Here is a 56,264-nt window from a genome sequence, read left to right as displayed (position 1 = left end):
GACATATTGTCATTCAGTTTTCAATGTTCATTTTGTAAAATCAATCTTTTACATTGTACTATATCGCTTTGATAAAAGTCAACAACTAATTGATATTACTTAATCAATTTTAAAAGCTTTTCATTAACTTTGCAAGGGTTATTTTTACACCAACTTAACAAAGTTATTAATCGCTTTACATCCGCTTTTTAGCGACTTTTATATAATATCAATTTTATGTTTTGAAGTCAACATTTAAATTGAATTATTTTTTATTCGTATGAGTTCTTTTATTCACTCACAAGAAAATATTCTAACACATTTCTTAAAATTTGCAATAGAAAAATCGTATGAAAATATTTTTCACACGATTTAAACACAATTTAGGTATTATCGATTTTATTGTTTTTGGGTGCTTGCTATAACTTTTCTTGCGATTGAATTATATAATTCTCCTAAACGATCATCCGATTGATATATCGAAGGCGAAAAGTCATTGGGATTCCATGTAGGTTGTTCTAATGGAAGTTCAGCAAATAATTGCGTCTCAAGTTCATCAGAAAGCTTTTTTCCTCCTCCTTTTCCAAAAACATACTCTTTTTTACCTGTTTCCTTACTTTCAAAATAGCTCATATTTTCTATAACTCCAAGAATAGTATGTTCTGTATGTTTAGCCATTGCACCTGCTCGAGCCGCTACAAACGCCGCGGTTGGATGCGGTGTAGTTACTATAATTTCCTTACTTGATGGTAACATTGAATGTACATCTAAAGCTACATCTCCTGTGCCAGGTGGTAAATCAAGAAGTAGATAATCAAGTTCTCCCCACTGTACTTCTGTAAAGAAATTTGTAAGCATCTTACCAAGCATTGGACCTCTCCAAATAACCGGTGCATTTTCTTCTACAAAAAATGCCATTGAAATAACTTTTACTCCATGTCTCTCTACAGGTATTATCTCCTTACCATCTATACCCGGTCTTTCATCTATTCCCATCATATCAGGCACACTAAAACCGTATATATCAGCGTCTACTAATCCTACTTTCTTACCTTCTCTTGCTAAAGCTACGGCTAAATTGACAGCCACTGTCGATTTACCAACCCCACCTTTACCTGAAGCTATAGAAATAAATTCAACTGGGTTATTTTGTGATAATAGTTCTTCAATGGTTTTGGGCTTTTCACTACCTTTTCCTATATATCTCTCGACTACTTCGCCAGGAAGTTCTTCAAAACGAATTCCCACAGTATTTGCACCATTTTCTTTTAAGGCTTTGACTATAGCCATTTGAAGATCTAATTGTGGTTGCCCCCCTAATTGCGCCATTGCCACCTTAACGCTCACATGGTTAATATTATCCTTAATAGACACATCAACAATACCTTCAGATTCCTTCAATGTCACATCTATAATCGGATCCTTTAATGCCCCTACAATTTCTTTAACTTGATTTACCGTTAACAAAGTAAATCCCCCTTATTGATTTTTAATTTATCTACATAGCAACTATAGTTGCCTGTTTTTATATCATTCATATTTTTTAGTATAAGACTTTTCCTAATATAAAAAAAGAAGTTAGCCCATTTTTAAAATAGACTAACCTCTAATTATTATACTTTCCTACTATTGTGAGTAGAATGATTAGGCTCCTTTATAAATAATGCTAGAACAAAAGCAATAATCACAAAAACAGTGACTAACGCGAACGATACATCAACTCCCGCAGCAACACTTTGCCGTTGAATCATTTCTTTACTAGCGTGATTACTTGATGATACAACCCATTGAGCACCTATACTCATAAAAGTGACCATTAGAGCAGTTCCTAGAGATCCCGCCATAACACGTCCAAAGTTCATAATTGCCGTTCCGTGGGAAATGTTTTCAGTTTTCAATGCATTTATCCCCGTCGTATTGATAGGCATCATTAATAAAGACACAGCAAACATACGAATCGCATAGATTACAATCAAGTACGTATAGGATGTATCTACTTTAAGAAAGCATAATAGAAATGTACAAGAAATCAATAAGATAAATCCAGTAAATATTAACGGTCTAGGCCCATATTTATCGTAAAACTTCCCAGTAAACACAGACATAATACCATTGATAATCGCGCCAGGCATAATTACTAATCCTGATAGCAACGCAGATAATCCTAAAGCATTTTGAACATACAATGGAATAAGTAATGCAGGTCCTACCATAGATAACATAATAATCATAGAAGTAATTGTTGAAAAACAAAATATTTTGTTATTAAATATTTTCAAATTTAATAATGGATTAGAAATTGTAATTTGTCGTTTAACAAAAATACCAATGATGATTAGACTTATTAAAAGCGAACAAAGGACAATTGGGTTAGAAAAACCTAGGTTACCAGCACTACTGAAAGCATAAAGCATTAATCCAAAACCTAATGTAGAGTATATAACGGATTTTTTATCCAGTTTTGTTTCTTTCGTTGTGTTATAACTTGAAATCGATACAAAACCAAATATAAATGTAACTAATGCTATACCGACAATAACAATAAATGGCACTCTCCAACTTGCATTGTCAATGATTAAACCAGTAAATGTAGGTCCAATTGCAGGTGCAAATTGTATAACTAATCCTGCAAGTCCCATTGCAAATCCACGGTGTTCTTTAGAGAACAATGTAAACAATGTAAATTGCATTAATGGCATGAGTATACCTGCACCGACAGCTTGTATTACCCGTGCAAACATGAGCACGCCAAAATTAGGTGCAATAGCAGCAACGATTGATCCTATCAGAAATGTTCCCATTGCACCTAAATATAGCGGTCTCGTTTTTACTTTATCCATTAAGTAAGCGGTAAGTGGAATCATGACACCATTCACTAACATGAAACCTGTAATCAGCCACTGCGATGTATTCTCATTAATATTTAACTCACGCATAATGTGTGGCAAGGCTGTATTAAGTAATGTTTGATTTAAAATGGCCACGAAAGCGCTAATTAACATTACAGATACGATTAAATTTCGCTTAGTCTTAGATAATTCATAACTGGCCATAAACATATACTCCTTTTTATTCAAATGATAATTTTATATTCAATCAAATTTTATTTACCGATACAAACTTAATGCTCAGAATAATATAGAAATTTCTTGTTATTTTGGATACCATTATAGTGTAATTATTCAAACTTTGTACTGCTTGGTAAAGCATGATATAACTGCAATTTTTAATAGCATTATCAAACATTGCTATTAAATAATTAAATTATTTTCTATCGTTAAGTTCAATTATTCCATATTAAATTCTCTTTTTTTACAAACGCCTTACTTTTTATTATTCAAATTTTTACTTTCAGGATAAAAAACTTCTTTACATACAAATAAAAATCCTATAATAATCATAATTACCCAAAAATGTATATTAACATGTACATAGTGTATGTGAACTATAAAATAAAACATAATTGTAGTAACAATATAGGAGATAAGATGAAAGTTAATACCTTGAAAGTATGGATTTTTTGGAAGATTCTTTTTAAAATAATCCATTAAATGCTCAATTGAAAATAAAGTAAAATAGCCTAAAACGATATAACTACCGTAGTATATTAAATTATCATAAAAGCCTTTATTGTAACTAAAATCGCCTAAGTGTAAATAAATAAGGATGCGACTCAAACCGTACAAACCAAAGCCTAAAAACGTTAAAAAAATGGCTCCGGAAATAATAAATATAGTGAGAACAATAAGTGTTACTAATAAATGATATGATTTATTTTTTAAAAATTTCATCACTTTTGTCCTCCCTTACACTTCGTATATACATATATATTATCATGTAAATAAAAGCATATAAAATTTTAAGTTATACAACATTTCTGCTTCTCATCTCAACTTATTTCTTTTTATTTTCACAAAAAAAGCAAGTAGATATGGTATACGCATTTCTACTTGCTCATAATTAAAAAATCATTCTGTAATGTTTCTAAGATTGAATAGGATTACTCTTAAATAATGTCATCCACATTACAATTAAGCATACTGAAATTATTGATACTAATCCTAATACATTGTGTATATTAGAACCAAATAAACCAACATTTAGTGCATACATATATCCCATAATCGTAGATCCGACAGACGAACCTAAATTTTTTGTCAATGCATAAAACGACATCATCTTTTTCATATTTTTTGGAGAAGTTTCCTCTTGGACAATAACACTATCTTTTGTATAAATATAGCCAAAACTTAAACCTGCAAATATAACCGCAAAAGCAATAAGCAATGGGAGTTTTAAGCCAAACATTATCATCAGACTACAAACTAATAAAACAAAGAATGAGCAAATATATAATGTTTTTCTAGTAAAATGCGCTTCTATTTTAGCTAAATTGAAATTAAGCGTAATCCAAGCAACAGACAACGGGAATATTACAAATCCACTTTGTAAAGGTGATAAACCAAGTTTTTCTTGTAAATATACTGGTATATATAAATTATATCCCATCAATGTTATCGCAATTAGTAAATCCGTTATAAAAACTAGAACTATTGATATGTTAAATTCTTTCGTTGGTAAAAATGGTTGTTCGAAACTATTTTCTACTTTAAATAGCATCCATAAAACAACTAAAGCTAAAATAATTGAGAATATATTAAAAATAATATGATGTTGGTTGAGTAAACCAAACATTAATAAAGCTATAAAGATATAAAAGATAATCAATCCTTTTATATCAAAACGACTCTGTTGTACTTGTGTCTCATCAGGAAAATGAAAAGTCATAAATACAAGTATTATTGCCAATATAGCAATAGGAATATTGATATAGAATAGCCAATGCCATGAAGCGAACTCTAAAATCGCACCACCTAATAATGGACCAATAATACTCGAAATCCCCCAGACACTTCCGACGATACCCATAATTTTATATCTTAACGGAATTTCAAAAGCCAACTTTGGAACTATTTGTGAGAGTGACATCATAACTCCTGCTCCAAAACCTTGTACTATTCGAGAGATAATTAAAAAAGTAAACGTCTGACTTAATCCCGACATTAAACTACCTAAGGCAAACAATGATACCCCTAGAACAGCAATGTTAATAATTTTAAATCTAGACATGAGCTCACCAACGATAGGGTTAGCTATGACTAAAGCAATAAAATATACGGTAAATACTAATGAAACTAGATTACCGGCATTCAAACTATTTTTTATTGTTGGTAATGCTAATGAAATGATTGATGTTTCTATAGCTGCCATAAACATTATTAGTATGAGTGCCATTACAGTAATGATGGACTTAAGATTCATAAAAAAACTCCCTTTTTATTGGATTTAGCTATTGAAACGTAAAATTGACTTTTTAATATGATGGTACTCATACACCATTTGTTTTCAATAAAAAGGAGTGAGATCAGTACATCTCACCCCTTTAAAAAGTCCATAAAGTTAAAATTCCAACGCCACCATGTGTTTATTTAAAGTATAATGATATATCTAAAAATAATACTTATTTTTCTCTCTAAATTAAAAGGATAGAATGTTGCAATTCACATAAAATAAAAAATGCCTATCATATGTAAGAGAGAAGCAAGAACAATAAATATATGCCAAATCATATGAAAATAAGGTTTATTTTTTTGGGCATAAAACCAAGCTCCGATAGTATAAGATAACCCACCAAGAAATATAAAGAAAATAAACCACCATGATGTTCGCATAATAATAATAGGTAAGAATATGATACCTACCCACCCCATCACCAAATAAACAATGAGACTTAATCTATGATTGACTTTAGTTGCTATTGATTTATACAAAATTCCCCATAATGTTGTTCCCCATAATAATATTGTGACAAGCCAACCTAACCAACCACCGACAACACTTAACAAAACAGGTGTATACGTTCCTGAAATAGCCACATAAATCATACTATGGTCAATAATCCTTAATATATATTTATGAGACGTATTATTTTGCATCGAATGATAAATGGTTGATGATATGAACATCATAAAAATACTAATCACATAAATCGACACACTAATTGACTCTAATGTGCCACCATTGTTAAAACTATGCACTGCTGCATATGGAAGAATAAATAATGTAAGTAATGCAGCAGCACCATGTGATGCTGCATTACCAATCTCTTCTCCAAATGTTAAAGGAATGATGTCCTTAAAAGTTTCTACCACAGAATCGTTTTTTCGCTTAGATGATTGAGACATCTATTCCACCACCTTTAGTTAAATCAAATCCATTCGTTTTAAATCTTCTGTAGCTGTATGTACACTATCCTTACCTTCTTTATTTTTTAAAGGTGAAAATTCTTCTTCTCTTGGAACTTGTAGTGTTACAAAGCTTGTACCGTACCTAAATATGTCAAAATAAAATAATTCAAACTTTAATGTAGGACGTTCAACCACACCAAAATTTTCATCTAATTGTTTTAATTGTTTGATTGCCAAATGATATGGTAATTCTCTATCAACAGCACTGGTAATGAAACCTAGTTTAAAAGCATGGATACCTATATTAGCATTGTTAAATTGATTTGCTATGTCTGTATCTAATTCGGAATACTCTAACACAGTGTCTTTACAATCAACATTTACAAGTCGACCTACACTTTCACTATCTTTAGGTTGAATTGTTTTTGATGTGATGTCTTTACTTTGTGTCACTGTAAAACCTGCAAATAACGGATCTAAAACTTTAACTAAGACATTATCAATGTTATTTAAGAAGATATATTTGACGTGATCCTGTTGCATTTTATCAAGGTATCCAGCTTTTTTAAGAGACTTAAATACACCCCCATTACCATTAGGTGTTTCCATAATATGTCCATCTCTATTTAAAACAAGTTTTCCTTCTTCACTTAAAGCAACAATGTTATCTTGCTTAAAGAAATGAATATGATTGGCATCATAATTAAAATATTTATGTTGTTTAAAATACTCTATTGTATCTTTATGATTAATGTCACTTGTCATAATATACCAATTAATTGTGTGGCCAGTTTCTTCTTTTAAACGAATCAATTGACGCGCCTGAAGCTCAAATAAACTCGTACCCTCTATTTCAAAAGAACCTTTAGGCCCTTTATATCCTAAACGCGTACCTTGTCCTCCAGCCATCAATAATACTGCAAATTCACCATTTCGTATTGCCTCATAACCTTTTTGTTCATATGTATGTCGTTGTTCTTCATTGAGTCGTGATTTCACTTCATATTTGACTTCAGATACAGAAGATACATCATCAATAGTTTTTCTATTAACATATAAGTCCTGATATAAATCTTGAATTTCTGCAAGATTTAACTGATTCACTTTTTCATCTAAAGCATTCTTTTCATTACTACTCATTAATTTTTCATATTCATACAAATGCTCTTGGTTATACTTTTCCAATTGATTTTTTTCTAACATGATAACGCTCCTTATGTATACGTAATTTTAATTGTTATTTTTCTCATAATAATCTTATTTGATTAACCAATAATGCATCATAGTATTTAAATATGGTTGAAATAAAGTATATATCGCACCAACACTTAATGCAGTAGCTAGAGATACATCTACTAGTCCCCCAGTTTTAAAATGAATGGGTGATACGATATTAAATGGTAAAGGATAAAATAGTTTAACACCTCTTGGAGTTAATATATCAAGTATAACATGCGAAAACATACCAATAACAATTGCAACCATATAATACATCGGAGTTTGTATGAAGTACAGTAAAAAACTAATTCCTATAATAAATAAAAGTGAATGCGTAAATGTTCTATGACCAAATAAAATTCTGACAAAAAAACTAGTAAGCCTAAATCGTCTTCCTATTTTACTTTGTGTATGACATATATCTGGCAAAATACTTGAAATGACTGAAAGTACAATCACTGATATAGAAGTAAATATATCTGTATGAAAATATTGTGTGGTTATTGCACCGACTAAAAAGCCACATGATGCGTGTGTTTTACCTGTCATGTTTTGTTCTCCTTTATAAGGATATTTTAGCACATTTCGTTTTAAAAAACGAACATACTTTCGCATTCACTTTCAATTAGTATGACATAATTAAAAAAAGTATCACATAAATACTTGAAAACGATTACACAATCATTTATGATAGGTTTATAAATTAATTAAAGGAAGTGTTTTTAATGGCAATGACAGTTAAGAAAAACGATAATGAAGTTCGTATTCAATGGAGAGTAGCAGATATCAAAATTCCAAATAATGAAATTAAAAATGTTACTCAAGATCAAGATATTCATGCCGTACCAGAAGAGAATGGTAAAGAAATATCTCGAATCGGTTCTACTTTCGGAAAAACAAATCGCGTATTAATTGATACTGATCAACACTTATATATTATTTACACTCAAAATGATCAAAAAGTATATAATGAGTTAACAAAATAAATTACAGATTTATATTTTTTAACATAACTTTATAATTAGACTGTCGACATAACTCAATATAATGTCGACAGTTTTTTAATGTGATATTTTCAAAATTGCTAAGCTGAATGATAAATATTATATTAAAGAAAATAGACTAGGAGGTAATATGAATGTTCGTTGTTACAAATAGAATCACTGTAAAAAAAGGATATGCAAAACAAATGGCGCCTAATTTTACTAAAGGAGGACCTATTGAATCTTTAAAGGGCTTTGAAGGTATTGAAGTTTGGCAAATTGATAAAGATGATTATAGCGAAGATATGTATGTAAATAGTTGGTGGGAAACTGAAGAAGATTTTAAAAATTGGGTGAATAGTGATGTATTTAAACAAGCACATAAAAATACTGGTAAATCCGAAAATTCACCAGTCATTAAAAGCGAAATTGTTAAATCAAATGTTTTATCTTCTTTAAACAGAAGATAAATTATGCAAAGGGAGTGGGCTAGAATACGTATATGATTCATTGTCTAATTTTGCATTTATTATTAAAATAAAACAAGTTTGATATATGAGAAATTTTATTTTAACCATTAGTAATATATTGCTGTTGTTTTGATTAGTTCCCCACTCCCACTAAATTAAAAATGAGTATATCTTTTACCCAATAAATAAATGCGCTAATAAAGCAATTATTGGAAGCGTAATGATAGTACGAATTAAAAAAATCATAAATAATTTACTTATATTAACTGGAATTTTAGAACCAAGAATCACGCCGCCCACTTCAGATAAATAAACAAGTTGAGAGATACTCAATGCTCCAATTACAAAACGTGTTACATCATTTTGAACCCCTTCAATAAGAATTGAAGGTAAGAACATATCGGCAAACCCAATTAGAATTGTTTGTGATGCTTCATGTGCTTCTGGAATTTGTAACAATTCTAGTACTGGAACAAATGGTTTTCCTATAATCTCAAAAACAGGTGTGTAGTTAGCGATAATAGTAGCTATTGTTCCTATACTCATAACTACTGGTAAAATTACAAACCACATATCTACAACTGTTTTAAAACCTGAAATTAAAAATTCTTTAAACCCTGGCGATTTAATTCCAACTTCAGTTGCTAAATCAAAACCATATTTTAATGCTGTTTTGCCTTCTGGTAGCTGTTCATTACGGGCCTCTTCACTTACTTCTTTAGCATATTCGTCAGGAATATTTTTAAGTGGCCAAATTCTTGGCATAATCATTGCTGCAATTAAGCATGAAATGACAACTGTTAAATAAAAATAGAAGAATTGATCTTGCATTCTAATTGTTTCGGCAATGACAATCGCGAACGTAATAGATACAACACTAAAGGTTGTGGATATTACAGTTGCTTCTCTTCTTGAGTAATATCCTTCACCATATTGTCTACTAGTAATTAAAACACCAACTGTACCATCACCTATAAATGAAGCTAGATTATCAACTGTCGATCTACCAGGTAAAGTAAACAAAGGTCGCATGATAGGTCTAAAAATGGGGCCAAGTAATTCTAATAGACCATACTCCATTAATAAAGGTAAAAAGATTGCAGCAAATAAAAATACTGCTACAAGAGTAGGTAATAAACTCGAAAATACTAATCCACCTGTATCTTCAGATTTAATCATTTCAGGTCCAATATTTAAAAATGTTAGCCAAGAGAAGAAGACAGCTAATACTCTCAAAACAAGCCATCCTATTTTAACGTTGAAAGCACTGTTCATTAAACCTTGAGGATTTAATTTATTTTTATAAATTGTAGAGCATAATATTGTTAAAATACCTGATACAGTTATGATGGTTACAATTAAAATTGGCATGATACCACCAAGCCAATCTTTTAATAAACCAGCTAAAAAAGCTATTGGAAGAGTCGTTTGATGCTGTCCATCTTGAACAACTGGTATAGGAATTAAAAATAATATAATCCCTAACAACGACATAGTGATAAATTTAATTCTACCTCTAACTATGTCAACTTTTTTATATTCATTCATATATATTCAATCCATTTCTATCTTTTTATATCCATATGTAATTTAAAGTATATCACATTATATATATGCATTATTTTGAATAATTACGTAAAGAACACTATACGCTATTTATTAACTTTTAGCAAATCCATTTTAACTCTTTTTCCATTTAAGCAGTTCTATTCGTATATGATTTATATTTTTTATTTTTTTAATGAGCCATCAAAATGATATTGTAACATCAATAAGAGCCTGTACATTAATTTGTAATGTATCAGGCTCTATAACTAAAAATATAATATTGAAACTATCAAATATACTACATCTTACGTAATAAAAATAAGAAGTAAGGTGCGCCTATAATTGCTATTACAACACCTACAGGAATATCAAGAGGAGGTTGTATACCTCTTGCTAAACCATCACCAAAAGTTAATAATATTGCTCCTACCAAACCTGACATGATTATAACATGTATATTTTTATGACCGACAAGTTGACGTGCAATATGAGGTGCTATAAGACCTAAAAAACTAATACCTCCTACTACTGCAATGGACGCGCCTGCTAACATTACTGCTAATACAAGTAAAGTCATTTTTAAGATTTTTACACGTGCTCCTAGTGCAATGGCTACATGATCACCTAAATTTAAAATATCAAGTTGATACCCTAATAACAATACTATAGGTACAGTGATAATAAACCATGGTAATAAACTATAAAAACTGGCTATATTATGACCATATAAACTACCAGTTAACCATAATAGCGCATTATTTGCATCAAGAGGATTACGTATAAGCAGGAATTGGACAATGGCCGTACAAATTGCACCTATAGCTAAACCTATCAATGCTAATTTTGATCCCTTTACATCAAATTTAGAAATAAGAACTGAAAGAATAATACTTATTGTCAAAGCACCGATAAATGAACCTAAAGGAAGAACAAATAGAGGTGCCGATGGAAATATCATTATGATTATTACTGCTGCTAAACTTGCCCCTTTTGTTATTCCAATAACATCGGGTGAGGCAAGTGGATTTCTTATAACCCCTTGTATCACCGAGCCAGAAATAGCTAAACTACTGCCTATAAGTATTCCTAAAAGTGTTCTAGGAATTCGATATTCATTTAAAATAAAGTCATTGTGTAAGAAGAAGCCTGTAACTGCATGAATAGGATTAATCATTACTGATCCTATACAAAGACTAAAGATTGTACTAAAAATTAATAACAGTAAGACAATGGTATAGCGCATCTTCAGGTTTTGTTTAATCATATGCGATTCACCCCTCTAACAGTTATGAATAAGAAGTAAAAAGCACCAACAAATGATGTAACAATACCTACTGGCGATTCGAATGGATAAGTAATTAAGCGACACAATACATCAGAAATCAGTAATAAAGTAGCGCCGAATATAAATGTTAAAGGTATCATCAATATATAGTTTTTATTTATATATCTTTTCACTATGTGTGGAACTATCAAACCAACAAATCCTATAGGACCAGCAATAGAAACAGAAACACCAGCAAGAACAACGACCAATATTCCAACAATCATTCTGACGATTTCTGTTCTTTGTCCTAATCCTCTGGCAATATCATCACCTAACTCTAATATAGTTAATTGTCTTCCCATAAATATGGTCACAAAAATAGCAAGGAGTAAAAATGGTAAGATAAATATAATCTGTTGCCATTTTATACCGGCTAATGAACCAACTAACCAGAACATCACTGTATCATTAGAATCTTCATTTAGAATAATTATACCTTGAGTCATACTACTAAAGAACAGATGAATAGCCATACCTGCAAGTGCTAGTTTAATCGGTGTAAGCGACTTAGTAGAGCCAGACAATGTATAGACAGTAAAACCTCCTAGGAAGGCACCAATTATCGCTAAAATTGTAGAGTAAGAGCCTAGAGACGGTATAAGTACAGTTATAAGAACAATAACGAAGGAAGCGCCTGCATTCACACCAAAAATCTGTGGTGAAGCCAAAGGGTTTTTGGTAATTGCCTGCATCAATAAACCTGCAATTGCTAAAGCGCCACCAATAATTAAACCAGCCAGCATTCTTGGCATACGTACATTGTGTATTAAGAAAGTTGCTTTTGTATTCGTGTGTCCAGTGACATAACTTAAAATATCATTCAATTGTATTTTTGAAGAACCAATCGCTAAATTCAAATATACTGAAATAAAAAGAAGGCACACACCCACAATAAAAGTGAGTGTAGTGCGCTTTTTCTTTTTTTGTTCAATAGCGGATTGACTATCTTTATTTACTATAGTCATTGTTTTCCACCTTACTTATTATCTTTGTTACTATCTTTCTTTGATAATTCAACAAGTTCTTTTGCCATTTCTTCTGAAGAAATTAAACCACGTGATCTTGCCCATAAGTCACGGTCTAAAATATCAACACGTTGATTTTTCACAGCATTTAATTTCTTCCATACAGGATCTTTTTCTAGTTCTTTTAGTGAAGGTTCGTTAGAACTTGCCTTGTTTGTCATTATGAACATACGCTCAGGATTCACTTGAGATAAAGTTTCAGTGTTCATTTGTAAGTAAGGTCCTTTAAGATACTTACTTAAACCTTTAGTAACATCATCACTTAATGCTTCTTTAAAACCTAGTTGACTTAGGAATTGACCAACATAAGAGTTGCTTGGGTGAGCAAGCAAACCTGATTTAGCAGCTACTGCAGGCAATACCTTTAAATTTTTATCCATAGTTATTTCTTTTTTATATTCTTCAATTTTCTTATCGTGTTCTTCTAAGCGTTTTTTACCTTCTTCTTCTTTACCTAAAGCCTTTGAAATTGTTTTAAAAGCATCAATATTTTCATTATAATCTCCATCGAAACTTTTCAGTTCAATCGTAGGAGCAATTTTATTTAAGTCTTTATAAATACCTTTGTGTCTATTATTATCAGCAATAATTAAATCTGGTTTGAGTTTACTGATTTCTTCTAAGTTAGGTTGTTTACGTGTTCCTACAGAAGTGTATTTTCCAATTTTGTCTCTTAATGGTTTAATAATACGATTTTTTTTGTTATCGTCCGCTATCCCAACAGGTTTAACATCTAAAGCAACTAACGCATCAACAAATGAATACTCAAGAACAACAACACGTTTAGGGTGTTTAGGTACTTTCGTAGTACCTTCTTCGTGCTTGATTTCAACTCCATCTTTTGATGACTCTTTACTTGAGTTACTTGAATTATTATTTCCACATGCTGCAGTTGCAATTAAAACAAACAATAAGCCAATTACACTTAAAATTTTTAAACCTCTCACTGTTTCCACTCCTTAATATGTATATGCTTACATTATTAGTTTATTGATAACGATTCTCAATGTCAATAACTTATTTTATTATTTTCATAATTAATCCAACGCTGAACAAATGATGTTTATATAAAAATGCTAATTTTAATAAGTAATGCCTATCAAAATTTAATTTGGAACGGTGCGTTGATTTAAAGGTAAATAAACACTTTTAGCAGTGGGAATATATGGGCATATCAAAGTTTTGAACAAGGGATTCTATTTTTGAATCACTACTATATAACTTAGTTAAATTTTTCATATACATGCTCTGAGACAGCGCTTCATAATTCAAGCTAAATTGAAGTTTATCTCCGATCTGATAATGGTCTTGGTTATTTAAATCAATCATTAAATGGTCACTTGATGCACCTAATATTCTTATATCATCACCAAGAGGTTTTATCCCCTCGATAAAAGTATCTAAATAACCGATATCAACTATGGCTTGTAAATAAGATTGATTATTTTTTTGATATAGGCGTGGTTTTATTTCTATAATTTCTGCTTCTAATACTATCGCATTTTGATATAAGCTATTAATTGAATGATTTGTCGTCGTATCTATACCCCTTAATAATGCTTCCCCTATACGAAGATCATTGATTTTATCTAAATGATTGTACAGTGTTTGAGGTAACATACTCGAATTTCCACCTGAAATAATTCTAAACTTAAAATGAGTTTCACTTTCTACATCATGTATAAATTTGTTTATCATACGAACATCTTTTTCATTGGGTGCTTCTGATTTAAAGCACATAAAATTAAATGCCAAGCCAACAAGTTGTATGTGAGATAATTTAAGTATTTCTTGTACATAGCGTACCACATCATAGGTCAAGACCCCTTCTCTACCATCTTTCCAGTCAACCATTAGCATGATTTGATGTTTAATATCAAGAGATTTTGCTAACGTATTAAGTTTTTTGATTGTGGTTAATTCAGTTTGGATACTCATTTCTACTCTTGAAATCATCTTTTCCAAATCTGCTTCAACAGTAGGTCGTAACAATGTAAATGTAATGCCTAAATCTTTGAGTTGTTCAATATTATCTAGTCTTGATTCAGCAAAATGTGTAATTCCTAAAGACTTAATACTTGATACAATATGTTTATCCCCTGCGACACATTTAATTACTGGTGTGAAATGAATTTGTTTACATTCTAATAACGATTGAAGTACTTTGGCATTATATTTAATTTTAGATAAATTGACACGAACATTTGCCATGTACTACACCTCTTTTTTTATTGGATTATCTAACTTGGTATTTAAATATTTTTTCACTTTATTTTCCATTCTCATACTTAATAAAGCTTTGACTGTGATAGTTGATCCAAACAATAATTTTTTCAATTTTTCAGCATGTGGCTTGTCATTATCGATTGCCATTTCGATTTCTTCACGCACAATCTCAAATAATTCTTCTTCTATTACTTCATCATACTGATTAAAATGATGAATCAATTCTGCTAGCTGATTTTGAATCACTGCATGTTGAAATTTAGCAATAACCTCCTCAATATTATCTGCAATAAGACTTTCATTTGTAACATCTATTTGAGGAACTTTCTGTTTAAGTGTATTTAAATCTATACGAGAACCACCTAAATCACGTACAATGAATTTCATTTTATAATTAGGTCCAAGATTAACAATCGTATTTTGCATATGCGTTTCAAGTGCTATGCCATAATTTTGAATATACGCAATAAGTGGTGTAACTAAGGTTTGTGTATAAATTGCTATAAAATGCTTAATATGATCAAGTGTGATTTCGTTTTCTATCCATTTTAAATAACTATCTACAACTGCATGATTATCAATTGGATTAGGATTAACTAAACTAGCTGTTACAATTGTGCACCCATAATCATATATCGTTGGTTTTTGACGTATAATAAGCGCTAATTGTTTTGATAAATCAGATACCGTGTGAGCATAAGCTCCAAAAGGTTCCATCGCAACTTGAAGTTCTGGAAATTCCTGAAGCAATCCTTGTAATGCATGACTTAACTTAGGACCATCTACAGTTGTAACTGATGAAACTGTTCTAATAGCACTTGTAGCTTGAACATTTACTGGCAATTTTACATGATATGGTTTATGAATTAAATCCATTGTTCTAAATGATAAAGTAGCTTTAGACTCAATAGTAAATGGCGTAGGTAGTAAGATTTTCTTGGCTATCCATTCTTCAAATTGTTCGCCGATAATATAATCATATTGCCAAGGATGTATCAACATTACTCTGTAATTGTTAAGATTTAATCGAAGTGGCTCGAGGTAGCATTTTAAACGATCTCGATATTCAGGAATAACTTGATTTAGAATAAAATTTTGATCACCATTTATTGCTGTTGTTACTACATGATTTTTTTCAATAAGCATAATATTTAATGGAATAACTTTTTCAAATTCCGGTGCATATAGCTTTAGTTCATTAGTACTAAGAGGCAATTTAGTTTTTGTTAAAGGATGTGTGGGATGCCCTTCTATCACAAGGCTTTCCGAGTAACTTAAATCATCTGTCATACCACTATCTTGTAAATGTTGCAGCCAAGCTATAAAATTTATAGAATCGGGCAATTTACTAAATTTCATACTCTGATGAATGAGTGTTTGTCTATTATAAAAATGTTTATACGTTTCATACAAACTATCCCTACTATGAATTAATTCATCGTATAATCGTTTTGAAATGTTGATATGAAATATTTCCGTTAGTATTTGAAGAAGTTCTTCTAAACTTTCAACTGATTGAGACAATTTTTTATTTTTCAATACTATGTCACCAGAAAAAACATATCTTTTTAAGGCACTTTTTCGAGCTACTTTTAACGATAAAAGGTGCTCATTGAGAAAAATTTCAACTTTATGAGTACCTTCTTTAATACACATACCTTCAGAAACAATATGTTCCTTAATCATTGCGTTAATCGTTCGATATTGGATGTTTTTGTCAGCTAAAAGCCATTCCTTATGATTCATTATTGCTCTCCTCCATATTCGAAATACGTTGTATGATATAAAAAATGATTGAAATACTAATAGTGCTAATTCCCATAATAGTAAATGTAGTTAAAATACCGAACATATCCGCGAAAAAGCTCATTATTAAACTACCTAACGGAATCATACCTCGATCCATCATTACAATACTTAATACTTTCCCTCTATCACAGTCCTTTACACTATGTTGAAAATAAACTCTATTAGTTGTTCTAGCCCATTGACTAAACAAACCTATTAACGTAATACATATAAACATGACTACTAAATGATGTATGATAATACCTAGTAAAGCCATACCAAACAATATTGAACTGAGATAATACATTTTTACTGTACTTAAGTGTTTTAAAATTGATGGTAAGACTATCGTTGCAACTATTCCTCCAATCGCACAAAAAGTCATAGCTATACCAAACACTTGCGATTGACCAGGAAAAATATGGTTTGTCAATACTGGTAAAACTGTAGTATAAGAAAAGCCTGTTGCCATAATAATAATAGAGGTAATGAATATCTGACTACCTTCTAAATTACTCTTAAAATAATTTAGTACAACTTTAAGTGGTAGTGCTTTTTCTTCTTTTTGACTTACTATGACTTCAAAATGAACAGGTATACATAAAACTGCCGCGATAAAATAGCACACTGCTTGAGCTAAAAATGTAGTGGGTGTATGATATACAGCTATTAAGCCACCCGCTATTGCGGGTCCTATTGATCGACATATATTAATAATGAACGAATGAAAAGAAACTGCTTGAGTTGTAGAAATTTTACTAGATAAATCAGGTAAAACTGCTTGTCTCACCGGAGTTTCTACAGCACTTAGTATCCCCCTAAATGTTGCATATAAAAGTATGATGAAAATCGGTATAGTGTTAAGACTATATGTAAGTAAACACAATAATGCTGTAATGATGAATGATGAACTAATAGTGATACGTAACAGGAGACCTTTGTCATATTTATCAGCTATGGATCCTGCCCAAACACTTAATAGTAAAATAGGTATAAGACGACAGAAATTAACTAAGCCTAAATATACAGCATTATGATATGTTGTGAGTACGAACCAATTTAACCCCACTTGACCAATCCAATTTCCTAAAAATAACAGAAAAGAACTGGAAAAGAAATATTTTGCCATCAAATTCCACCTGTCTTTTTCGTTGATAATAATTATCATTATCATTAATATGGATTATACAAATGTTATTTATTTTTGTAAAATATTTTTAAGAGGTGAATTATGAATTTCAATCAATTTATAAATAAACAAAATATAATAATGACTGAAGATGAGCATAATGTACATGACTTTCTTAAACATCATGATTCTAAGTGGTCTTCTAATTATATTAATCATTTATTAGATGGACGTGATAAAATAAGTCAACGTTTAATTACATCTTTACATAGGGAGAATTTAGTAAAAAGTCGCGATCATAGTCGTGTACTTAATCGACGTCATTTTGCTGGTTACGGAGTTAATGTTATTGCCATTTTAGAAATCTATTTTCCAACATCAAATATTTATTTGTATGCTCCAATAACTGGAATGCATGCATTCGATCGCCTTGATGTCGAAGGACCATTTTATTTTAAAAATCTAAGTAAAGAAGATGATTTTGAACGTGTACTACATCCTAATCAAATACTAGATTGGATATTAATTGAAGATGAAAACTTAAATAACGAGGCTAGCGTACAATTTAGAAATGATTTAAATAATAGTGCAGCTAATATGACTTTTGCTTTAAGTTTCCAACACCATACGATGCGTAATGAAAGAGCGCCATTATATCACCTTATTAAAAATGCAAATGATAGTTACTTGCGTTCTGAACAATCTGTCATCGAAGGCCATCCTCTTCATCCTGGTGCTAAGTTAAGAAAAGGAATGAATGCTAAGGAAAACTTTATGTATTCATCAGAATTTGGTAATGTTATTCATCTAAAAGCCGTGTTTATTCATAAAAGTATAAGTCGTATTCAATCATTGAATGTAGATTACAATGATGCCGTAAAGCAAATGTTTCCTGACTTAATTAAAACCTTAGAAAAAGAATTTGGCGAAGATTTTAATTTACAAAATTATCATTTGATGATGGTTCACCCTTGGCAAGTAAAACATATTTTACAAAGTGATTATCAGGATGAACTAAACGAAAAGTTAATATTGATAAGTAATCATTCAGTACCATACTATGCTGGTCTATCATTTAGAACGTTAGTACCTAAACAACCTGATTTATCCCCGCATATCAAATTATCGACGAATGTGCATATAACTGGTGAGATTCGAACATTGTCTGAACAAACGACCTATAATGGACCATTAGTGACGCAAATTTTAAGGGAGATTATGTCAAAAGATGAAGATTTTTCACGTTATCAATCTACTTATATCGATGAAAATGCAGGGATTCATTTTTATAATCGAAACGACAATGAGACAATTCAAACAGATCGAAGTGAACAATTAGGGACTTTGTTTAGAAATAATTTATATCAGTTTATATCTAATGAAACAGTGCCAGTAATTCCATCAAGTTTGGTTGCGACATATCCTTATAATACCGAAGCACCAATTTGTACTTTAATCAAAACTTATCAAAATACACATCAATATAAAAATTTTGAAGAAGCAGCGAAACAATGGATTAAAGATTATAGCAAAGCTCTTCTTGGCTTAGTTATCCCGCTTTATTCAAAATACGGAATTTCGCTAGAGGCACATTTACAAAATTCAGTGGCTACCTTTAATAAAGATGGCTCACTTAACATGATTTATATAAGGGACTTTGAAGGATTACGTATTGATAAAGAACAATTAAATAATGCTGGATTTACTACTCAACATTTCCATGAAAAATCTAGAATCCTTACAACTTCTAAAACATCAGTATTTAATAAAATGTTCTATTCAACAGTTCAAAATCATTTAGGTGAACTCGTTATTACAATAGCTAAATATTCTGATAGTAAAGTCCTTGAACAAGAAATATGGCAAATTATTGCACAAACAGTAGAAGACATTTTTAATCACATGACTCACATTTCAAAACAACATCTCAACAACATCAAGCGCACTATTTTCGCATCCGAAATCGATTACAAGTGTGTCACAACAATGCGTTTAGAGAATCAAGCACATGAATATACGTATATTAAAGTGAATAATCCACTTCATAGAAAGAATGATTTATAAAATCAAAAAGCACTTGAGCATGATGCTCAAGTGCTTTTTTGGTATACATCAAGAGATTGATTATTTTAAACCTTCTCTTTCATTGTTTTCTTTGTTATCTTTTTCGTTTTTTTGTTGCCATTCTTTTTTTGTCATTACGTCGTCAACTTGCATGTTAACTTCAACAACTTCTAAACCAGTAATATATTTTACTTGTTCTTTAACTAAGTCTGTCACTTTACGGAAAATTTTAGGTGCAGATTCACCATATTCTAAAATAACTTTTAAATCTACAGCAGCTTGTTTTTCTCCGACTTCTACAGATACGCCTGTAGTTACATTGTTACCGCTTGAGAAAGCGTTAGTAAAGCTGTCTGTGAAGCCACCTTTCATGTCTAAAATTCCTTTAACTTCACGTGCTGCAATACCAGCAATTTTTTCAACTACTTCATCTGAGAAAGTTAATTTGTTTTCAAATTGAGGTTGATTATTTTGAGCTTGTTGTTGCTCTTTTCTTTCTTGTTCATTAACACCTGTTTGATTATCATATGCTTGTTTAGCTTTATTGTTATCTACTGCCATAATACATTCTCCTTTATTTTTAAATTAGTTTTATCCATAAATTAATTGATTAGAAACTTCTTAATATCTGAGTCTAACTCCATCTATTTAGGAAGTTTAAGAAATCTTGAGTACGGTCTTTAATATACCCGATACCGATTCCTATTAAACATAAGACTATAATTAAAATTGTCTTCCAGAATCCAAGAGTTAGGAATAATATAGCTATAATTAAAAATGCTAAAAATCCAATAATACGCCATTTAAACGATTTTAAAATATTTATAAATTGTTGAGTAGCGTCTTGTCCGTTTTGATTGTTATTATCAGCCATGGTATCCCTCCCTTACAATACGCGTGGACCAGATGTTTTCTGATCACGTACGTTAACTTCTAATTTTCTTACAGGAATTTCAGTAAAGTGTTCAACATTACTTTTGATATCAGCACGGATACTCTCTGTTAAACTCTTAACTTGAACATGGTTTGGTACGAAGAAATCTGTTTTGATGTCAATGAATGATTTATTCTTTTTGTTATAGAGCTTACTTACAACGTTTGGTTGTCTAACTTGATCATATTTAGCGATTGTATCGTAAATTGTTTTTTCAACAGCTTTACGTGATACGTAAATATGTCCATCATCAAAGTCTTTATAAAGTCCAGGTTTGCGATGCGTAGGTTTAAAAATACTAAGTACTAATATAAGTCCTATTAATATAAGTAATCCTGCAAGCCCAATCAATAGTGGTTGGAACCAATTAAATTGTAAGAAGTAGTCTTGATAACTTTGAATGCGACTATCATCTATATACATAAATAATAGGAAGCCAACTATAGCCACAATGAGTAAGCCGAGAATAAAATTCTTAAGTCTTTTCACCTCGCACGTCACCTCCTTAGCAAAAGTTAATTTTAGATTATACATCAATTAGGTACCCTATAAATATTTTTTAAAACATTAATAATTCAAATTGATATCTAATTTAAAATATATTTAAAGAAGTACATCTTACAATCGTTATTCCCTATTTTTTTAAAAGAAAACCAGGATTAAGCAAATTAATTTTATTTTCATTATAGAGCTTTTAAATTTTAATATATAGTTTTTCATGTCCGTGTTATATATGTCTGATAACGTATAGATTGTTCTTTTATTGGAGATTTGTATTAGAATCGAATAATTGCAATAACCATTAATGAAAATGTTAATAAAATCACTATAAGCTATATTGTAATGACTTTATGTTACTGCGTGTAGGAACAAAATATTACACCAACTTATATAAAATAATATTAATCACTAGGCAGGAACTAAGCATATTTAAACACGATTGGTACAAACAGTAGACTTAAGTATGAATATCATTATTCAAATAAAGTAAAAGTGCTTAAATTAAAATTCATGGCTATAGTCTACTAATACACTACATCAAAAGATTAAATATACATGTTCTATCACACTCTGTTTGAAATGATTAATAATTTCAAATGACAAATATAAAAGCCTGGAACATCAAATGTTCCAGGCTTTTATGGTGTATTAATGATTAATCACTGCGTTAAAATAAACGCTTATCTCGTATCGATTATGATTCATATTAAAACTTTAAACTGAATTAGGATAATAAATGTTGTCGCCTTTTCATACATATACTGACATTTATATAACGTTTTTTACTTAAGATTGATAACAAGCTTACCAATCATAGAATGAGACTCTAAAATTTGATGCGCTTCATAAAGGCTATCTACATTTAATCCGTTGATAACTTTCGTGGTAGTTGGTTGATAATATCCCTGTCCAACCTTTTCTGCTATATCCTTAAGATATTCATGGTGTTTGATTACATCATCTGTATGGTGTAATGGTCTTGAAAACATAAATTCATGCGTAAATGTTACACTTTTAGATTTCAATAAATTTAAATCTTGTTGCGAATTAAATGCGACAATTGTCGCAATATGTCCTCTAGGTTTAACTAAGTTAACCATCATTTCATAATACTTATCTGTATCAAATGTACAAAAGATATAGTCAACACCCTCAATATGATTATCTTTAAATTGTTGACGTAAATCTTTCCTATGATTCAGTACAATATCAGCACCCATATTAATAGACCACTTTATAGTATCCTCTCTCGAAGCAGTTGTAATAACCTTCAACCCATAAAATTTCGCTATCTGTGTTGCAATACTACCTACACCACCTGCTCCATTAATTATTAACAAAGATTTACCTTTATTTTCAGAAGGATTTTTTGAAATCCCAAAAACATCGAAAAGCGTTTCATAAGCTGTTAGCCCAGTTAAAGGTAGGCTAGCTGCTTGTTCACTTTTCAAATTTTTAGGTGCTTTAGCTACTAAATACTCCTCTATTAATTGGTATTCTTCATTCGAACCATTTTGGTTAGGGGAACCTGAATAAAAAACGACGTCCCCTTCTTGAAACATTGACACTTGATCTCCAATCTTTTCAATCACACCAACAGCATCAAAGCCAAGTACACGTGGCGCTTTGTCAACTGGCATCGTACGCTGTTTTGTATCAACAGGATTCACACTAATACTTTGAACCTTGACTAATAATTCATGGCCGGATGGATGAGGTGTATCAAAGTTAAATTCCTCAAAACAATTTCCTTCATCTAATTGGAATGGAGATTTAAATCCTATCGCTTTCATAGTGCCACCTCTTTAAAATTATTTAATTTTATTATATCACTTCAATTTACTACTTATAGTGTAAACGTTTTATCGTCAAATAAATTAATGCTTTGTTTTTATTCACTTGCCACTTTAATAACTTGTTTACCAAAATTATCACCAGTTAGCAGATTTCTAAAGGCTTGCGGTACTTTATCAAAACCATCTTCTACTGAAACTTGTGTTTTAATTTTATTCTCTTGAACCCATTCAGCTAATTGCTTGCTCGCTTCTTTAAAATTATCAGCGAATTCCGCTACTAAGAAACCTCTCATCATTGCTTGATTTTTAATCAATGTTTGCTGAATGCGTGGCCCAATGTCTTTTTCTGGATGATTATAGGATGAAATCGCACCACAAACAGGAATTCTTGCATGTGTATTGAGATGTTTGAAGACTTCATCGCCAATATATCCACCTACATTTTCAAAGTAGACATCTATACCGTTAGGCACCGCTTCTTTTAAGGCTTCAGGGAAGTTATCTTTTTTGTAATCGATACCAGCATCAAAATGAAGTTCTTTTTTTAGATAGTTCACTTTTTCATCTCCACCTGCTATACCAACGACTCTGCAACCTTTAAGTTTCGCAATTTGGCCCACAACTGAGCCAACTGCACCTGAAGCTGCTGAAATAACTACTGTTTCACCTTCTTTAGGTTGTCCGATATCAAGTAGTCCATGATAAGCTGTCTGACCTGGCATCCCCAACACACTAAGATAAAGATGTAATGGTACGTCAGAAGAAGGTACTTTGTTAACATACTCACTATTTACTGTATTGATTTTTTTCCAAGGAAGCATGCCCACTACTATATCACCTTCATCAAAATTACTATCCTTGGATTTTAAAACTTTAGATACTGTATGTCCATTAAAAGGTTCCCCTTGTTTGAAAGGATCTACATAAGAATCAGCATTTGTCATACGTCCCCTCATATATGGATCAACCGATATATATAATGTTTTCAATTGCAATTCGTTTTCTGAAGGTTCAATAACATCTATATCTTCATATTTAAATGTATCGTCTTGTGGCATTCCGTCTGGTACTTTATTAAATATTATTTGTTCATTATTCATATCATCATCATCCTTATAATAATTGTTTATGCTTTTATGTTTCCCTAAACAATTCGATCGCAATCATTACATATCATTTGTATAATATATAATAGTATTTATAGTATCGTGAATATAAATGAATAGGAGATGTGTGTTCATGAGATTAAGTTTACTTGATTATGTCCCGTTGTTCGAAGGGCGTAGCCCAAATGACGCCCTAAAGCATAGTATTGAATTAGCCCAACACGCTGAGAAACTTGGGTACTTACGATACTGGGTTGCAGAACATCATCAAGTATATTCTGTTGTTTCGAGCGCACCCGAAATAATAATGATGTCAATTTTAGAACACACACAACACATCAGAGTTGGTAGTGGAGGTGTGATGTTACCACATTATAGTCCTTATAAAGTAGCTGAACAATTTAAAATTATGGAAGCAAGACACCCCCAACGTATCGATATGGCTATCGGGCGTTCGCCAAGCTTTAAAAATGTTAATGAAGCATTAAATGAAAACAAAAATAAAAAATTACCATTCAATACTCAGATTACTGATTTGCTTAAATACTTCAATAACGATACATCTCAAGACCATCGTTTCAAATCATTATTAGCCACACCTATGGTTACTTCATTTCCTCAGCTATATATTTTAGGTATGAGTAATAGAAGCGCAAAATTAGCCGCTCAGCGGGGACTACCTTTTGTTATTGCACGAATGGGACAATCTGAGACTGACCTTCATGAAGCTATAAGCACTTATCGAAAATATTTCAAAGCTTATCATGGTGAAATTAATAATGCAAAACCATATGTTATTTTAGCAACTTTTGTAGTAACAGCTCCTAATTTGTCTAGAGTTAAACAATTGCTACATGCGCTTCAACTTTGGTTGATGCGTATTAACTATTTAAATCAACCTAAGAGCTATCCATCGATTGAAACAGCGCAGAGCAAGCATTATAGTCAACGAGAATTAGAAAAGCTTGAAAAGATGAAATCAAAAATCATATACGGAATGCCAAATGATGTTGCGGAACAACTTACCTTACTTCATCAACAATTTAAAGTGGATGAAATCCTCATCTTACCTCATGTATTTGGTGAAGACGCTAGAATGGAATTAATTGAGTTAATTGCGAATGAATTGATTCCATCTTGTTCACGCGATGAATTTTAGACTATTACTAAAAGACGCACGATTGATTCACTTGAAAGTCAAGTTATCATTCAATCGTGCGTTTTGTTTACTACTTTTAAGTTCCCCATAAGAATTGTATGATTTTATTTGCAACATCTTTATTCTCATGTAATTGACTATGTTGTGCCTTTGCACCTTTAAATTTCATTTCTTGATAAGACTTAGCGCTACCTCTTAGTAAATATTGAAGCGATTGAGAAGAGCTATTTGACACACGTCCATCTGAATGTGAGCCATCTTGTAAATCTCCGTAGATATTTAAAACTTTTATTTCCTTACCACTATAAATCTTATGCAATGATAACAATTGTCGATATGCGGGATTCATTCTACTTGGTTTTCCCTGTTTATCTACGATAATTTCATTCACTTCCTCATTCATATTCAAAACCCCGTTATAAACTCCCGCTATATTAACTTCTTTTTTTAGTTGTGGCAAATGCAGATCGTCTCCATAATTTTTCATGTAAAAAGCAAATGACATGTTCCCCATTGAATGTCCTACAAAATTAAATTGTTGAATTCCAAATTGACTTTTTAGTTGTGATAGAACTTCTTTAATCCAAAAAGCATTTTCTTTAAAATTTCCATTTTTATTATCTTTAAATTCTACTTTGACAATAGGGTTAGCTGCATCTTTACTTAATTTTTTATCAAAATATACTTTTCCTTCACGACTTACTCTAGCGGTTATCACTTCATTGGTTACATTTTTATTTAATGCTTGTTTGACCATAAACGTTTCTGAACGTTCGCTACCACCATAACCATGTAAAAAAAGTGTTGCCGTTGTTTTTAATTTATTATTAGAATATTGAGTCGAAATGTATGATTGAGATTGAGTTTTGTTATAAATAATAAATAAAACTAATACTGTCGTAGATAAGATTGTAAATAATAGAATTGTGAATTTTGACTTCATCATTAGCCCTCTTCATGTTTATTTATTAATTATACTATTACTAGTAAAAATTTATTTGATTTATGGGATTACTTTAAAATAATCTTAGTTCGATAAGGTATATCACAATGAGACATAACTCTATTTTAAACTACTTTACTTGAAAAAGAATATACGTAAAAAAACGATTATTTCCAAATCATTTTCATTGGAAATAATCGTTTTTATTTTAAATACTTTAATAAGTGCTCTTAGTCAACTGTCTTTTTTCTAGTTAATATTTAGCTTTTATTTAATTTCTTTACTCTCTGCAAGTTCTTTGTACCAATATGCACTTTTTTTAGGGAATCTTTCTTGTGTTTCAAAATCAACATAGAATAAACCGTATCTTTTTTCATAACCATTTGACCATGAAAATACATCCATTAGAGACCATAAGAAGTATCCTTTAACATTGGCACCGTCTGCAATCGCATCTGCTATCACATTTAGATGCTGTTTAATATAGTCAATTCGTGCATCGTCATGTACTGTTTTTTCTTTTTCATCGAATACATCTTTATATCCTAATCCATTTTCAGTAATATAAATCTTATGATAATTTGGATAATCTTTTACTACACGCATAATTTGGTCATATAAACCTTGTGGATAAATCATCCAATCCCAATCGGTTCTAGGAACATCAACATCAAATTCACGTTGTCCTACACCTTTAAGTTGATACTTAGAGCCACCTTTATCACCAGTAGCATTATGTGTTATTTCAGATTCACCTTCATAACCACGCATCCAGTCACTCATATAATAATTAATACCTAAGAAATCGTTTAAATCCTTAGCTTCATCTAAAATTTTGTAGTCTTCATCAGAAATCTCTAATTGGCCACCATTCACAGATAGGATGTGTTGTACTCCTTCCATCGTTTCACGTGAGTACTTACCAAGGTATGTTGCATCTAAAATAAATTTATTATGAATAATATCTTCAAGTTCGGCTGCTCTCACATCTTCAGGATTAGATGGATCATATGGATATTTTGTAGGTAATGCATGGACAACACCTATTTCTCCCTTATAATTTTTATCTTTAAAAAGTTTAACAGCACGTGCGTGTGCAACCATCATATTATGATGAGATTGGAATACTTTTTCAAAGTCATATTTGATACCTGGAGGGAATTTACCAACTAAATATTGACCATCACCAATTGGCCCAATTTCATTGAATGTTGTCCAATACTTAACTTCTGGAAATTCTTTGAAACAAAATTCAGCATAATCTACAAAATAATCTATAGTTTTACGATTTAAGAAATCTCCATCTTTGTGAAGTATTTCTGGTGTGTCAAAGTGATGTAATGTTACAAAAGGCTCGACATGACGCTTATGACATTCTTTGAAAAGGTTATGATAATACTCGACACCTTTTTGATTCACTTCACCGTAACCTTTAGGAAAAATACGAGACCAAGCAATTGAGATACGTATACCATTTACACCAAAGCGTTCACTTAATTCCAAGTCAACAGGATATCTGTTATAAAAATCACTTGCTGGTTCAGCTGTGTACCAATAATTCTCCTCTAAATACGTGTCCCAAGCGACACGCCCTTTACCATCAGTCTGAGTAGCTCCTTCTGCTTGATATGCAGCGGTTGCTCCACCAAAAATAAAGTCATCAGGTAATTTCTTAGTCATATATAAAACTCCTTTTTAATTGTTAAATTGTTGTTTTACAAATTCTAAAGCCGCCTCACCGTCTCTTGTTAACTTGATATATTGAGCGCCTTCAGTTTTGGCTAATTTAATTCCTAAGCGATCAGTATCTTGTTTAATATCTTCATAATTAGAAGCAACTTGTGGTGCTAAGATAATTAATTGATAATCTTTCATAATATCCATATGTGCACCATAACCACCTGCTGCTGCTTTTACTGGTACTTCATACTCTTCAGCAGCTTTATTTAAAGCATTAGCTAGTAAACCACTTGTACCTCCACCTGCACATAAAACTAAAACATTTGTTTGTTCACTAATAGTATCTGTAGAGGATGTAGAAGTTGTTTCATCAACTGAAGATGTATCATCAGTATCCGCTTCACTTGCCCCTGCAGTTGCTAAAATAGCATCAGCTTTTTTCGTATCAAAGTTTGCTGATACTTTTTCTTTTAATTCATTATTTGCTTCTTTATTTCCTAATTCTTCTTCAAGCACTTGTTCATCGTATACTTTTAAGAATGGATAGTAAATGATCACATCAACAACAATAAGTAATATTGCTAACACAAATGACCAAAATGCAAATCCAGTCCCCATAATAATACCGAGTGGACCAGGAGTAGTCCAAGGTAAAAAGATACTAAAACTATTCATGTTTAAGACATCAACAAAAAATTTAAAAATCCATATGTTTACTATAGGTGCAAAAATAAAGGGTATAAAGAATACCGGATTTAGCACGAGTGGTGCACCAAAAAGTATGGGTTCATTGACACCAAAGAATGTAGGTACGACTGATGCTCTACCTATCGCTTTATTTCTTTTTGATTTTGTTAACCACATAAACATAAATGGAACAACTAATGTTGCACCGGTTCCTCCCATAGTTGCTACGAACATCTGTGTACCCGGTGTAATCACTTTATCAGCATGTTCTCCAGCTTGTATTAAGTGTAAATTTGTTTCAAGGTTCGCATAAGTAATTGCTGCAATCGCTGGTTCAACAATAGAAGGTCCATGAATACCTACAAACCAGAAGAACGCAAACGCACCGAATATGAGTGTAACCCCAATCCAACCATCTGCTGCAGTAAATAGTGGCTCAAATACTTTTAGTACTGCATTTGCTACATTCGTGTGAACTATTGCTCTAGAAAGTAAATCTAAAGCATACAAAATTAAAATAACTGCTGATAAAGGGAAAATATCTTTAAATACTTGAGATATATTTGGTGGGACTTCTTTAGGCATTTTAATGGTAATATTTCTTTTGACAAAGAAATTATAAACAATCACGGTAATAAACGCGGAAATAAAGGCTGTCAATAAACCTTTTGTACCCATAAATGCACTAGAAAATCCACCATCTTTAACAGGATCAGCAGCTAAGAATAAAAATCCACAAATAGCTGCCATCATTGTCGAAATAAAGTTGATTTGATTCGTTTTATCTAGTTTTCGATTGTAAGAATCAGTTAAGGATTTAGCTGTGGTTCCTGCTACAAGCAAACCAACTATTCCCATTGTATAGTTATAGGGTTTCATCAATATACCTTCCATTGTTTTACTCCAAGTAAAACCAAACACATTTGGTACATAGGTAATTAAAATAAATATACTTGAGAATAAGATAATTGGAATAGCAGCAATAAATCCATCACGAATCGCTCTTAAATAGATATTTCGTGATATTTTTTCAAAGAAAGGCTTTCCTTTTTCTATCCATGCTATTAATTTATTCATAGGGGTCAGCTCCCTTTTTTGTATAATTCAATTAAATGCTTCATTAAGTCCTTTAAAAGTAATGTTGTCATTAAATGGTCTTGACCATGTATCATAGTGATACTATATGCGATATCCTCGCCTTTAGCCTCTTGAGCTAGAAGATTAGTTTGTGCTTTATGTGCATTAGCAATACATTCATTCGCTTCCTCTACAAGTTGTTCTGCTTTATCAAATTCACTATCTTTAGCAGCATTTAAAGCTTCTAATAATTTTGAATGTGCATCCCCAGCATAGGCAACAATTTCAAATCCGAGTAATTGTACCTCATCTCTATTCATTTGAATATCCTCCCTTACATTATTTGTTTTTCCATGATGTAGCTGTTGTTTTCAATACTGTATTCAAATCATCAATATTTTTAAATCCTACCGTACGCAACCATTCTCTAGCAGCTTGCTCTCCTTCTTCAATGTATACCTTAACTGCTCCTGACCATGTGGCACGTCCACATAAAACACCATTGAATTGCGCACCAGAATCATGCGCAAATTTTAATGTATCTTGGAACAATTCCGCTGATACACCTGCACTTAAATAAATATATGGTAAGTGAGTAGCTTCATCTTGATCACGGAAATGTTGTGCAGCTTCTTCTTTAGTATAGACAACTTCTCCTTCTGAAAATCCTTCCACAAAATTCATATTCACAGGTACTTCTACTTTAAGTACATCCACATTAAAACGATCTTCAGAGAATAACTTCATTGCTTCATTAACTTTATGTGGCTTGACTTTAGCGAATTCTGCACTTTTATTGTCAGGAATATTGTCGTCATATGTTAAAACTTCCAAGAAGAAAGGAATATCTTCGGCAACACATTCTGAACCAATTCTTTCAATATATGCTTTCTTTTGTATATTAATTTCTTCTGTGTCATCTACATCATAATAAAGTAAAAATTTAACTGCATTGGCCCCTTGCTCTTTCAAACGTTTCGCAGACCATTCTACCAAGCAATCTGGCAAGCGACCTTTCGCATTCACATCATATCCAGTTTTTTCGTATGCAAGTAATAGTCCGCAGTCATTATTTCGAGCATCCGATGCTGGTAAACCATATTCTGGATCCAATAAAATTGAAGACGCATATTGAGTTAATTCTTCGGAAACAAGTACTTTTAATTGTTCTATTTGCTCTACTGTTGGTGTTTCAGATTGATGTTCTGCCATCATTCTTTTTAATGCACCACGTTGATCAAATGCTAAAGCTGAAATAATACCTTCTTGATTACTTAATTTCTCAATTGATGACACTTTTTGTTGTGATTTTGTCATAAATTACACCTCTATAACTTCTATTTGTTTGAATATTTCGTCAAATTTATCTGTATTAATATGACCTGTTTGTTGTTCCATTGCATTTAGCATTCCGAATGCATTTGCTTTTTTTAATAACTCTTCATCGGTTTGTTGATGAATGAGTGCAGAAGCAATACCTGCTACGGTGGAATCTCCTGATCCAACAGGATTAACTACTTTAATGTTGGGGATATTCACCTTGTAAAATTTATGATTATGTTTTGCAAAAGCACCTTCACTGCCCAATGAAACAATAATCCATTCAATATCATTAAATATTGGCTGACTTACTGCCGTTTTCAATTCTTTAATATCACTTGTTACTTTGTATTTTAAAAGATGTGATAATTCATCTATATTAGGTTTAATTACTGTAGGTTTCACATTACTAATAAGAACTTCCTCAAGTGATTGACCAGAGCTATCTAAAATGGTCAAAATTCCTTGTTCTTTTGCTAATCTCACAATATCCGTATAATAATCAGTATTAAGTCCTTTGGGCAGACTACCAGACATAACAGCCACATCAGTTTCTTTGAAAAGTTTTAATAGATGTGACTTGAATTCCTCTGATTCCTTAAGTTCAATCGTGGGACCCTTTTCAAGGATCTCAGTTTGTTGTCCCTCATGTAGTATCGCAATACAATTTCGTGTTTCGCCTTTGATTTTGAAAAATGCTTGTTTAATACGAGTAGTTTCTATTTGTTCTTCAATATATTGACCTAATGCTCCACCTAAAAAACCACTTGCTATTACGTCTTCACCAAATTCAGACAATACTCTAGTAACATTTAATCCTTTACCGCCTGCTGTTTTGCTTGTTTGAGATACCCTATTAACAGTATCTAAATTAAACTGATCTAAAGGATAAGATATATCAACTGAGGGATTTAAAGTTAATGTTAAAATCATTGGACATCATCCTTAATCGTGATATTCACCTTTTTTCCATTTTTCTAAGAACTCATCGAAGAAATGTGGATCAGTTTGGTCATTGTTATGTGCTTCTAAATGATTGATTTTAGCAATTAATTTTTTATTTTCCTCAGTAGGTTTGTACTCTGCCTCAATGAATGCATCAACGATGTCGAAAATAAATAATTCACCTGCTACCTTACCGCCAAAACTTACAACATTTGCATTTAACTCTTCTTTAGAATAAAGCGCTGATGTCATATCTCTAACTAAAGCAGTTCTAACACCAGGTACTTTGTTTGCAGCGTTACTAATTCCTACACCAGTGCCACAAATACATACACCTAAATCTGCTTCACCACTCGCAACTTTTTCTCCTACCTTTTTTCCATAAATCGGATAATGTGTACGTGTAAAATCATAAGTTCCAACATCTATCACTTCGTGTCCCTGTGATTTTAAGTGTTGTGAAACTTCCATTTTTGTATCAGTAACAATATGATCGCAACCTATTGCAATTTTCATTTTTATTCCTCCTATTAACACATTTTATTTAACATATCTACGCGGATTTGATGACGTCCACCATCGTAATGACCATTGACAAATTCTTTTGCGACATTTTTAGCAAGCGTATCTCCAACAATTTCGGCTCCCATAGTAATCATGCGTGCATTATTATGACTACGTGTCATGTAAGCTGAACGCTCATCTGAAACCTCAGCCGCAATCATTCCCTTAATTTTAGTTGCAACAATAAAACTACCTGCACCATAGGCATCTATAGCAATACCTAGATTGTCGTCGGACTTTTGAACTTCTTTAGCTACAGAGACTGTAGAATCAACAAAGTCTAAATCTTTTCCTTCTGTGACATCTAAAACATCATAATCGTTGTCTTCCAAATAAGCTTTAATTAATTCTTTTAAGCGTTTGCCATCTACATCTGAACCAATAATAATCGTCATAATAAGTCTCCTTTTTTGAATTAAGGTGTTTAAATACATGTATTTTTGAAAAAGCGCTTTCAAATCTTTACACCTAAATTATAAACATATTCAAACAATTAATCAACACATATTAAACAATTGTCACGTAATTTTGTTTGATACATGTTGATTTAAAAAGAAATTGTTGTTTTTCTCCATGTAAAATGTTTATTTAAACAAAAAAACAGCAATAAATTTTAAAAATTTATTGCTGTTTTTACTTAAACTAGATATTTAATTTTACAATTCTTATCACTTGATTCTATTACTTTATAATAATGTTTAATTGACATAATCATTATGATCACTTTAAAGGCAATATGTTAACGACATTAACTAATAACCTCAACATATGATTCTATTTTTTCTTTCTTTTCCATGTCATTATTATCTGTTAAAACTGCATTGAGTTCACGAAGCTCACAAAATGATGAAAAATCATCCTTACCAATTTTTGAAGAGTCAATCAATAAATATTTTTCCAACGAATGGCTAAGTGCAATTTGTTGCGTATAAGCCTCTTCTATTGAGGATGTCATAGCTAGACCATCTTTAACACCATTACTACTAAAAAACATTTTACTAAATCTTAGTTGACTTAATAATTGATTTGTCATCTCACCTACAAATGCTTCAGTTAAATCACGCATTTCTCCACCTAATAAATAGACTCTGAAATGTAACGTTTGTTTTTTCATTAATATATTAAATACTGGTAAACAATTAGTAATAATCGTTAATGAATAATGATTTATTTCTTCAGCTAATTTTTGAACCGTAGTACCAGGACCTAAGAAAATAGTATCTCCATCTTCAATTAAATCTACTGCATTCTTTGCTATAAATCGTTTTTCTTCAATAAAACGTGTATGTTTTTCTTGATGCGACATTTCTTTATATTGGAAAGCTGAATTACTACGAGCGCCACCATGTATTTTAGTGAGAACACCTTTTTCTTCGAGCTCAGCAAGATCACGGCGCACAGTCATATCTGAAACATTTAGATCTTCGACAATTTCGTTTGTTCTTACAGAACCTCTTTTATTTACTAATTTTGTGATTTCATCTAATCTATCATATTTGTTCATTTATTTATTCACTTCCTATAATTACTATATATCATAATATTGAAACAGTTTCATTATTTTAGAAGTTTATCATTTACTATGATACAAATTTAAAATCGATATTGTATATTTTAAATATCAAATTTGATTTTTTATATAATTATTTTGATTTTTCAAAAATACTACCGATTTTCATTAAAAAGTTAGAAATACCTTCTATCATTACTTTAAATCATAACATGAATTCTTTAATATTAAATTATATTGTAGTTGATAATAAATGAGTACTTACATAATATCTATGATAATGAGGTGAAAACAAATGAAAAAAACAGATATTCAACAGTTAAAAGATATCGTAAACAACTCTAATCAAATTGTTTTCTTTACAGGAGCTGGTGTTTCAGTTGCAAGCGGAATTCCAGATTTTCGCTCAATGGGTGGCTTGTATGATGAAATATCAAAGGATGGACAGTCTCCAGAGTATTTGCTTAGCATTGATCATTTACATGATAATAAAGAAAGTTTTATAAACTTTTATCATGAAAGACTTTTAATTGCTGATAAAAAACCTAATATTGTTCATCAATGGATAGCACAACTAGAAAATCAACAAAAATCACTTGGCGTCATCACTCAAAATATAGATGGTTTACATGAAGATGCAGGAAGTCACAATATTGATGAGCTACACGGCACACTTAATCGCTTTTATTGTATTAACTGTTATGAGGAGTACTCAAAATCATATGTCATGACACATCATCTCAAATATTGTGAAAAATGTGGTAATGTCATCAGACCTGATATTGTTTTATACGGCGAGATGTTAAATCAAAAAACAGTCTTCAAGGCATTAGATAAAATTCAACATGCAGATACACTCATCGTATTAGGTTCATCACTTGTTGTACAGCCTGCTGCTGGTTTTGTATCAGAATTTAAAGGTGACAACCTAGTTATCATCAATAGAGATGCAACTCCATATGATCATACAGCTAGCCTAGTTATACACGATGACATGACTAGTGTTATAGAAGAAATTGTAAATAGTAATAGTTAAGTAATATAGAAGTCAAATTAAGTTCAAAATCCACTACTCATGCTCCAAAATCAAACACGTCAAGTAGGTAGAATTTCTTGATGACACTTCCTTAATTTTAGGGCATAGCATAGTATTGAAAAAGCTTAAATAAAGTGCTTTTTAATTGAATAATCTAAATCCTACGCAACAATAAAGACTGGGACAATTAAATGTCCCAGTCTTTAATTATAAAAAAACACTTCCCAATAAATGGGAAGTGTAAATGTTGTTCGCCAAAAATTAACGTTTTGAGAATTGTGGAGAACGACGTGCTTTTTTAAGACCTGGTTTTTTACGTTCTTTCATACGTGGGTCACGAGTAAGTAATCCAGCGCGTTTTAAAGAACCTCTATATTCAGGATCTGCTTCTAATAAAGCACGTGCAATTCCATGTCGGATTGCTTGAGCTTGTCCAGTAAATCCACCACCATGTACGTTAACTAAAACATCATAGTTACCTTTAGTTTCAGTAACATCAAATGGTTGATTTAAGTCTAAAATTAATGATTCGAATGGTAAGTAGTCACGTACATCACGTTCGTTAACAGTAATGTTACCTTCGCCAGGTACTAAACGTACACGTGCTACTGAGTTTTTACGACGGCCTGTGCCTTTGTATTCAACTTGTGCCAATGTAATTTCCTCCTTCTAATTAACCACGTAACTCGTAGTTTTCTGGTTGTTGTGCAGCGTGTGGATGTTCAGCGCCACCATATACAAATAATTTTTTACCTTGTTTTTCACCTAAGCGTGTACTTGGTAACATACCTTTAATTGAAGTTTCTAATAAACGTTCAGGATTTGTTCTTTTTAATTCACCAGCAGAGATTGATTTTAAACCACCTGGGTGATTTGAATGACGGTGGTACATTTTGTCTTGTTCTTTGTTACCAGTAAATTCAATTTTAGATGCATTAATGATAATTACATAATCACCAGTATCAACGTGTGGTGTATAAGTTACTTTATTTTTACCGCGTAATATAGCAGCTACTTCTGAAGATAAACGACCTAATGTTTGGCCTTCAGCATCAATAACATACCATTTGCGCTCAATGTTTGATTCATTTGCCATAAATGTTTGACGCATAATAATTGTCCTCCTAAAAATAAATGCTTCGTTCATTATTGCAGTGCGAATAAATCACATTCGAACCTATGTTTATTGCACTAACAACTATCATTATTGTTACGATTTAAAAGCGTAAGATTTCATTTATTTCATTAACTGTTGTTCTGCTTTGCTTATATATCTTGTAACACAATAAGTTTCCGGGGCTTATCGTGGGGTGATATAAAACAATACCGTTAATAATCATATAATTTCACAGTACTTTTGTCAATGACAATTAGTGTTTTTCCAACGATTTTTTGTAGTGTATTTTTATATCTTTCCCATATTCTTGTATCAATTCTTCTGGGCTTAAATAAATCTTTTCTAAATATAATCCGTCAGGTGGAGCTGTAAGAGGCACATTATTTCTATTTCTGTCCTCTAAGAGCTTAGGGACGTCATTAGGTTCACGCTTTCCTTTTCCTACTTCAATTAAGAAAGCTACCAATACACGGACCATATTATAAAGAAATCCAGAACCTGTTACGACGTAATCAAATCCCTCTTTAGTAGCAACAATTTCACTCTGATAGAGTGTTCTTACTTTGCTTTCAACTTCTGTTTTCTGTGAACAAAAACCGGTAAAATCATGTGTACCTATAAATTCTTGAGCAGCTTTGTTCATTTTATCATAGTCTAATGTTTCATAAACAAATGTTTCAGTACCACTCTTAAAAGGATTTCGATGATTACCTTGATAAACTTTGTAACGATAGCGTTTGCCTACGCAGTCATAACGACAATGAAAATACTCGTCGACATTTCGTACATTTTTAACGTAAATATCATCTGGTAAAGCTCGATTCATCGCATATTGCCATTGTTTGTTATCAATATTCAATTCGGTATCAAAATGAAAGAATTGCTGATACGCATGCACACCCCTATCTGTTCGGCTTGAAGGATGAATTCGTACATGATGTTTATGCATTCGTTTAAGAATCTTTTCAAATTGTTGTTGAACAGTTCGTCCTTGTTGCTGAATTTGAAAACCTAAAAATTGGTTACCTTGATAAGCGATTTCAACTAATATACGCAATATTTACACTCCTGAAAATTTTAAAATAAATAATATAATAGCGATAGGTATTAAAAGTAAGACTGTTATTGTGTCTTTATATTGCCAATGCAATAACCTATAGCTTGTTCGTTTGATGTTAATATCATATCCTCTGACTTCCATTGCTATAGCTAGTTCTTCTGCTCTTTGAAAGGCAGAAATAAATAATGGAATCATGATAGGTATAAAAGCTCTAATTCGTGTTATTAAACCTCCTGAACTTATTTCTGATCCTCTAGATTTTTGAGCAAGTATAATTTTTTCTAATTCGTCCATTAACGTTGGTATAAACCTTAGAGCAATTGACATCATCATACTCAACTGATGTACTGGTACTTTAATCACTTTTAGAGGTGCAAATAATTTTTCAAAAGCATCTGTTAAATCAATCGGACTAGTCGAGAGTGTCATGATTGTTGCAATCATAACTATAAAAATTAATCTTAATGATATATAAATCCCTTCCATAACACCATTTGATTCAATAGTGATAAATTTCCATTGAAATAATATGATACCTCCATTAGTAAATAATACATGCATAGAAAAGGTGAAAATCAAGAAGAAAAAGATAGGTGTTAATCCTTTAATTAAAAACCAAAAAGGAATGCGTGCTAACTTGATAAATAGGATTAAAAAAAGAAACAACCATGCATATGTACCTAATGAATGACAAAAGAAAATTAAAATAATAAAAAAGAAGACAAATATTAACTTAACCCTTGGATCAAGCTGATGAACAATTGATTGTAGGGGAAGATATCGTCCAATGATTAATTTATTTTTCATGATGCCACTCCTTATACAACTTCACAAACTCTTCTTCATTCAAAGCAAGTTGTGGAAATAAGATATTATACTTTTTTTCGATATCTTTCTGTAATTTCACCACTTTAGGTAAATCAATATGCCATTTTAATAAACGTGACTTCTGATTAAATAAATTTCTAGGATTTGATTTTTCTACTATCGTCCCTTTATTCATTACTACAACTTCATCTGAATAACGTGCTACATCATCCATATCATGTGAGACAAGAATAATCGTTTTATTTTCTTCTATTTGTATTTTCTTTATTAAAGACATGACTTGGTGTTTACTATTCGGGTCTAACCCAGCAGTCGGTTCATCTAAAATAATTACTTGTGGATCCATAGCCAAAATGGAGACAATGGCTATTTTTCTCATTTGTCCTCCCGACATTTGAAATGGAGAGGATGACATCACATTTCTTGAAAAACCTAATTCAAGAAGAAGTTGAAAAGCTTTATCTTTAACATTTTTTAGGTTCATATTAAAATTTTTAGGTCCAAACTCAATCTCTTTTTCAACACTATCTTCAAATAATTGGGATTCTGGAAATTGAAATACTACACCTACATCTTTTCTTATGTGACGTAAGTGCTTGTCTTTAGTTTTACTTGTAACTTCTAAACCATTAATGTTGACTGAACCTGTAGTGGGCTTTAATAAAGCATTCAAATGTTGAATCAGGGTGGATTTCCCACTTCCAGTTTGACCAATAATTGCATAATACTTGCCCTGTTCAAGAGTTAGTGAAATGTCTTTAATAGCTTCAAATTCATAAGGTGTGCCTTGTTGATAAATATAACTCACTTGATTAAATTGTATACTCATAATTTTTTAATCAACCCTTCATAAGTTACATAAGTTGAATCAAAACCTAAAAGTCGATTCATTTTCAAAGGAAATGGTAAGTCCAATCCAACTGATATTAGTGCCTCTTCGCACTTAAAAATATCTTGAGGTGTTCCTTGTTTAAAAACAGTTCCTTTATTCAATACAATGATTTGATCAGCATGCATTGCTTCATCTAAATCATGAGTGATTGAAATAATTGTAACATTATTATTCACTTTAACTTCATTTACAAGGTTAAGTAAAGATGACTTTCCGTGAGGATCTAGCATCGTTGTCGCTTCATCTAAAATCAGCACATCAGGATTAAGTGCAAGTGCCCCAGCAATGGCAACACGTTGTTTCTGTCCTCCTGAAAGTGAATGGGGTTCATCGTCTGCTTTATTTATCATATCGACTTCGGTTAATACTTGATTAACTTTAGATACCATTACTTTATGAGGAACAAGTTGGTTTTCAAGACCAAAAGCAACATCAAATTTAACTATAGAACCTACAAATTGATTATCAGGATTTTGAAAAACAATTCCGATATGTTTCCTCACTTCTCGCTTATTCTGAGAGTCTACTGGTAGATTTTGGAATAGAATTTGTCCTTCACTTGGTTCTTCTATACCTACCATTAGTTTAGCAATAGTAGATTTTCCTGAGCCATTGTGACCTACAATTGAAGTCCATTGTCCAGCTTGTATTGAAAATGAAACGCGATTTAATGTGAAAGCAGCGTCACTTTGATATTGAAATGATACATCTTTAAATTCAATGATAGGATTTGACTCATTCACATCAATCACTCCTAATATTTTTATATCACTAAACATTCTACAATAATTCAAATTGACTGTATATCAGATATGTATAATTTAATCATTTGTAATATGAATTATAAAAAAAGCTATAGTGTTATTAACTATAGCTTAAATAAAAAAGCGCGCACCCCATCAAATGTTGAGTTCACGCTTAAATAATTATTTAGTTGGATGGGGTACTCTGAGCTAGACAATATTTGTATGTGGCAAACATTATCGTTGCACTCATTTGCTTTATATATAAGTAGTAAATGTGTATTTATTAAGGTTAGACAACTAAGTTATAACTTGTGTCTTAAAACTAGATTAAACTAATTCAATAATTACTGATTCAGCACCGTCACCACGACGAGGGCCTACTTTAAGAATACGAGTGTAACCACCTTGACGTTCACTATAACGTTCAGCGATTTCACCAAATAATTTTTGAAGAGCAGTTTGTGTAGAGTCATCTTCATTTAAAATTTCAACATTACGTAAAGTTTTAGCAGCATTACGACGAGATGCTAAATCACCTTTTTTACCAAGTGTGATCAATTTCTCTACTACACTACGAACTTCTTTAGCACGAGCTTCAGTTGTCTCGATGCGTTCACTAACGATTAATGAAGTTGCTAAGTCACGTAACATTGCTTTACGTTGATCAGAAGTACGACCTAATTTTCTGTAACCCATGAGTTAACCTCCTTTATCAATCTTCTTTTCTTAATCCTAATCCTAAATCTTCTAATTTATATTTTACTTCTTCTAGAGATTTACGACCTAAATTACGCACTTTCATCATGTCAGCTTCAGATTTATCAGCTAACTCTTGTACAGAATTGATTCCTGCGCGTTTTAAGCAGTTATAAGAACGTACGGATAAGTCTAATTCTTCAATAGACATTTCAAGTACTTTTTCTTTTTGATCTTCTTCTTTTTCAATCATGATTTCAGCGTTTTGAGCCTCATCAGTTAGACTTACAAAGATATTCAAGTGTTCAGTCATTATTTTAGCTGCTAATGATACTGACTCTTGTGGTGTGATTGAACCATTTGTCCAAACATCTAAAGTTAATTTATCAAAATCACTACTTTGACCTACACGTGTATTTTCAACTGTATAGTTTACACGTTCAACAGGTGAATATAGTGAATCAACAGGAATTACACCAATTGGTAAATCACTAGTATTATTTTGTTCAGCTAATGCGTAACCTCTACCCTTATTAGCAACAAGACGCACTTTAAGATGTCCACCTTTAGACACTGTTGCGATTTTAAGTTCTGGATTTAAAATCTCAACATCACTGTCGTGAGTAATGTCACTTGCAGTTACTTCGCCTTCATCTTTTACATCAATTTCTAAAGTTTTATCTTCTTCAGAGTAAATTTTTAATGCAAGTTTTTTAATGTTCATAATGATTGTTGAAACATCTTCTACTACATTATCTACTGCTGAAAATTCGTGTAAAACTCCTTCAATCTCGATGTACTTAACGGCTGCACCTGGTAATGAAGATAGTAGGATACGACGTAAGGAGTTTCCTAGTGTAGTACCATAGCCACGTTCAAGTGGTTCAACAACGAATTTACCGAATTTAGCATCTTCACTAACTTCAATTGTCTCAATTCTAGGTTTTTCAATTTCTATCATTTACAAATATCCTCCTTAAATACGTCGACTAGATTTAAACTGTTTGCTCAGTGACTTGTAACAATACATTTAAAAATTATACGCGACGACGTTTTGGTGGACGACAACCGTTGTGTGGTACTGGAGTAACGTCTCTGATTGCAGTTACTTCTAAACCTGCAGATTGTAGTGCACGGATAGCAGATTCACGGCCTGGACCAGGTCCTTTTACTGTTACTTCTACTGTTTTCAAGCCATGTTCCATAGCTGTTTTAGAAGCAGTTTCTGAAGCCATTTGAGCTGCAAATGGAGTTGATTTTTTTGATCCTTTGAATCCTAATGCACCAGCTGATGACCAAGATAATGCATTACCGAATTCATCAGTGATAGTTACGATAGTATTATTGAATGTTGAACGGATGTGAGCTACACCATTTTCAATATTCTTTTTCACTCTACGTTTACGAGATACTTGTTTACGTGCCATTAAATTTTGCCTCCTTTACCTATTATTTTTTCTTATTAGCTACTGTTTTAACTGGACCTTTACGTGTACGAGCATTGTTTTTAGTTTTTTGTCCACGAACTGGTAAGCCACGACGATGACGAATTCCACGGTATGATGAAATTTCCATTAAACGTTTAATGTTTAAGTTTTGTTCACGGCGTAAGTCACCTTCTACTTTGTAACCATCTACAACTTCACGGATACGACCTAATTCATCGTCAGTTAAATCTTTAACGCGAGTATCTGCTGATACGTTAGCTTCTTCTACAATTTTATTAGCAGTTGAAGTACCAATACCATATACGTATGTTAATGAGATAACAATGCGTTTTTCACGTGGAATATCCACTCCTGCAATACGTGCCATATTAATTTACACCTCTCTTTTATTAACCTTGTCTTTGTTTGTGTTTTGGATTATCACAAATTACCATTACTTTACCTTTACGTTTAATGACTTTGCATTTTTCGCATATTGGTTTTACTGATGGTCTTACTTTCATTTTTATACCTCCCTATATTATGGAGTGACGATTATTTATAACGATAAGTAATTCTACCGCGCGATAAATCATACGGAGACATCTCAACAGTTACTTTGTCGCCAGGTAGAATACGAATGTAATTCATTCTGATTTTACCACTTACGTGAGCTAAAATCTCATGACCATTTTCTAATTCTACTTTAAACATTGCGTTTGGTAAAGTATCTAGTACTGTACCTTCTAATTCAATTACATCTTGTTTAGCCATTGATTAACTTCCCCCTTTTTGCAATAGTAAGGTAATCGTCAATAGACAACTTAACGATACGAATCTATTCGTGATGGTTTAATATAAGTTCAACAAAAATACGGGAATTAAATATCGTTATTTGTCACTCATTCTATTAAATTTAACTCTAATACTCACTGAAACATAGATCGTATAGTGTTGATCTATTATAAATGATCTAAAATATCAATGACATCTTTGGTTACTTCGTCAATATCTTTTGAACCATCAATGTTTTTCAAGACACCTTTGTTGTTGTAATATTCTAAAATAGGCTTAGATTGTTTAACATTAACGCTCAAACGATTAGATACTGTTTCTGGGTTGTCATCTTCGCGTTGATATAACTTTCCACCATCGATATCACATATACCATCAACCTTTGGAGGATTAAATACAAGATGATATGTTGTACCACATTTCTCACAGATACGACGACCTGTAAGACGATTCATTAATTCTTCCTCAGGAACTTCGATATTAATGACAGCATCAATTTCTCTATCAAGCTCAGACATAATTTGACTTAATGACTCAGCTTGATCTATAGTTCTTGGGAATCCATCTAACAAGAATCCTTTTTTTGCATCGTCTTCAGAAATTCTTTCTTTAACGATACCTACAGTAACTTCATCAGGAACTAATTCTCCACGATCCATATATGATTTAGCTTCTTTTCCTAAATCTGTTTCATCTTTAATCGCTTTTCTGAACATGTCACCAGTAGAAATATGTGGTATTGGGAATTTCTTAACAATTTCACTCGCCTGAGTCCCTTTACCTGCACCAGGTAAGCCCATTAAAATGATATTCATAAATGCCCTCCTACAAATTATCTACCACCAAAGCCTTTATATTCTTTTTGAGTGACTTGTGCTTCTAAAGTTTTCATAGTTTCAATAGCTACACCAATTACGATCAAAAGACTCGTACCACCAATTTGAATTGATTGTGGTAAGCCCATAAATTTAGTCGCAATTATAGGTAAAATAGCTATAGCCGCTAAGAAAATTGAACCAACAAAAGTCAATCTATAAAGTACTCTAGTAATATATTTTTTTGTTTGTTCACCAGGTCTAATTCCTGGGACATAACTACCTTGTTTTTTAAGGTTATCTGCCATTTTCTCTGGATTAACTTGTACAAAAGCATAAAAATATGCAAATGCAATAATTAAAACCACATAAATAATCATTCCAATATTGCTTGACGGGTTGGCAGTATCAGCAATATTCTGTGCCCATTCTGCTTTCGGGAAGAATAAAGTCAATGTTCTTGGTAACAAGAAAAATGCCATCGCAAAGATTACTGGAATAACACCGGCAGAGTTAACTTTCAAAGGTAGATAAGTTGCTTGTGAACCTAATCGTTGAGCAGATTGTTTCTTTGCATATTGAATAGGTATTTTACGTTTAGCTTCAAGAACAAATATTGCGCCTACTGTTAGTAGAATCAACGCTACTATCAATCCTAGTATTTTCAGCCAAGCGAGTGAAGTATCGTCTTGCCCAACAAACACTGATTGTGCAAATTGTTCTAGACTTGAAGGTAAAGTTGATAATATACCTGCAAAGATGATAAGAGAAATACCGTTACCAACACCAAACTGTGTGATTTGGTCACCAAGCCAAATTAAGAAAGCTGTTCCCGCTGTTAATACAACTGCAATTAATAAATAACTCATAACGGACTGTTCTATAATAAGTTGTCCTTTAAGATAGTTATTAAATTGGAAAGCCATACCTATAGATTGGATAAAAGCTAAAATTATAGCAAAATAACGAGTTACGTTATTAATTTTTCTTCTACCCATTTCACCTTGTTTTGCCCACTCTGTAAATTTAGGAACAATATCCATTTGCAGTAATTGCATGACGATGGACGCAGTGATATAAGGCATGATTCCCATCGCAAATATTGAGAAACGTTTCAAGGCACCGCCACCAAAAGTATTTAATAACTCAGTGGCACCTTGAGATCCCTGTGGATGATTAAAGGCTTCAGGATTAACTCCTGGAGCAGGAATATACGTTCCTATTTTAAAAATAACTAACATTGCTAGAGTGAAGAAAATCTTGTTTCGTACTTCTTTAGTTGTAAAGAAACGTACAAACGTTTGAAACATTAGATCACCTCGTGTGCTCCACCTTTTGCATCAATAGCTTCTGCTGCTGAAGCTGAGAATTTATGAGCTTTCACTGTTAATTTCTTGTCTAGTGAACCGTTACCTAGTACTTTGATACCAGATTTTTCATTCTTAACAACACCAGATTCTACTAATAAAGCTGGAGTAACTTCAGTACCATCTTCAAATTTATTGAGTTGGTCTAAGTTAACAATAGCATATTCTTTACGGTTAATGTTAGTGAAACCACGTTTAGGTAAACGACGGAATAAAGGTAATTGTCCACCTTCAAATCCTGGTCTTACTTTACCACCTGAACGTGCTTTTTGACCTTTTTGACCACGGCCACTTGTTTTACCGTTACCAGTTGCAGCACCACGACCTACACGGTTACGTACACGACGTGATCCTTCAGCTGCTTTTAACTCATGTAATTTCATTTCGGCACCTCCTTAATTATTTTTCTTCAATTGTTAATAAATGCTTAACTTTGTTGATTTGCCCACGAATTGCAGGGTTATCTTCAACAACTACTGAACTATTAGTCTTTTTAAGACCTAAAGCTTCAACAGTTTTACGTTGTGTTTCAGGACGACCAATAACACTACGAGTGAGGGTAATTTGTAATTTAGCCATAACTTATTTTCCCTCCTTAATTGTATAATTCTTCTACAGATTTGCCACGTAATTTAGCAACATCTTCTGCATTTTTTAAGTTTTGTAAACCGTTGATAGTCGCACGAACCATATTAATAGGAGTATTTGATCCTAAAGATTTACTTAAGATATCAGTAATTCCTGCTAACTCTAATACAGCACGAACTGGTCCACCAGCTATAACTCCTGTACCAGGTGCTGCTGGTTTCATAAATACGCTACCTGAGCCATATTGACCAGTGATAGTATGAGGAGTCGTACCTTCTACACGTGGAACAACTACTAAATCTTTTTTAGCTGCTTCAACAGCTTTTTTGATAGCTTCTGGTACCTCTTGCGCTTTACCAGTACCGAAACCTACACGACCATTTTTATCTCCAACAACCACTAATGCAGTGAAACGGAAACGACGACCACCTTTTACAACTTTAGCAACACGGTTAATCGTAACAACGCGTTCTTCAAATTCTTTAGTTTCTTCTTCTCTACGAGCCATGAATGTGTCCCTCCTTTAAATTAAAATTCTAATCCATTTTCTCTTGCAGCATCAGCTAAAGCTTTAACACGTCCGTGGTATAAATATCCTCCGCGATCGAACACGATTTCTTTAATACCTTTATCGTTAGCTTTTTTAGCAATTTGTTGACCTACAGTAGTTGCTAAGTCAACTTTTGAAGCTGATGTATTTGCAATATCTTTATCTTGTGATGATGCTTGAGCAAGTGTTACGCCTTTAACGTCATCAATAATTTGTGCATAGATGTGTTTGTTTGAACGATACACATTTAAACGTGGCTTTTCAGCTGTACCTGATAATTTAGTACGAACACGAGCATGTCTTTTCAAACGTACTTTGTTTTTATCAATTTTACTGATCATTTCAATACTCCTTTCTTTAGAGTGTTATCTATTATTTACCAGTTTTACCTTCTTTACGGCGAACATATTCACCTTGGTAGCGAATACCTTTACCTTTATAAGGTTCTGGAGGTCTTACAGAACGAATGTTAGAAGCAATCGCACCAACTTGTTCTTTAGAAACACCAGATACTTTAACAGTTGTATTTTTCTCAACAGCGAAAGTAATGCCTTCTTCTGCTTTAATTTCAACTGGGTGAGAGTATCCAACATTAAGTACTAAATCTTTACCTTGCATTTGTGCACGGTAACCTACACCAACAAGCTCAAGTGTTTTTTCGTAACCTTGAGAAACACCTAGTACCATATTATTTAATAAAGCACGAGTTGTACCATGATCTGTTCTATCTTCTTTAGAATCAGATGGTCTTACAACTTCAACAGTGTTTTCTTCTTGTTTAAATGTCATTCTTTCATTTAAAGTTCTTTCTAATTCACCTTTTGGACCTTTTACAGTCACATGACTTCCGTCAAAAGTTACTGTTACGTCACTAGGAATGTCAATAATTTTCTTACCAACACGACTCATGTTATGGCACCTCCTTATTATTTATTACCAAACGTATGCGATAATTTCTCCACCAACATTACGTTTTCTTGCTTCTTTATCAGTGATTACACCTTCAGAAGTTGAAACTAATGCAATACCTAAGCCATTTAATACTTTTGGCACTTCATTTGCTTTAGCGTAAACACGTAAACCTGGTTTAGAAATACGTTTTAAACCTGTGATAACACGTTCATTGTTTTGACCATATTTCAAGAACAAACGAATAACACCTTGTTTATCGTCTTCTACATATTCAACATTTTTAATGAAACCTTCACTCTTTAAGATTTCAGCAATTTCTTTTTTAATATTAGACGCAGGTAATTCTAATTTCTCGTGGCGAACCATATTAGCGTTTCTTACACGAGTAAGCATATCTGCGATTGGATCTGTCATTGTCATTGATTGTTGCCTCCTTTCAGACTCTTATTATTACCAGCTAGCTTTACGTACGCCAGGAATCTGACCTTTGTAAGCTAATTCACGGAAACAAATACGGCATAGTTTAAATTTACGATACACAGAATGTGGACGACCACAGCGTTCACAACGAGTATATTCACGTACAGCGAATTTTTGTTTTTTTTGTTGCTTAGCAACCATTGAAGTTTTAGCCACTTTATTAGCCTCCTTTTAGAGATTATTTACGAAATGGCATACCGAAGTTTGTTAACAATTCACGAGCTTCCTCGTCAGTGTTAGCAGTTGTTACGATAACAATATCCATTCCTCTAACTTTTGTTACTTTATCGTAGTCAATTTCTGGGAAAATTAATTGTTCTTTAACACCAAGTGTGTAATTTCCACGACCATCAAAAGCTGTTTTAGAAACACCTTGGAAGTCACGTACACGTGGTAATGAAACTGCAATGAGTTTGTCTAAGAATTCATACATTCTTTCTCCGCGAAGAGTGACTTTCGCACCGATTGGCATACCTTCACGTAAACGGAATGTTGCAACTGATTTTTTAGCTTTTGTTACTAATGGTTTTTGACCAGTGATCAATTCTAACTCTTCAACAGCATTGTCTAATACTTTAGAATTTTGAACTGCGTCACCTACACCCATATTTACAACTATTTTTTCAATTTTTGGTACTTCCATTACTGAACTATAATTGAATTTTTTCACTAAGTTTTCAGTAACTTCTGTATTAAATTTTTCTTTTAAACGGTTCAAAGTGGATCCTCCTTTCAACTAGTTATTAATTATTAGCTTTAATTTCTTCGCCTGATTTTTTAGCGATACGAACTTTTTTACCATCAACTGTTTTATATCCTACACGTGTAGGTTCATTTGTTTTAGGATCTAATAATTGTACGTTAGAAACATGGATTGCTGCCTCTGTTTCTAGAATTCCACCTTCAGGGTTTAATTGAGTTGGTTTTTGGTGTTTTTTTATAACGTTAACACCTTCCACAACGACACGGTCTTTTTTAGGTTCAGTAGCTACTACTTTACCTTCTTTACCTTTGTCTTTACCTGCGATAACTTTTACGTTGTCACCTTTTTTGATATGCATGTAGGCACCTCCTTAAATTATGTTAATTTATTTGATTGGTATTATAGTACTTCTGGAGCTAGTGATACAATTTTCATGAAGTTTCCTTCACGTAATTCACGAGCAACAGGACCAAAGATACGAGTACCACGTGGGCCTTTGTCATCACGGATGATAACACATGCATTTTCGTCAAATTTAATATATGAACCGTCTTCACGACGAACACCTGATTTTGTACGAACTACAACAGCTTTTACAACGTCACCTTTTTTGACAACGCCACCTGGTGTTGCATTTTTAACAGTACATACAATGATATCACCAATGTTCGCTGTTTTGCGACCAGATCCACCTAATACTTTAATTGTAAGAACTTCACGAGCACCAGAGTTGTCTGCTACTTTTAAACGTGTTTCTTGTTGGATCATTCGTTAAACCTCCCTTATCTCTAATCTTGATTAAATAATTACTGACTCTTCAACAATTTCTACTAAACGAAAACGTTTTGTTGCTGATAAAGGACGAGTTTCTTGAATTTTAACAATGTCTCCTAATTTAGCTGAATTGTTTTCATCATGAGTTTTATATTTTTTAGAGTATTTTACTCGTTTGCCGTATAATTTGTGTGTTTTGTAAGTTTCCACTAAAACAGTGATTGTTTTGTCCATTTTATCTGAAACAACTCTACCTACATAAACTTTACGATCGTTTCTTTCGCTCACTTTTGTAACCTCCTCTTTCAATTATTATTGATTAGCCTTGCTTTGTTCAATTTCTCTTTCACGAGCAACAGTTTTTAGACGTGCAATCGTTTTTCTTACTGTGCGAATACGTGCCGTTTCCTCTAATTGACCTGTAGCTAACTGAAAGCGTAGGTTAAAAAGCTCTTCTTTTGAAGATTTGATTTGTTCTTCGATTTCTGAAGTGGTTAAGTCTCTAATTTCCTTAGCTTTCATTTGTTTCACCACCCAATTCTTCACGTTTTACAAACTTAGATTTTACTGGAAGTTTGTGACTTGCTAAACGTAATGCTTCACGAGCAACTTCTTCAGGTACACCAGCTACTTCGAATAAAATTCTACCAGGTTTAACAACTGCTATCCAGCCTTCAACCGCACCTTTACCAGCACCCATACGTACTTCTAAAGGTTTTTTAGTATATGGTGTATGAGGGAAGATTTTAATCCAAACTTTCCCGCCACGTTTCATGTAACGTGTCATTGCAATACGAGCTGATTCGATTTGACGAGATGTGATCCAAGACGTAGTTGTAGCTTGTAATCCATACTCACCAAATGTTACGTAGTTACCGCCTTTAGAACGACCAGTTGTTTTTGGACGATGCTGACGACGATATTTTACACGTTTTGGTAGTAACATTATTATTTTCCTCCTTCACTAGTGTTCTTAGTAGGAAGAACTTCTCCACGGTATATCCATACTTTAACGCCTAATTTACCATATGTTGTATCGGCTTCAGCGTGTGCATAATCAATGTCAGCACGTAATGTATGAAGTGGAACAGTTCCTTCTGAGTATTGTTCAGCACGAGCGATGTCAGCTCCGCCTAAACGACCTGATACTTGAGTTTTGATACCTTTGGCACCATTTTTCATAGCTCTTGTAATAGCTTGCTTTTGTACACGACGGAATGAAGCACGATTTTCTAATTGACGTGCAATATTTTCTGCAACTAAACGTGCATCAATATCAATTTTCTTAATTTCAATTACGTTAATGTGTACTTTTTTATCAGTTAAGGTATTTAATTTGTTACGAAGTTTTTCAATTTCTGAACCGCCTTTACCAATAACCATTCCTGGCTTACCAGTATGGATTGCAATATTGATGCGATTTGCTGCACGTTCAATATCTACGTGAGAAACTGACGCTTCTTTTAATTCATTATCAATAAATTTACGGATTTTTAAGTCTTCATGTAAAAGTGAAGCAAAGTCTTTTTCAGCATACCATTTTGCTTCCCAATCACGGATAACACCGACACGAAGTCCGATTGGATTAATTTTTTGACCCACAGTATTCCCTCCTTAGAAAGTTATTAAGCTTCTTTAGCTTCTTCTTTACCGTCACTTACGACGATTGTAATGTGGCTTGTACGTTTATTAATTGCACTTGCACGTCCTTGTGCACGTGGGCGGAAACGTTTTAAAGTTGGTCCTTCATTAGCATATGCTTCTTTTACAACTAATTCATCTGTATTCATATCATAGTTGTGCTCAGCATTTGCTAAAGCGGACATTAATACTTTTTCAATTACTGGTGATGAAGCTTTATTAGTTAATTTTAAAATAGCAATAGCTTCTCCAGCATTTTTACCTCTGATTAAATCAAGAACAAGTCTTACTTTACGAGGTGCGATTCTTATTGTTCTAGCAACCGCTTTTGCTTCCATCAGGATTTCCTCCTCTACTTATTAAAATTATCTTCTTGTTTTCTTGTCGTCTGCTGCATGTCCTTTAAAAGTACGTGTAGGAGCAAATTCACCTAATTTGTGACCTACCATATCTTCAGTGACATATACAGGTACATGTTTACGTCCATCGTATACTGCAAAAGTATGACCAATGAAATTTGGGAAAATTGTAGAACGACGAGACCATGTTTTAATCACTTGTTTCTTTTCACTTCCGTCTTGAGCTTCTACTTTTTTCATTAAGTGATCATCGACGAAAGGTCCTTTTTTAATACTACGAGCCATTTGGGCGCCTCCCTTCTTATTGTGTGCGTGCAGCTTTACGCCGCACACCCAAATAAGTTTTTAATATTATTTTTTCTTACGTCCACGAACGATAAGTTTGTCAGAAGATTTTTTACCACGACGAGTTTTCTTACCAAGCGTAGGTTTACCCCATGGTGACATTGGAGATGGTCTACCGATTGGAGCACGACCTTCACCACCACCGTGTGGGTGATCATTAGGGTTCATTACAGAACCACGTACAGTTGGGCGAACGCCTTTCCATCTAGAACGTCCTGCTTTACCAACATTTACTAATTCATGTTGTAAATTACCCACTTGACCAATTGTTGCACGACATGTAGATAAAATCATACGTACTTCACCAGATCTTAATCTGATTAATACATATTTACCTTCTTTACCTAATACTTGAGAGCTAGCACCAGCAGAACGAGCAAGTTGTCCACCTTTACCAGGTTTTAGCTCGATGTTATGAATTACTGTCCCAACTGGAATATTTTGTAATGGTAAGGCATTACCAACTTTGATATCTGCCTCAGCACCACTTTCGACAGTTTGACCTACTTGTAATCCTTTCGGTGCGATGATATATCGTTTTTCACCATCAGCATAAACTAATAATGCAATGTTTGCTGAACGGTTTGGATCATATTGAATTGAATCAACTTTAGCAGTGATTCCATCTTTGTTACGTTTAAAATCGATAACACGGTATTGACGTTTGTGCCCACCACCATGATGGCGAACAGTCAATTTACCTTGGTTATTGCGTCCCGCTCTTTTCGGTAGCGGTTGTAATAATGACTTTTCAGGTGTTGTTTTTGTGATTTCAGCGAAATCTAAAGTAGTCATATTACGACGACCATTCGTAATTGGCTTATATTTTTTAAGAGCCATTGTCGCTTACCTCCTTATTGGTAATTTTTTAGTTAAATAAATCGATTGAACCCTCTTTTAGTTTAACAATCGCTTTTCTTCTTTTGTTTGTATAGCCTTGGTAACGGCCCATACGTTTTTTCTTAGGTTTATAGTTGATAATATTTACACTGTCAACTTTAACGTCGAAGATTTCTTCAACAGCAATTTTAACTTGTGTTTTATTTGCACGAATATCAACATCGAAAGTGTATTTATCTTCTGCCATAGCTTCAGAAGATTTTTCAGTGATTACGGGGCGCTTAAGAACATCTCTTGCTTCCATTATGCGAGCACCTCCTCAACTTTTTTCGCAGCTGCTTCTGTAATGATTACACTGTCAGCGCTTGTTAGATCAAGTACATTTAATCCTTGAGCAGTTGTAACTTGAACACCAGGGATGTTACGTGCTGATAATTCAACATTTACATCTTCGTTTTCTGTTACAACTAATACTTTCTTAGGTTGTTCAAGTGTAGTTAATACATTTTTGAATTCTTTTGTTTTTGGTGCTTCAAAACCAAAAGTATCTACAATTGTAAAGCTGTTTTCTTGAACTTTAAAAGATAATGCAGAACGTAATGCTAAACGACGCATTTTCTTTGGCATTTTATATGCATAGCTTCTTGGTGTTGGTCCGAATACTACACCACCACCACGCCATTGTGGCGCACGGATTGTACCTTGACGTGCACGACCTGTACCTTTTTGTCTCCATGGTTTACGTCCACCACCACGTACTGCTGAACGATTCTTAACAGCGTGAGTACCTTGGCGTAATGACGCACGTTGTAAGTTGATAGCTTCAAATAGAACGCTATTATTAGGTTCGATAGCAAATACTGCATCGTTTAATTCAACTGAACCTGATTTTGATCCGTCTACTTTTAAAACATCATAATTAGCCATTATGCAATTTCCTCCTTTCGCTTCTTAATTATTTATTACCTTTTTTAATTGAAGTTGTGATCTCTACTAAACCTTTTTTAGGTCCAGGTACATTACCTTTTACTAAAATCACACTATTTTCAGTGTCAATTTGAACGACTTCTAAGTTTTGAACAGTAACAGTGTTTCCACCCATGCGTCCTGGCATTTTTTGTCCTTTAAACACTTTTGAAGCGTCTGACGCCATACCTACTGAACCTGGTGCTCTATGGAAATGAGAACCGTGAGCCATTGGTCCACGACCTTGTCCATGACGTTTAATAGCACCTTGGAAACCTTTACCTTTTGAAACGCCTGTAACATCAATGATGTCACCAGTTTCGAATGTATCAACTGAGACTTCTTGACCTACTTCGTATTCGTCAACGTTAACGTTACGGAATTCACGAATGAAGCGCTTAGGTGCTGTGTCAGCTTTTTTAGCATGACCTTCAGCTGGTTTATTAGCATATTTATTAGATTTAGAACCTTTCTTATATGCTTGTTTATCTTCAAAACCTACTTGGATAGCATTATAACCATCAACTTCTTCAGTTTTCTTTTGTAATACAACGTTTTGACTAGCTTCTACAACTGTTACAGGGATTAATTCACCATTTTCACCGAAAACTTGTGTCATCCCAATTTTTCTTCCTAAGATTCCTTTGGTCATCGAAAGTCCACCTCCTATATTGTTCTATTATAATTTAATTTCGATGTCTACACCTGATGGTAAGTTTAAGCCCATTAGAGCATCTACCGTTTTAGGTGTTGGGTTAACAATGTCGATTAAACGTTTATGAGTACGTTGTTCGAATTGTTCACGAGAATCTTTGTACTTATGCACAGCACGAATAATTGTATAAACTGATTTTTCTGTTGGTAACGGAATCGGTCCAGAAACATCTGCACCAGAACGTTTTGCAGTTTCAACAATTTTTTCTGCTGATTGATCAATCACACGATGATCATAAGCTTTTAATCTGATTCTGATTTTTTGTTTTGCCATAATTTTCCCTCCTTATTCGTCTACATTTAAGTGATAGACTTCTCCACGAAAACTATCTCACACAACGCCATGGCAAAGCGGCCGGGTGTGTCAGTAACCTTTCGCTTCATCGCTTTTCATAAAGTCCAACATTAGATATAATACATGAAAAACATTGATAATTCAAGGTTTTTCAGTAATCTTATATATAACTGTCTAACACATACTTGATAATTGTACTTTAAATGATGATGTTGTTCAACCATTTTAGAGAATTTTTTTTACTTTTTATTTTCTTTCACTAATCATTCTAAATCAAATCAATATTATTATTCTCAATTATTATATATAATAGTAGTTGAATGGGAGTGATAATATGAAAAATGGAGTGAAAATGTCTTTGGCAATCATAGGAGTCTTTCTTATTGTTTGTGAATTTTTCTATGGTATTCCATTTCTAGGAGGCAGTGTAATTCTAAGTTTTGGATGGCAACCATTGTTGTTTAACGCTCTTCTATATCTTGTACTCATCATTATTTTACTAGTGGATTCACAGAACTCAATTAAACCTATGTTTGTCATTCCATTCTTAGGCTTAATAGGGTCTTTCATAGCGTTCTTACCAGTGATAGGTATGGTAATTCATTGGATTTTATTCTTCTTAATGATTTTCTTTGTATTTATTGTCTTGGTTGCACCCACTTATATCCCTAATAAAAATGCGAGGGTCGTTTATACTCAATATAAAGAACGGATTAAAGAAGATAATGATTAAAATTCATACTAATATACAAAAAGGGAGTGGGACAGAAATAATATTTTCTCAAAATTTATTTCGTTGTATTACCCCGGCAAGGATGACTAGGTTTGAAAAAAGCTTGATTCAAGCGCATTTTCAAATCAGTCAGCTTCTGACAAAATGATAAAATAGGCTGAGACATTTTATTTTGTCCCAGCCTATTTCCTATATGACCAGGTAATAATATTGCTTTATAATTATGAAGCAAAAATGGTAAAATAATAACGTTAGATTAGTCTACATTGTTTGTACAGTGAGATTAAGATATAAAAAACGATGATTAAGGAGTTATTTCGAATGATTAATCTTGAAAATAAAACCTTCGTAATTATGGGTATTGCTAATAAACGTAGTATCGGATTTGGCGTTGCAAAGGTATTAGATCAATTAGGGGCTAAACTTGTTTTCACTTATCGTAAAGACCGTAGCCGCAAAGAATTAGAAAAATTATTAGAACAATTAAACCAAGAAGAGCCAAAATTATATCAAATCGATGTTCAAAAAGATGAAGATGTAGTAAATGGTTTTGCTAAAATTGGCGAAGAAGTAGGCAATATTGATGGCGTATATCACTCTATCGCATTTGCAAATATTGAAGACTTACGTGGACGTTTCTCTGAAACATCACGTGAAGGTTTCTTACTTGCGCAAGATATCAGTTCATATTCATTAACAATTGTTGCGCACGAAGCGAAGAAAATAATGCCAAACGGTGGTAGTATTGTTGCAACAACATACCTTGGTGGTGAATTTGCCGTTCAAAACTATAATGTGATGGGTGTAGCTAAAGCAAGTTTAGAAGCTAATGTTAAATATTTAGCTTATGATTTAGGCCCGGACAACATTCGAGTAAATGCTATTTCTGCTGGTCCAAATCGTACGTTAAGTGCTAAAGGTGTTGGTGGTTTCAACACAATCCTTAAAGAAATTGAAGAACGTGCACCATTAAGACGAAATGTGGATCAAGAAGAAGTAGGTAAAACAGCTGCTTACTTATTGAGTGATTTCTCAAGTGGCGTAACTGGTGAGAATATCCATGTAGATAGTGGTTTCCACGCAATAAAATAATAAATTAAATCAATTGAGTCTGGGACATAAACCCTAGAGAAATAGCCAGTAAATGAGTTTTAACAAATTCATTTACTGGCTTCTTTATTTACAATACTCCGTATTGTTGGCTCGCTTTCTTAGGGGACAGCTTCAGCCTGTAGTCTTCAGCTTGTCCTGTTCCCTCAAGAGTCTCGCCAAAATACTTTGTATTTATATGTAATTTTACATTGTAATACTTTAAAAAAATAAAGCACTTTCGTATAATTTAATAAACATCACTAAAC

General features: G+C 32.6%; 70 protein-coding genes. 7 read left to right on the top strand and 63 right to left on the bottom strand.

Annotated features, from left to right (window positions below; translation table 11 throughout):
• Nucleotides 1-378 precede the first annotated feature (378 nt).
• The 7 genes from HMPREF2897_RS04205 to HMPREF2897_RS04175 form a co-directional block, all read right to left on the bottom strand.
• Nucleotides 379-1,446 carry an Mrp/NBP35 family ATP-binding protein gene (locus HMPREF2897_RS04205; protein ID WP_070592727.1) on the bottom strand — a complete coding sequence of 356 codons (1,068 nt, stop codon included), beginning with the start codon at nt 1,444-1,446 and terminating at the stop codon, nt 379-381.
• Between the two features lie 146 nt (nt 1,447-1,592).
• Complete coding sequence (locus HMPREF2897_RS04200; RefSeq protein ID WP_002458404.1) at nt 1,593-3,032, bottom strand: MDR family MFS transporter; 1,440 nt, start codon at nt 3,030-3,032, stop codon at nt 1,593-1,595.
• A gap of 270 nt (nt 3,033-3,302) precedes the next feature.
• On the bottom strand, nt 3,303-3,770 hold the full coding sequence (locus HMPREF2897_RS04195; protein WP_002458403.1) for a SepA family multidrug efflux transporter: 468 nt from the start codon (nt 3,768-3,770) through the stop codon (nt 3,303-3,305).
• 193 nt (nt 3,771-3,963) lie between these two features.
• Entirely contained in the window at nt 3,964-5,301 is a 1,338-nt protein-coding gene (gene sdrM, locus HMPREF2897_RS04190) for a multidrug efflux MFS transporter SdrM (protein WP_070592726.1), read from the bottom strand.
• Nucleotides 5,302-5,540: 239 nt separating this feature from the next.
• Nucleotides 5,541-6,224 carry a PAQR family membrane homeostasis protein TrhA gene (locus tag HMPREF2897_RS04185; protein ID WP_002447365.1) on the bottom strand — a complete coding sequence of 228 codons (684 nt, stop codon included), beginning with the start codon at nt 6,222-6,224 and terminating at the stop codon, nt 5,541-5,543.
• An 18-nt stretch (nt 6,225-6,242) separates the two neighbouring features.
• On the bottom strand, nt 6,243-7,430 hold the full coding sequence (locus HMPREF2897_RS04180; RefSeq protein WP_070592725.1) for a UTP--glucose-1-phosphate uridylyltransferase: 1,188 nt from the start codon (nt 7,428-7,430) through the stop codon (nt 6,243-6,245).
• A 54-nt stretch (nt 7,431-7,484) separates the two neighbouring features.
• Complete coding sequence (locus HMPREF2897_RS04175; protein WP_002475741.1) at nt 7,485-7,994, bottom strand: metal-dependent hydrolase; 510 nt, start codon at nt 7,992-7,994, stop codon at nt 7,485-7,487.
• A gap of 176 nt (nt 7,995-8,170) precedes the next feature.
• Here HMPREF2897_RS04175 and HMPREF2897_RS04170 point away from each other — a divergent pair, with 176 nt between their 5' ends.
• Nucleotides 8,171-8,431, top strand: coding sequence for a SunI/YnzG family protein (locus HMPREF2897_RS04170; protein WP_001829752.1), 261 nt, complete (start codon nt 8,171-8,173; stop codon nt 8,429-8,431).
• 152 nt (nt 8,432-8,583) lie between these two features.
• Nucleotides 8,584-8,898, top strand: a complete 315-nt coding sequence (locus tag HMPREF2897_RS04165; protein ID WP_002475742.1) for a heme oxygenase — start codon at nt 8,584-8,586, stop codon at nt 8,896-8,898.
• A 174-nt stretch (nt 8,899-9,072) separates the two neighbouring features.
• On the opposite strand, the gene HMPREF2897_RS04160 is transcribed toward HMPREF2897_RS04165, so the two are convergent.
• From HMPREF2897_RS04160 to HMPREF2897_RS04130, 7 genes are all read right to left on the bottom strand, one after another.
• Complete coding sequence (locus HMPREF2897_RS04160; protein ID WP_002496346.1) at nt 9,073-10,446, bottom strand: YjiH family protein; 1,374 nt, start codon at nt 10,444-10,446, stop codon at nt 9,073-9,075.
• Between the two features lie 298 nt (nt 10,447-10,744).
• Nucleotides 10,745-11,710 (bottom strand): FecCD family ABC transporter permease, encoded by a 966-nt coding sequence (locus tag HMPREF2897_RS04155; protein WP_002447360.1) that lies wholly within the window; start codon nt 11,708-11,710, stop codon nt 10,745-10,747.
• Complete coding sequence (locus HMPREF2897_RS04150; RefSeq protein WP_002476067.1) at nt 11,707-12,738, bottom strand: FecCD family ABC transporter permease; 1,032 nt, start codon at nt 12,736-12,738, stop codon at nt 11,707-11,709. Before HMPREF2897_RS04150 ends, HMPREF2897_RS04155 begins: the two co-directional genes overlap by 4 nt.
• Nucleotides 12,739-12,749: 11 nt before the next feature.
• Nucleotides 12,750-13,745, bottom strand: coding sequence for an ABC transporter substrate-binding protein (locus HMPREF2897_RS04145; RefSeq protein ID WP_002476062.1), 996 nt, complete (start codon nt 13,743-13,745; stop codon nt 12,750-12,752).
• 202 nt (nt 13,746-13,947) lie between these two features.
• Nucleotides 13,948-15,009 (bottom strand): alanine/ornithine racemase family PLP-dependent enzyme, encoded by a 1,062-nt coding sequence (locus HMPREF2897_RS04140; RefSeq protein ID WP_002458398.1) that lies wholly within the window; start codon nt 15,007-15,009, stop codon nt 13,948-13,950.
• 3 nt (nt 15,010-15,012) lie between these two features.
• On the bottom strand, nt 15,013-16,770 hold the full coding sequence (locus HMPREF2897_RS04135; RefSeq protein WP_070592720.1) for an IucA/IucC family protein: 1,758 nt from the start codon (nt 16,768-16,770) through the stop codon (nt 15,013-15,015).
• On the bottom strand, nt 16,760-17,941 hold the full coding sequence (locus tag HMPREF2897_RS04130; RefSeq protein ID WP_002486632.1) for an MFS transporter: 1,182 nt from the start codon (nt 17,939-17,941) through the stop codon (nt 16,760-16,762). Before HMPREF2897_RS04130 ends, HMPREF2897_RS04135 begins: the two co-directional genes overlap by 11 nt.
• Nucleotides 17,942-18,043: 102 nt before the next feature.
• Between HMPREF2897_RS04130 and HMPREF2897_RS04125 the strand changes: the two genes are divergently transcribed.
• A complete protein-coding gene (locus tag HMPREF2897_RS04125; protein WP_070592718.1) occupies nt 18,044-20,005 on the top strand; it encodes an IucA/IucC family protein in 1,962 nt (653 codons plus the stop codon).
• Between the two features lie 60 nt (nt 20,006-20,065).
• On the opposite strand, the gene HMPREF2897_RS04120 is transcribed toward HMPREF2897_RS04125, so the two are convergent.
• From HMPREF2897_RS04120 to HMPREF2897_RS04100, 5 genes are all read right to left on the bottom strand, one after another.
• The gene (locus HMPREF2897_RS04120) at nt 20,066-20,566 is read right to left on the bottom strand and encodes an Asp23/Gls24 family envelope stress response protein (protein ID WP_002447353.1); all 501 of its coding nucleotides are present in this window, start codon (nt 20,564-20,566) and stop codon (nt 20,066-20,068) included.
• A 73-nt stretch (nt 20,567-20,639) separates the two neighbouring features.
• Nucleotides 20,640-20,879, bottom strand: a complete 240-nt coding sequence (locus HMPREF2897_RS04115) for a DUF2273 domain-containing protein (RefSeq protein WP_001829717.1) — start codon at nt 20,877-20,879, stop codon at nt 20,640-20,642.
• 12 nt (nt 20,880-20,891) lie between these two features.
• Nucleotides 20,892-21,428 carry an alkaline shock response membrane anchor protein AmaP gene (gene amaP, locus HMPREF2897_RS04110; RefSeq protein ID WP_002458394.1) on the bottom strand — a complete coding sequence of 179 codons (537 nt, stop codon included), beginning with the start codon at nt 21,426-21,428 and terminating at the stop codon, nt 20,892-20,894.
• Nucleotides 21,429-22,222: 794 nt separating this feature from the next.
• Entirely contained in the window at nt 22,223-23,233 is a 1,011-nt protein-coding gene (locus tag HMPREF2897_RS04105) for a zinc-binding alcohol dehydrogenase family protein (protein WP_070592716.1), read from the bottom strand.
• A 98-nt stretch (nt 23,234-23,331) separates the two neighbouring features.
• On the bottom strand, nt 23,332-24,336 hold the full coding sequence (locus HMPREF2897_RS04100; RefSeq protein ID WP_046044427.1) for an NADP-dependent oxidoreductase: 1,005 nt from the start codon (nt 24,334-24,336) through the stop codon (nt 23,332-23,334).
• 139 nt (nt 24,337-24,475) lie between these two features.
• Here HMPREF2897_RS04100 and HMPREF2897_RS04095 point away from each other — a divergent pair, with 139 nt between their 5' ends.
• Nucleotides 24,476-25,501, top strand: coding sequence for an LLM class flavin-dependent oxidoreductase (locus HMPREF2897_RS04095; protein ID WP_002486634.1), 1,026 nt, complete (start codon nt 24,476-24,478; stop codon nt 25,499-25,501).
• A gap of 76 nt (nt 25,502-25,577) precedes the next feature.
• On the opposite strand, the gene HMPREF2897_RS04090 is transcribed toward HMPREF2897_RS04095, so the two are convergent.
• The 9 genes from HMPREF2897_RS04090 to HMPREF2897_RS04050 all read right to left on the bottom strand — a co-directional run bounded on the left by HMPREF2897_RS04090 (nt 25,578) and on the right by HMPREF2897_RS04050 (nt 34,221).
• Complete coding sequence (locus tag HMPREF2897_RS04090) at nt 25,578-26,444, bottom strand: alpha/beta hydrolase (RefSeq protein WP_002502152.1); 867 nt, start codon at nt 26,442-26,444, stop codon at nt 25,578-25,580.
• A 267-nt stretch (nt 26,445-26,711) separates the two neighbouring features.
• The gene (gene lacG, locus HMPREF2897_RS04085) at nt 26,712-28,124 is read right to left on the bottom strand and encodes a 6-phospho-beta-galactosidase (protein ID WP_002486641.1); all 1,413 of its coding nucleotides are present in this window, start codon (nt 28,122-28,124) and stop codon (nt 26,712-26,714) included.
• 15 nt (nt 28,125-28,139) lie between these two features.
• Nucleotides 28,140-29,888 (bottom strand): lactose-specific PTS transporter subunit EIIC, encoded by a 1,749-nt coding sequence (locus tag HMPREF2897_RS04080; protein ID WP_002474906.1) that lies wholly within the window; start codon nt 29,886-29,888, stop codon nt 28,140-28,142.
• Nucleotides 29,889-29,893: 5 nt separating this feature from the next.
• Nucleotides 29,894-30,208: a PTS lactose/cellobiose transporter subunit IIA gene (locus HMPREF2897_RS04075; protein WP_070592715.1), complete on the bottom strand. Its 315-nt coding sequence runs from the start codon at nt 30,206-30,208 to the stop codon at nt 29,894-29,896.
• 19 nt (nt 30,209-30,227) lie between these two features.
• Nucleotides 30,228-31,205: a tagatose-bisphosphate aldolase gene (lacD, locus tag HMPREF2897_RS04070; RefSeq protein ID WP_002447345.1), complete on the bottom strand. Its 978-nt coding sequence runs from the start codon at nt 31,203-31,205 to the stop codon at nt 30,228-30,230.
• Nucleotides 31,206-31,208: 3 nt separating this feature from the next.
• Nucleotides 31,209-32,141, bottom strand: coding sequence for a tagatose-6-phosphate kinase (locus HMPREF2897_RS04065; protein ID WP_070592714.1), 933 nt, complete (start codon nt 32,139-32,141; stop codon nt 31,209-31,211).
• Nucleotides 32,142-32,153: 12 nt separating this feature from the next.
• Nucleotides 32,154-32,669, bottom strand: coding sequence for a galactose-6-phosphate isomerase subunit LacB (lacB, locus tag HMPREF2897_RS04060; RefSeq protein WP_002487100.1), 516 nt, complete (start codon nt 32,667-32,669; stop codon nt 32,154-32,156).
• Between the two features lie 14 nt (nt 32,670-32,683).
• Complete coding sequence (gene lacA, locus HMPREF2897_RS04055; protein WP_002447342.1) at nt 32,684-33,112, bottom strand: galactose-6-phosphate isomerase subunit LacA; 429 nt, start codon at nt 33,110-33,112, stop codon at nt 32,684-32,686.
• Nucleotides 33,113-33,465: 353 nt separating this feature from the next.
• Nucleotides 33,466-34,221, bottom strand: a complete 756-nt coding sequence (locus tag HMPREF2897_RS04050; RefSeq protein WP_002457937.1) for a DeoR/GlpR family DNA-binding transcription regulator — start codon at nt 34,219-34,221, stop codon at nt 33,466-33,468.
• 301 nt (nt 34,222-34,522) lie between these two features.
• Between HMPREF2897_RS04050 and HMPREF2897_RS04045 the strand changes: the two genes are divergently transcribed.
• On the top strand, nt 34,523-35,263 hold the full coding sequence (locus tag HMPREF2897_RS04045; protein ID WP_002457938.1) for an NAD-dependent protein deacylase: 741 nt from the start codon (nt 34,523-34,525) through the stop codon (nt 35,261-35,263).
• A 261-nt stretch (nt 35,264-35,524) separates the two neighbouring features.
• Here HMPREF2897_RS04045 and rpsI read toward each other — a convergent pair whose 3' ends face one another.
• From rpsI to rpsJ, 35 genes are all read right to left on the bottom strand, one after another.
• Nucleotides 35,525-35,917, bottom strand: coding sequence for a 30S ribosomal protein S9 (rpsI, locus tag HMPREF2897_RS04040; protein WP_001829714.1), 393 nt, complete (start codon nt 35,915-35,917; stop codon nt 35,525-35,527).
• A gap of 19 nt (nt 35,918-35,936) precedes the next feature.
• Nucleotides 35,937-36,374 (bottom strand): 50S ribosomal protein L13, encoded by a 438-nt coding sequence (gene rplM / locus HMPREF2897_RS04035; RefSeq protein ID WP_001829751.1) that lies wholly within the window; start codon nt 36,372-36,374, stop codon nt 35,937-35,939.
• 259 nt (nt 36,375-36,633) lie between these two features.
• Nucleotides 36,634-37,437 carry a tRNA pseudouridine(38-40) synthase TruA gene (gene truA, locus HMPREF2897_RS04030; protein ID WP_002457939.1) on the bottom strand — a complete coding sequence of 268 codons (804 nt, stop codon included), beginning with the start codon at nt 37,435-37,437 and terminating at the stop codon, nt 36,634-36,636.
• Between the two features lie 3 nt (nt 37,438-37,440).
• Complete coding sequence (locus HMPREF2897_RS04025; RefSeq protein ID WP_032604481.1) at nt 37,441-38,247, bottom strand: energy-coupling factor transporter transmembrane component T family protein; 807 nt, start codon at nt 38,245-38,247, stop codon at nt 37,441-37,443.
• Nucleotides 38,237-39,097: an energy-coupling factor transporter ATPase gene (locus HMPREF2897_RS04020; protein ID WP_002457940.1), complete on the bottom strand. Its 861-nt coding sequence runs from the start codon at nt 39,095-39,097 to the stop codon at nt 38,237-38,239. Before HMPREF2897_RS04020 ends, HMPREF2897_RS04025 begins: the two co-directional genes overlap by 11 nt.
• Nucleotides 39,094-39,903, bottom strand: a complete 810-nt coding sequence (locus HMPREF2897_RS04015; RefSeq protein WP_002457941.1) for an energy-coupling factor transporter ATPase — start codon at nt 39,901-39,903, stop codon at nt 39,094-39,096. The genes HMPREF2897_RS04020 and HMPREF2897_RS04015 overlap by 4 nt, the downstream gene beginning before the upstream one ends.
• Nucleotides 39,904-40,233: 330 nt before the next feature.
• Nucleotides 40,234-40,602 carry a 50S ribosomal protein L17 gene (gene rplQ / locus HMPREF2897_RS04010; RefSeq protein ID WP_001829718.1) on the bottom strand — a complete coding sequence of 123 codons (369 nt, stop codon included), beginning with the start codon at nt 40,600-40,602 and terminating at the stop codon, nt 40,234-40,236.
• A 16-nt stretch (nt 40,603-40,618) separates the two neighbouring features.
• Nucleotides 40,619-41,563, bottom strand: a complete 945-nt coding sequence (locus HMPREF2897_RS04005; RefSeq protein WP_001829787.1) for a DNA-directed RNA polymerase subunit alpha — start codon at nt 41,561-41,563, stop codon at nt 40,619-40,621.
• 76 nt (nt 41,564-41,639) lie between these two features.
• Nucleotides 41,640-42,029, bottom strand: coding sequence for a 30S ribosomal protein S11 (rpsK, locus tag HMPREF2897_RS04000; RefSeq protein WP_001829725.1), 390 nt, complete (start codon nt 42,027-42,029; stop codon nt 41,640-41,642).
• 22 nt (nt 42,030-42,051) lie between these two features.
• Nucleotides 42,052-42,417 carry a 30S ribosomal protein S13 gene (gene rpsM, locus HMPREF2897_RS03995; protein WP_001829703.1) on the bottom strand — a complete coding sequence of 122 codons (366 nt, stop codon included), beginning with the start codon at nt 42,415-42,417 and terminating at the stop codon, nt 42,052-42,054.
• A gap of 22 nt (nt 42,418-42,439) precedes the next feature.
• The gene (rpmJ, locus tag HMPREF2897_RS03990) at nt 42,440-42,553 is read right to left on the bottom strand and encodes a 50S ribosomal protein L36 (protein ID WP_001829709.1); all 114 of its coding nucleotides are present in this window, start codon (nt 42,551-42,553) and stop codon (nt 42,440-42,442) included.
• Nucleotides 42,554-42,584: 31 nt separating this feature from the next.
• Nucleotides 42,585-42,803 (bottom strand): translation initiation factor IF-1, encoded by a 219-nt coding sequence (gene infA, locus HMPREF2897_RS03985; protein WP_001829792.1) that lies wholly within the window; start codon nt 42,801-42,803, stop codon nt 42,585-42,587.
• 188 nt (nt 42,804-42,991) lie between these two features.
• The gene (locus HMPREF2897_RS03980) at nt 42,992-43,639 is read right to left on the bottom strand and encodes an adenylate kinase (protein WP_002447334.1); all 648 of its coding nucleotides are present in this window, start codon (nt 43,637-43,639) and stop codon (nt 42,992-42,994) included.
• A 17-nt stretch (nt 43,640-43,656) separates the two neighbouring features.
• Nucleotides 43,657-44,949: a preprotein translocase subunit SecY gene (gene secY, locus HMPREF2897_RS03975; protein ID WP_002447333.1), complete on the bottom strand. Its 1,293-nt coding sequence runs from the start codon at nt 44,947-44,949 to the stop codon at nt 43,657-43,659.
• A complete protein-coding gene (gene rplO, locus HMPREF2897_RS03970; RefSeq protein ID WP_001829796.1) occupies nt 44,949-45,389 on the bottom strand; it encodes a 50S ribosomal protein L15 in 441 nt (146 codons plus the stop codon). Before rplO ends, secY begins: the two co-directional genes overlap by 1 nt.
• Nucleotides 45,390-45,405: 16 nt before the next feature.
• Complete coding sequence (rpmD, locus tag HMPREF2897_RS03965; RefSeq protein ID WP_002432330.1) at nt 45,406-45,585, bottom strand: 50S ribosomal protein L30; 180 nt, start codon at nt 45,583-45,585, stop codon at nt 45,406-45,408.
• A gap of 16 nt (nt 45,586-45,601) precedes the next feature.
• Nucleotides 45,602-46,102 (bottom strand): 30S ribosomal protein S5, encoded by a 501-nt coding sequence (rpsE, locus tag HMPREF2897_RS03960; protein WP_001829701.1) that lies wholly within the window; start codon nt 46,100-46,102, stop codon nt 45,602-45,604.
• Nucleotides 46,103-46,122: 20 nt separating this feature from the next.
• Nucleotides 46,123-46,485, bottom strand: coding sequence for a 50S ribosomal protein L18 (gene rplR / locus HMPREF2897_RS03955; RefSeq protein ID WP_002457942.1), 363 nt, complete (start codon nt 46,483-46,485; stop codon nt 46,123-46,125).
• 31 nt (nt 46,486-46,516) lie between these two features.
• Entirely contained in the window at nt 46,517-47,053 is a 537-nt protein-coding gene (gene rplF / locus HMPREF2897_RS03950; protein WP_001829740.1) for a 50S ribosomal protein L6, read from the bottom strand.
• Nucleotides 47,054-47,077: 24 nt separating this feature from the next.
• Complete coding sequence (rpsH, locus tag HMPREF2897_RS03945; protein WP_001829768.1) at nt 47,078-47,476, bottom strand: 30S ribosomal protein S8; 399 nt, start codon at nt 47,474-47,476, stop codon at nt 47,078-47,080.
• 30 nt (nt 47,477-47,506) lie between these two features.
• Nucleotides 47,507-47,692, bottom strand: coding sequence for a type Z 30S ribosomal protein S14 (locus HMPREF2897_RS03940; protein ID WP_001829713.1), 186 nt, complete (start codon nt 47,690-47,692; stop codon nt 47,507-47,509).
• A gap of 22 nt (nt 47,693-47,714) precedes the next feature.
• Nucleotides 47,715-48,254: a 50S ribosomal protein L5 gene (gene rplE / locus HMPREF2897_RS03935; protein ID WP_001829778.1), complete on the bottom strand. Its 540-nt coding sequence runs from the start codon at nt 48,252-48,254 to the stop codon at nt 47,715-47,717.
• A 25-nt stretch (nt 48,255-48,279) separates the two neighbouring features.
• Nucleotides 48,280-48,597: a 50S ribosomal protein L24 gene (gene rplX, locus HMPREF2897_RS03930; RefSeq protein ID WP_002447331.1), complete on the bottom strand. Its 318-nt coding sequence runs from the start codon at nt 48,595-48,597 to the stop codon at nt 48,280-48,282.
• Nucleotides 48,598-48,638: 41 nt separating this feature from the next.
• On the bottom strand, nt 48,639-49,007 hold the full coding sequence (rplN, locus tag HMPREF2897_RS03925) for a 50S ribosomal protein L14 (RefSeq protein ID WP_001829742.1): 369 nt from the start codon (nt 49,005-49,007) through the stop codon (nt 48,639-48,641).
• Nucleotides 49,008-49,037: 30 nt separating this feature from the next.
• Nucleotides 49,038-49,301, bottom strand: a complete 264-nt coding sequence (gene rpsQ / locus HMPREF2897_RS03920; RefSeq protein WP_002432741.1) for a 30S ribosomal protein S17 — start codon at nt 49,299-49,301, stop codon at nt 49,038-49,040.
• A gap of 24 nt (nt 49,302-49,325) precedes the next feature.
• Complete coding sequence (gene rpmC / locus HMPREF2897_RS03915) at nt 49,326-49,535, bottom strand: 50S ribosomal protein L29 (protein WP_000644737.1); 210 nt, start codon at nt 49,533-49,535, stop codon at nt 49,326-49,328.
• Nucleotides 49,525-49,959 carry a 50S ribosomal protein L16 gene (gene rplP, locus HMPREF2897_RS03910; protein WP_001829782.1) on the bottom strand — a complete coding sequence of 145 codons (435 nt, stop codon included), beginning with the start codon at nt 49,957-49,959 and terminating at the stop codon, nt 49,525-49,527. The genes rpmC and rplP overlap by 11 nt, the downstream gene beginning before the upstream one ends.
• Nucleotides 49,960-49,961: 2 nt before the next feature.
• Nucleotides 49,962-50,615: a 30S ribosomal protein S3 gene (rpsC, locus tag HMPREF2897_RS03905; protein WP_001829791.1), complete on the bottom strand. Its 654-nt coding sequence runs from the start codon at nt 50,613-50,615 to the stop codon at nt 49,962-49,964.
• 23 nt (nt 50,616-50,638) lie between these two features.
• Nucleotides 50,639-50,992: a 50S ribosomal protein L22 gene (gene rplV, locus HMPREF2897_RS03900; RefSeq protein WP_001829734.1), complete on the bottom strand. Its 354-nt coding sequence runs from the start codon at nt 50,990-50,992 to the stop codon at nt 50,639-50,641.
• 27 nt (nt 50,993-51,019) lie between these two features.
• The gene (rpsS, locus tag HMPREF2897_RS03895) at nt 51,020-51,298 is read right to left on the bottom strand and encodes a 30S ribosomal protein S19 (RefSeq protein ID WP_001829710.1); all 279 of its coding nucleotides are present in this window, start codon (nt 51,296-51,298) and stop codon (nt 51,020-51,022) included.
• A 66-nt stretch (nt 51,299-51,364) separates the two neighbouring features.
• Nucleotides 51,365-52,198 carry a 50S ribosomal protein L2 gene (gene rplB / locus HMPREF2897_RS03890; protein WP_002447329.1) on the bottom strand — a complete coding sequence of 278 codons (834 nt, stop codon included), beginning with the start codon at nt 52,196-52,198 and terminating at the stop codon, nt 51,365-51,367.
• A gap of 28 nt (nt 52,199-52,226) precedes the next feature.
• A complete protein-coding gene (gene rplW / locus HMPREF2897_RS03885; RefSeq protein ID WP_032604482.1) occupies nt 52,227-52,502 on the bottom strand; it encodes a 50S ribosomal protein L23 in 276 nt (91 codons plus the stop codon).
• Complete coding sequence (gene rplD, locus HMPREF2897_RS03880; protein ID WP_001829775.1) at nt 52,502-53,125, bottom strand: 50S ribosomal protein L4; 624 nt, start codon at nt 53,123-53,125, stop codon at nt 52,502-52,504. Before rplD ends, rplW begins: the two co-directional genes overlap by 1 nt.
• A 28-nt stretch (nt 53,126-53,153) precedes the next feature.
• A complete protein-coding gene (gene rplC, locus HMPREF2897_RS03875) occupies nt 53,154-53,816 on the bottom strand; it encodes a 50S ribosomal protein L3 (RefSeq protein ID WP_002447328.1) in 663 nt (220 codons plus the stop codon).
• A gap of 27 nt (nt 53,817-53,843) precedes the next feature.
• Entirely contained in the window at nt 53,844-54,152 is a 309-nt protein-coding gene (gene rpsJ / locus HMPREF2897_RS03870) for a 30S ribosomal protein S10 (RefSeq protein WP_001118667.1), read from the bottom strand.
• Between the two features lie 355 nt (nt 54,153-54,507).
• On the opposite strand from rpsJ, the gene HMPREF2897_RS03865 reads away from it, so the two are divergent.
• Complete coding sequence (locus HMPREF2897_RS03865; protein WP_002447327.1) at nt 54,508-54,906, top strand: hypothetical protein; 399 nt, start codon at nt 54,508-54,510, stop codon at nt 54,904-54,906.
• Nucleotides 54,907-55,227: 321 nt separating this feature from the next.
• Nucleotides 55,228-55,998 carry an enoyl-ACP reductase FabI gene (gene fabI / locus HMPREF2897_RS03860; RefSeq protein WP_024051256.1) on the top strand — a complete coding sequence of 257 codons (771 nt, stop codon included), beginning with the start codon at nt 55,228-55,230 and terminating at the stop codon, nt 55,996-55,998.
• Nucleotides 55,999-56,264 lie beyond the last annotated feature (266 nt).

This window comes from Staphylococcus sp. HMSC065D05 (assembly GCF_001813195.1).
GTDB lineage: Bacteria > Bacillota > Bacilli > Staphylococcales > Staphylococcaceae > Staphylococcus > Staphylococcus epidermidis.
Note: the sequence above shows the minus strand (reverse complement) of the source record. Positions and strands in the feature narration are given on the sequence as shown.

Excerpts from the sequence above, each read along its gene's own strand:
- rpsH (WP_001829768.1), bottom strand. The coding sequence starts at position 47,476 with ATGACAATGACAGATCCAATCGCAGATATGCTTACTCGTGTAAGAAAC.
- HMPREF2897_RS04025 (WP_032604481.1), bottom strand. The coding sequence starts at position 38,247 with ATGAAAAATAAATTAATCATTGGACGATATCTTCCCCTACAATCAATT.
- sdrM (WP_070592726.1), bottom strand. The coding sequence starts at position 5,301 with ATGAATCTTAAGTCCATCATTACTGTAATGGCACTCATACTAATAATG.
- HMPREF2897_RS04065 (WP_070592714.1), bottom strand. The coding sequence starts at position 32,141 with ATGATTTTAACATTAACTTTAAATCCCTCAGTTGATATATCTTATCCT.
- HMPREF2897_RS04200 (WP_002458404.1), bottom strand. The coding sequence starts at position 3,032 with ATGGCCAGTTATGAATTATCTAAGACTAAGCGAAATTTAATCGTATCT.
- fabI (WP_024051256.1), top strand. The coding sequence starts at position 55,228 with ATGATTAATCTTGAAAATAAAACCTTCGTAATTATGGGTATTGCTAAT.
- HMPREF2897_RS04020 (WP_002457940.1), bottom strand. The coding sequence starts at position 39,097 with ATGAGTATACAATTTAATCAAGTGAGTTATATTTATCAACAAGGCACA.
- rpmJ (WP_001829709.1), bottom strand. The coding sequence starts at position 42,553 with ATGAAAGTAAGACCATCAGTAAAACCAATATGCGAAAAATGCAAAGTC.
- lacA (WP_002447342.1), bottom strand. The coding sequence starts at position 33,112 with ATGACGATTATTATTGGTTCAGATGTAGATGGCAAACGCTTAAAAGAA.
- lacB (WP_002487100.1), bottom strand. The coding sequence starts at position 32,669 with ATGAAAATTGCAATAGGTTGCGATCATATTGTTACTGATACAAAAATG.
- rpsS (WP_001829710.1), bottom strand. The coding sequence starts at position 51,298 with ATGGCTCGTAGTATTAAAAAAGGACCTTTCGTCGATGATCACTTAATG.
- HMPREF2897_RS04185 (WP_002447365.1), bottom strand. The coding sequence starts at position 6,224 with ATGTCTCAATCATCTAAGCGAAAAAACGATTCTGTGGTAGAAACTTTT.
- rplR (WP_002457942.1), bottom strand. The coding sequence starts at position 46,485 with ATGATCAGTAAAATTGATAAAAACAAAGTACGTTTGAAAAGACATGCT.
- rpsK (WP_001829725.1), bottom strand. The coding sequence starts at position 42,029 with ATGGCACGTAAACAAGTATCTCGTAAACGTAGAGTGAAAAAGAATATT.
- rpsE (WP_001829701.1), bottom strand. The coding sequence starts at position 46,102 with ATGGCTCGTAGAGAAGAAGAAACTAAAGAATTTGAAGAACGCGTTGTT.
- HMPREF2897_RS04195 (WP_002458403.1), bottom strand. The coding sequence starts at position 3,770 with ATGAAATTTTTAAAAAATAAATCATATCATTTATTAGTAACACTTATT.
- HMPREF2897_RS04170 (WP_001829752.1), top strand. The coding sequence starts at position 8,171 with ATGGCAATGACAGTTAAGAAAAACGATAATGAAGTTCGTATTCAATGG.
- rplD (WP_001829775.1), bottom strand. The coding sequence starts at position 53,125 with ATGGCTAATTATGATGTTTTAAAAGTAGACGGATCAAAATCAGGTTCA.
- lacG (WP_002486641.1), bottom strand. The coding sequence starts at position 28,124 with ATGACTAAGAAATTACCTGATGACTTTATTTTTGGTGGAGCAACCGCT.
- HMPREF2897_RS04105 (WP_070592716.1), bottom strand. The coding sequence starts at position 23,233 with ATGAAAGCGATAGGATTTAAATCTCCATTCCAATTAGATGAAGGAAAT.
- lacD (WP_002447345.1), bottom strand. The coding sequence starts at position 31,205 with ATGACAAAATCACAACAAAAAGTGTCATCAATTGAGAAATTAAGTAAT.
- rplF (WP_001829740.1), bottom strand. The coding sequence starts at position 47,053 with ATGAGTCGTGTTGGTAAGAAAATTATTGACATTCCTAGTGACGTAACA.
- HMPREF2897_RS04165 (WP_002475742.1), top strand. The coding sequence starts at position 8,584 with ATGTTCGTTGTTACAAATAGAATCACTGTAAAAAAAGGATATGCAAAA.
- infA (WP_001829792.1), bottom strand. The coding sequence starts at position 42,803 with ATGGCTAAACAAGATGTAATTGAATTAGAAGGTACAGTACTAGATACT.
- HMPREF2897_RS04095 (WP_002486634.1), top strand. The coding sequence starts at position 24,476 with ATGAGATTAAGTTTACTTGATTATGTCCCGTTGTTCGAAGGGCGTAGC.
- HMPREF2897_RS04045 (WP_002457938.1), top strand. The coding sequence starts at position 34,523 with ATGAAAAAAACAGATATTCAACAGTTAAAAGATATCGTAAACAACTCT.
- HMPREF2897_RS04100 (WP_046044427.1), bottom strand. The coding sequence starts at position 24,336 with ATGAATAATGAACAAATAATATTTAATAAAGTACCAGACGGAATGCCA.
- rplO (WP_001829796.1), bottom strand. The coding sequence starts at position 45,389 with ATGAAATTACATGAGTTAAAAGCAGCTGAAGGATCACGTCGTGTACGT.
- rpsJ (WP_001118667.1), bottom strand. The coding sequence starts at position 54,152 with ATGGCAAAACAAAAAATCAGAATCAGATTAAAAGCTTATGATCATCGT.
- HMPREF2897_RS04130 (WP_002486632.1), bottom strand. The coding sequence starts at position 17,941 with ATGGCAAAATATTTCTTTTCCAGTTCTTTTCTGTTATTTTTAGGAAAT.
- HMPREF2897_RS04175 (WP_002475741.1), bottom strand. The coding sequence starts at position 7,994 with ATGACAGGTAAAACACACGCATCATGTGGCTTTTTAGTCGGTGCAATA.
- HMPREF2897_RS04075 (WP_070592715.1), bottom strand. The coding sequence starts at position 30,208 with ATGAATAGAGATGAGGTACAATTACTCGGATTTGAAATTGTTGCCTAT.
- HMPREF2897_RS04135 (WP_070592720.1), bottom strand. The coding sequence starts at position 16,770 with ATGAATCATAAGGAATGGCTTTTAGCTGACAAAAACATCCAATATCGA.
- HMPREF2897_RS04090 (WP_002502152.1), bottom strand. The coding sequence starts at position 26,444 with ATGAAGTCAAAATTCACAATTCTATTATTTACAATCTTATCTACGACA.
- HMPREF2897_RS04115 (WP_001829717.1), bottom strand. The coding sequence starts at position 20,879 with ATGGCTGATAATAACAATCAAAACGGACAAGACGCTACTCAACAATTT.
- HMPREF2897_RS04140 (WP_002458398.1), bottom strand. The coding sequence starts at position 15,009 with ATGGCAAATGTTCGTGTCAATTTATCTAAAATTAAATATAATGCCAAA.
- rplB (WP_002447329.1), bottom strand. The coding sequence starts at position 52,198 with ATGGCTCTTAAAAAATATAAGCCAATTACGAATGGTCGTCGTAATATG.
- HMPREF2897_RS04160 (WP_002496346.1), bottom strand. The coding sequence starts at position 10,446 with ATGAATGAATATAAAAAAGTTGACATAGTTAGAGGTAGAATTAAATTT.
- HMPREF2897_RS04080 (WP_002474906.1), bottom strand. The coding sequence starts at position 29,888 with ATGAATAAATTAATAGCATGGATAGAAAAAGGAAAGCCTTTCTTTGAA.
- HMPREF2897_RS03865 (WP_002447327.1), top strand. The coding sequence starts at position 54,508 with ATGAAAAATGGAGTGAAAATGTCTTTGGCAATCATAGGAGTCTTTCTT.
- rplX (WP_002447331.1), bottom strand. The coding sequence starts at position 48,597 with ATGCATATCAAAAAAGGTGACAACGTAAAAGTTATCGCAGGTAAAGAC.
- rpmC (WP_000644737.1), bottom strand. The coding sequence starts at position 49,535 with ATGAAAGCTAAGGAAATTAGAGACTTAACCACTTCAGAAATCGAAGAA.
- HMPREF2897_RS04125 (WP_070592718.1), top strand. The coding sequence starts at position 18,044 with ATGAATTTCAATCAATTTATAAATAAACAAAATATAATAATGACTGAA.
- secY (WP_002447333.1), bottom strand. The coding sequence starts at position 44,949 with ATGTTTCAAACGTTTGTACGTTTCTTTACAACTAAAGAAGTACGAAAC.
- rplV (WP_001829734.1), bottom strand. The coding sequence starts at position 50,992 with ATGGAAGCAAAAGCGGTTGCTAGAACAATAAGAATCGCACCTCGTAAA.
- rplN (WP_001829742.1), bottom strand. The coding sequence starts at position 49,007 with ATGATCCAACAAGAAACACGTTTAAAAGTAGCAGACAACTCTGGTGCT.
- rplM (WP_001829751.1), bottom strand. The coding sequence starts at position 36,374 with ATGCGTCAAACATTTATGGCAAATGAATCAAACATTGAGCGCAAATGG.
- HMPREF2897_RS04050 (WP_002457937.1), bottom strand. The coding sequence starts at position 34,221 with ATGAACAAATATGATAGATTAGATGAAATCACAAAATTAGTAAATAAA.
- HMPREF2897_RS04120 (WP_002447353.1), bottom strand. The coding sequence starts at position 20,566 with ATGGCAGTAGATAACAATAAAGCTAAACAAGCATATGATAATCAAACA.
- rplC (WP_002447328.1), bottom strand. The coding sequence starts at position 53,816 with ATGACCAAAGGAATCTTAGGAAGAAAAATTGGGATGACACAAGTTTTC.
- HMPREF2897_RS04155 (WP_002447360.1), bottom strand. The coding sequence starts at position 11,710 with ATGATTAAACAAAACCTGAAGATGCGCTATACCATTGTCTTACTGTTA.
- rplW (WP_032604482.1), bottom strand. The coding sequence starts at position 52,502 with ATGGAAGCAAGAGATGTTCTTAAGCGCCCCGTAATCACTGAAAAATCT.
- rpmD (WP_002432330.1), bottom strand. The coding sequence starts at position 45,585 with ATGGCTAAATTACAAATTACCCTCACTCGTAGTGTTATTGGTCGTCCT.
- HMPREF2897_RS04180 (WP_070592725.1), bottom strand. The coding sequence starts at position 7,430 with ATGTTAGAAAAAAATCAATTGGAAAAGTATAACCAAGAGCATTTGTAT.
- rpsM (WP_001829703.1), bottom strand. The coding sequence starts at position 42,417 with ATGGCACGTATTGCAGGAGTGGATATTCCACGTGAAAAACGCATTGTT.
- HMPREF2897_RS04150 (WP_002476067.1), bottom strand. The coding sequence starts at position 12,738 with ATGACTATAGTAAATAAAGATAGTCAATCCGCTATTGAACAAAAAAAG.
- HMPREF2897_RS03980 (WP_002447334.1), bottom strand. The coding sequence starts at position 43,639 with ATGAATATCATTTTAATGGGCTTACCTGGTGCAGGTAAAGGGACTCAG.
- HMPREF2897_RS04005 (WP_001829787.1), bottom strand. The coding sequence starts at position 41,563 with ATGATAGAAATTGAAAAACCTAGAATTGAGACAATTGAAGTTAGTGAA.
- rplP (WP_001829782.1), bottom strand. The coding sequence starts at position 49,959 with ATGTTACTACCAAAACGTGTAAAATATCGTCGTCAGCATCGTCCAAAA.
- rplQ (WP_001829718.1), bottom strand. The coding sequence starts at position 40,602 with ATGGGTTACAGAAAATTAGGTCGTACTTCTGATCAACGTAAAGCAATG.